General features: G+C 70.9%; 46 protein-coding genes and 2 pseudogenes. 19 read left to right on the plus strand and 29 right to left on the minus strand.

All coding sequences use genetic code 11. The annotated features are described in order from the left end of the window. Positions 1-67: 67 nt before the first annotated feature. Complete coding sequence (locus tag ACFXOM_RS25690) at positions 68-1,243, minus strand: hypothetical protein (RefSeq protein ID WP_385039482.1); 1,176 nt, start codon at positions 1,241-1,243, stop codon at positions 68-70. A 311-nt stretch (positions 1,244-1,554) separates the two neighbouring features. Here ACFXOM_RS25690 and ACFXOM_RS25695 point away from each other — a divergent pair, with 311 nt between their 5' ends. Further along, positions 1,555-2,211, plus strand: a complete 657-nt coding sequence (locus tag ACFXOM_RS25695; protein WP_384942064.1) for a class F sortase — start codon at positions 1,555-1,557, stop codon at positions 2,209-2,211. A gap of 38 nt (positions 2,212-2,249) precedes the next feature. On the opposite strand, the pseudogene ACFXOM_RS25700 reads toward ACFXOM_RS25695, so the two are convergent. Next, positions 2,250-3,081 (minus strand): annotated as a pseudogene (locus ACFXOM_RS25700) (polysaccharide deacetylase family protein). 111 nt (positions 3,082-3,192) lie between these two features. After that, entirely contained in the window at positions 3,193-6,516 is a 3,324-nt protein-coding gene (lysX, locus tag ACFXOM_RS25705; RefSeq protein ID WP_384942066.1) for a bifunctional lysylphosphatidylglycerol synthetase/lysine--tRNA ligase LysX, read from the minus strand. A 60-nt stretch (positions 6,517-6,576) separates the two neighbouring features. On the opposite strand from lysX, the gene ACFXOM_RS25710 reads away from it, so the two are divergent. From ACFXOM_RS25710 to ACFXOM_RS25720, 3 genes are all read left to right on the plus strand, one after another. After that, positions 6,577-7,038, plus strand: coding sequence for a universal stress protein (locus tag ACFXOM_RS25710; protein WP_384942068.1), 462 nt, complete (start codon positions 6,577-6,579; stop codon positions 7,036-7,038). Between the two features lie 423 nt (positions 7,039-7,461). Then, positions 7,462-7,998, plus strand: coding sequence for a sigma-70 family RNA polymerase sigma factor (locus ACFXOM_RS25715; protein ID WP_384942069.1), 537 nt, complete (start codon positions 7,462-7,464; stop codon positions 7,996-7,998). A 218-nt stretch (positions 7,999-8,216) separates the two neighbouring features. Then, positions 8,217-8,741, plus strand: coding sequence for a hypothetical protein (locus tag ACFXOM_RS25720; protein ID WP_384942070.1), 525 nt, complete (start codon positions 8,217-8,219; stop codon positions 8,739-8,741). Between the two features lie 79 nt (positions 8,742-8,820). Here ACFXOM_RS25720 and ACFXOM_RS25725 read toward each other — a convergent pair whose 3' ends face one another. The 6 genes from ACFXOM_RS25725 to ACFXOM_RS25750 all read right to left on the minus strand — a co-directional run bounded on the left by ACFXOM_RS25725 (position 8,821) and on the right by ACFXOM_RS25750 (position 13,795). Beyond that, entirely contained in the window at positions 8,821-10,029 is a 1,209-nt protein-coding gene (locus ACFXOM_RS25725; protein ID WP_384942072.1) for a sensor histidine kinase, read from the minus strand. After that, positions 10,026-11,759, minus strand: a complete 1,734-nt coding sequence (locus ACFXOM_RS25730) for a cation acetate symporter (protein WP_384942074.1) — start codon at positions 11,757-11,759, stop codon at positions 10,026-10,028. Before ACFXOM_RS25730 ends, ACFXOM_RS25725 begins: the two co-directional genes overlap by 4 nt. 20 nt (positions 11,760-11,779) lie before the next feature. After that, complete coding sequence (locus ACFXOM_RS25735; protein ID WP_384942076.1) at positions 11,780-12,160, minus strand: hypothetical protein; 381 nt, start codon at positions 12,158-12,160, stop codon at positions 11,780-11,782. A gap of 118 nt (positions 12,161-12,278) precedes the next feature. Continuing rightward, positions 12,279-12,551 (minus strand): hypothetical protein, encoded by a 273-nt coding sequence (locus ACFXOM_RS25740; protein ID WP_384942078.1) that lies wholly within the window; start codon positions 12,549-12,551, stop codon positions 12,279-12,281. 158 nt (positions 12,552-12,709) lie between these two features. After that, positions 12,710-13,528 (minus strand): LytR/AlgR family response regulator transcription factor, encoded by an 819-nt coding sequence (locus tag ACFXOM_RS25745; RefSeq protein ID WP_384942080.1) that lies wholly within the window; start codon positions 13,526-13,528, stop codon positions 12,710-12,712. A gap of 33 nt (positions 13,529-13,561) precedes the next feature. Next, the gene (locus tag ACFXOM_RS25750) at positions 13,562-13,795 is read right to left on the minus strand and encodes a zf-HC2 domain-containing protein (RefSeq protein WP_384942081.1); all 234 of its coding nucleotides are present in this window, start codon (positions 13,793-13,795) and stop codon (positions 13,562-13,564) included. 179 nt (positions 13,796-13,974) lie between these two features. Between ACFXOM_RS25750 and ACFXOM_RS25755 the strand changes: the two genes are divergently transcribed. Further along, complete coding sequence (locus tag ACFXOM_RS25755; protein WP_384942083.1) at positions 13,975-14,646, plus strand: zf-HC2 domain-containing protein; 672 nt, start codon at positions 13,975-13,977, stop codon at positions 14,644-14,646. Between the two features lie 42 nt (positions 14,647-14,688). Here ACFXOM_RS25755 and ACFXOM_RS25760 read toward each other — a convergent pair whose 3' ends face one another. The 5 genes from ACFXOM_RS25760 to ACFXOM_RS25780 form a co-directional block, all read right to left on the minus strand. Next, positions 14,689-15,552 carry an Fpg/Nei family DNA glycosylase gene (locus ACFXOM_RS25760; RefSeq protein WP_384946963.1) on the minus strand — a complete coding sequence of 288 codons (864 nt, stop codon included), beginning with the start codon at positions 15,550-15,552 and terminating at the stop codon, positions 14,689-14,691. Between the two features lie 168 nt (positions 15,553-15,720). Next, positions 15,721-16,566 carry a poly-gamma-glutamate hydrolase family protein gene (locus tag ACFXOM_RS25765; RefSeq protein ID WP_384942087.1) on the minus strand — a complete coding sequence of 282 codons (846 nt, stop codon included), beginning with the start codon at positions 16,564-16,566 and terminating at the stop codon, positions 15,721-15,723. Positions 16,567-16,750: 184 nt separating this feature from the next. After that, positions 16,751-18,136 carry a wax ester/triacylglycerol synthase family O-acyltransferase gene (locus ACFXOM_RS25770; RefSeq protein ID WP_385039485.1) on the minus strand — a complete coding sequence of 462 codons (1,386 nt, stop codon included), beginning with the start codon at positions 18,134-18,136 and terminating at the stop codon, positions 16,751-16,753. A gap of 92 nt (positions 18,137-18,228) precedes the next feature. After that, a complete protein-coding gene (locus ACFXOM_RS25775) occupies positions 18,229-20,319 on the minus strand; it encodes a SpoIIE family protein phosphatase (protein WP_384942091.1) in 2,091 nt (696 codons plus the stop codon). A gap of 57 nt (positions 20,320-20,376) precedes the next feature. Further along, positions 20,377-21,774, minus strand: coding sequence for a DUF6777 domain-containing protein (locus ACFXOM_RS25780; protein WP_385039488.1), 1,398 nt, complete (start codon positions 21,772-21,774; stop codon positions 20,377-20,379). A 156-nt stretch (positions 21,775-21,930) separates the two neighbouring features. On the opposite strand from ACFXOM_RS25780, the gene ACFXOM_RS25785 reads away from it, so the two are divergent. The 3 genes from ACFXOM_RS25785 to ACFXOM_RS25795 are packed head-to-tail and all read left to right on the plus strand — an operon-like array spanning position 21,931 to position 24,833. Then, positions 21,931-22,767 (plus strand): YndJ family protein, encoded by an 837-nt coding sequence (locus ACFXOM_RS25785; protein WP_384942095.1) that lies wholly within the window; start codon positions 21,931-21,933, stop codon positions 22,765-22,767. Positions 22,768-22,817: 50 nt separating this feature from the next. Then, entirely contained in the window at positions 22,818-23,339 is a 522-nt protein-coding gene (locus ACFXOM_RS25790) for a DUF1990 family protein (RefSeq protein ID WP_385039491.1), read from the plus strand. A 60-nt stretch (positions 23,340-23,399) separates the two neighbouring features. Beyond that, a complete protein-coding gene (locus ACFXOM_RS25795) occupies positions 23,400-24,833 on the plus strand; it encodes a lipase maturation factor family protein (RefSeq protein ID WP_385039563.1) in 1,434 nt (477 codons plus the stop codon). A 105-nt stretch (positions 24,834-24,938) separates the two neighbouring features. Here ACFXOM_RS25795 and ACFXOM_RS25800 read toward each other — a convergent pair whose 3' ends face one another. Together ACFXOM_RS25800 and ACFXOM_RS25805 are read right to left on the minus strand one after the other, a co-directional pair. Continuing rightward, positions 24,939-25,109 carry a hypothetical protein gene (locus tag ACFXOM_RS25800; RefSeq protein WP_385039494.1) on the minus strand — a complete coding sequence of 57 codons (171 nt, stop codon included), beginning with the start codon at positions 25,107-25,109 and terminating at the stop codon, positions 24,939-24,941. Between the two features lie 301 nt (positions 25,110-25,410). After that, positions 25,411-26,898: an SDR family NAD(P)-dependent oxidoreductase gene (locus tag ACFXOM_RS25805; RefSeq protein WP_384942101.1), complete on the minus strand. Its 1,488-nt coding sequence runs from the start codon at positions 26,896-26,898 to the stop codon at positions 25,411-25,413. A gap of 237 nt (positions 26,899-27,135) precedes the next feature. On the opposite strand from ACFXOM_RS25805, the gene ACFXOM_RS25810 reads away from it, so the two are divergent. The 3 genes from ACFXOM_RS25810 to ACFXOM_RS25820 all read left to right on the plus strand — a co-directional run bounded on the left by ACFXOM_RS25810 (position 27,136) and on the right by ACFXOM_RS25820 (position 30,014). Beyond that, on the plus strand, positions 27,136-27,933 hold the full coding sequence (locus tag ACFXOM_RS25810; RefSeq protein WP_384942103.1) for a serine/threonine protein kinase: 798 nt from the start codon (positions 27,136-27,138) through the stop codon (positions 27,931-27,933). Between the two features lie 108 nt (positions 27,934-28,041). After that, on the plus strand, positions 28,042-29,565 hold the full coding sequence (locus ACFXOM_RS25815) for a serine/threonine-protein kinase (protein WP_384946959.1): 1,524 nt from the start codon (positions 28,042-28,044) through the stop codon (positions 29,563-29,565). Between the two features lie 110 nt (positions 29,566-29,675). Beyond that, on the plus strand, positions 29,676-30,014 hold the full coding sequence (locus ACFXOM_RS25820; RefSeq protein ID WP_384942107.1) for an SH3 domain-containing protein: 339 nt from the start codon (positions 29,676-29,678) through the stop codon (positions 30,012-30,014). A gap of 343 nt (positions 30,015-30,357) precedes the next feature. On the opposite strand, the gene ACFXOM_RS25825 is transcribed toward ACFXOM_RS25820, so the two are convergent. Together ACFXOM_RS25825 and ACFXOM_RS25830 are read right to left on the minus strand one after the other, a co-directional pair. After that, entirely contained in the window at positions 30,358-31,041 is a 684-nt protein-coding gene (locus ACFXOM_RS25825; protein ID WP_385039566.1) for a (2Fe-2S)-binding protein, read from the minus strand. 424 nt (positions 31,042-31,465) lie between these two features. Next, entirely contained in the window at positions 31,466-32,713 is a 1,248-nt protein-coding gene (locus ACFXOM_RS25830) for a peptidoglycan DD-metalloendopeptidase family protein (protein WP_385039497.1), read from the minus strand. A gap of 231 nt (positions 32,714-32,944) precedes the next feature. Here ACFXOM_RS25830 and gndA point away from each other — a divergent pair, with 231 nt between their 5' ends. Further along, complete coding sequence (gene gndA, locus ACFXOM_RS25835) at positions 32,945-34,387, plus strand: NADP-dependent phosphogluconate dehydrogenase (protein WP_384942111.1); 1,443 nt, start codon at positions 32,945-32,947, stop codon at positions 34,385-34,387. A 281-nt stretch (positions 34,388-34,668) separates the two neighbouring features. On the opposite strand, the gene ACFXOM_RS25840 is transcribed toward gndA, so the two are convergent. The 9 genes and pseudogenes from ACFXOM_RS25840 to ACFXOM_RS25880 all read right to left on the minus strand — a co-directional run bounded on the left by ACFXOM_RS25840 (position 34,669) and on the right by ACFXOM_RS25880 (position 41,351). Continuing rightward, positions 34,669-35,388, minus strand: coding sequence for an aspartate/glutamate racemase family protein (locus ACFXOM_RS25840; protein ID WP_385039499.1), 720 nt, complete (start codon positions 35,386-35,388; stop codon positions 34,669-34,671). Further along, positions 35,385-35,723, minus strand: a complete 339-nt coding sequence (locus ACFXOM_RS25845) for an N-acetyltransferase (RefSeq protein ID WP_384942114.1) — start codon at positions 35,721-35,723, stop codon at positions 35,385-35,387. Before ACFXOM_RS25845 ends, ACFXOM_RS25840 begins: the two co-directional genes overlap by 4 nt. 33 nt (positions 35,724-35,756) lie before the next feature. Beyond that, a complete protein-coding gene (gene panD / locus ACFXOM_RS25850; protein ID WP_384946953.1) occupies positions 35,757-36,188 on the minus strand; it encodes an aspartate 1-decarboxylase in 432 nt (143 codons plus the stop codon). Positions 36,189-36,475: 287 nt separating this feature from the next. Further along, positions 36,476-36,580: pseudogene (locus tag ACFXOM_RS25855) on the minus strand (helix-turn-helix domain-containing protein); the annotation flags it as partial. 81 nt (positions 36,581-36,661) lie between these two features. Continuing rightward, positions 36,662-37,702: a zinc-dependent dehydrogenase gene (locus ACFXOM_RS25860; protein ID WP_385039502.1), complete on the minus strand. Its 1,041-nt coding sequence runs from the start codon at positions 37,700-37,702 to the stop codon at positions 36,662-36,664. Then, the gene (locus tag ACFXOM_RS25865) at positions 37,699-38,145 is read right to left on the minus strand and encodes a PTS sugar transporter subunit IIA (protein ID WP_384946950.1); all 447 of its coding nucleotides are present in this window, start codon (positions 38,143-38,145) and stop codon (positions 37,699-37,701) included. The genes ACFXOM_RS25860 and ACFXOM_RS25865 overlap by 4 nt, the downstream gene beginning before the upstream one ends. Then, positions 38,138-39,535 (minus strand): PTS mannitol transporter subunit IICB, encoded by a 1,398-nt coding sequence (locus ACFXOM_RS25870; protein WP_384942122.1) that lies wholly within the window; start codon positions 39,533-39,535, stop codon positions 38,138-38,140. Before ACFXOM_RS25870 ends, ACFXOM_RS25865 begins: the two co-directional genes overlap by 8 nt. Continuing rightward, positions 39,532-40,593: a 1-phosphofructokinase gene (gene pfkB / locus ACFXOM_RS25875; protein ID WP_384942124.1), complete on the minus strand. Its 1,062-nt coding sequence runs from the start codon at positions 40,591-40,593 to the stop codon at positions 39,532-39,534. The genes ACFXOM_RS25870 and pfkB overlap by 4 nt, the downstream gene beginning before the upstream one ends. After that, positions 40,590-41,351 (minus strand): DeoR/GlpR family DNA-binding transcription regulator, encoded by a 762-nt coding sequence (locus ACFXOM_RS25880; protein WP_384942126.1) that lies wholly within the window; start codon positions 41,349-41,351, stop codon positions 40,590-40,592. The genes pfkB and ACFXOM_RS25880 overlap by 4 nt, the downstream gene beginning before the upstream one ends. Before the next feature lie 302 nt (positions 41,352-41,653). On the opposite strand from ACFXOM_RS25880, the gene ACFXOM_RS25885 reads away from it, so the two are divergent. The 4 genes from ACFXOM_RS25885 (at position 41,654) to ACFXOM_RS25900 (ending at position 46,785) form a co-directional block, all read left to right on the plus strand. Further along, the gene (locus ACFXOM_RS25885; protein ID WP_384942128.1) at positions 41,654-41,920 is read left to right on the plus strand and encodes an HPr family phosphocarrier protein; all 267 of its coding nucleotides are present in this window, start codon (positions 41,654-41,656) and stop codon (positions 41,918-41,920) included. Then, positions 41,917-43,566, plus strand: coding sequence for a phosphoenolpyruvate--protein phosphotransferase (gene ptsP / locus ACFXOM_RS25890; RefSeq protein WP_384946948.1), 1,650 nt, complete (start codon positions 41,917-41,919; stop codon positions 43,564-43,566). Before ACFXOM_RS25885 ends, ptsP begins: the two co-directional genes overlap by 4 nt. Positions 43,567-44,054: 488 nt before the next feature. Continuing rightward, positions 44,055-45,803: a GAF domain-containing protein gene (locus tag ACFXOM_RS25895; protein WP_384942132.1), complete on the plus strand. Its 1,749-nt coding sequence runs from the start codon at positions 44,055-44,057 to the stop codon at positions 45,801-45,803. Positions 45,804-46,380: 577 nt separating this feature from the next. Then, positions 46,381-46,785, plus strand: a complete 405-nt coding sequence (locus ACFXOM_RS25900; protein WP_384942134.1) for a VOC family protein — start codon at positions 46,381-46,383, stop codon at positions 46,783-46,785. Here the strand turns inward: ACFXOM_RS25900 and ACFXOM_RS25905 are convergent. Together ACFXOM_RS25905 and ACFXOM_RS25910 are read right to left on the minus strand one after the other, a co-directional pair. Beyond that, on the minus strand, positions 46,739-47,131 hold the full coding sequence (locus ACFXOM_RS25905) for a hypothetical protein (protein ID WP_384946946.1): 393 nt from the start codon (positions 47,129-47,131) through the stop codon (positions 46,739-46,741). The two genes, ACFXOM_RS25900 and ACFXOM_RS25905, sit on opposite strands and share 47 nt — an antisense overlap. A 192-nt stretch (positions 47,132-47,323) precedes the next feature. After that, positions 47,324-47,491: a hypothetical protein gene (locus ACFXOM_RS25910; protein ID WP_384942138.1), complete on the minus strand. Its 168-nt coding sequence runs from the start codon at positions 47,489-47,491 to the stop codon at positions 47,324-47,326. A 400-nt stretch (positions 47,492-47,891) separates the two neighbouring features. Between ACFXOM_RS25910 and ACFXOM_RS25915 the strand changes: the two genes are divergently transcribed. From ACFXOM_RS25915 to ACFXOM_RS25925, 3 genes are read left to right on the plus strand one after another with little or no spacing between them, the layout of a single operon-like run. After that, positions 47,892-48,218 (plus strand): PadR family transcriptional regulator, encoded by a 327-nt coding sequence (locus tag ACFXOM_RS25915; protein WP_384942140.1) that lies wholly within the window; start codon positions 47,892-47,894, stop codon positions 48,216-48,218. Then, positions 48,215-48,571, plus strand: a complete 357-nt coding sequence (locus tag ACFXOM_RS25920; RefSeq protein ID WP_384942141.1) for a DUF1048 domain-containing protein — start codon at positions 48,215-48,217, stop codon at positions 48,569-48,571. The genes ACFXOM_RS25915 and ACFXOM_RS25920 overlap by 4 nt, the downstream gene beginning before the upstream one ends. 1 nt (position 48,572) lies before the next feature. Further along, entirely contained in the window at positions 48,573-48,899 is a 327-nt protein-coding gene (locus ACFXOM_RS25925) for a DUF1048 domain-containing protein (protein WP_384942143.1), read from the plus strand. Positions 48,900-49,470 lie beyond the last annotated feature (571 nt).

Below are 49,470 nucleotides of genomic sequence, written 5' to 3' on the forward strand. Positions count from 1 at the left end.
TGGCGAGTTGGACGCAGCCGCTTCTGGAGCCCTACGCACAGGACATCGCCGCCTTCCTCGCGACCGGTCAGGCCTTCCCGCGCTCGAGGCGGCGGCGCCGGATGAGGTAGAAGGCGCCACCGGCGGCCGCGGTGGCGACCAGACCGCCACCCGCGGCCATTTCGGTGTTCGACGGACCCATGGAACCGCCGATACCCCCGAGTGCGCCGCGTGCGGCGAGCACGGTGATGGTCTGGGTGGCAATCCTGTTGCTGTCGTTGCACCGGACGGCGAGGTTGTACACGCCAGGCGTCGCCCGGTCGAAGATCCTGGCGGTTGCGGCGGCGCCACCGCGGCCGTCGTTGCGGAATCCGTTGTTGTTGCCGCGGCCGTTGTTGTTGCCGCGGCCATTGTTGTTCCCCCGACCGTTGTCGTTGCCCCGACCGTTGTTGTTCCCCCGACCGTTGTCGTTGCCCCGACCGTTGTCGTTCCCCCGACCGTTGTCGTTCCCCCGACCGTTGTCGTTCCCCCGACCGTTGTCGTTCCCCCGACCGTTGTCGTTGCCCCGACCGTTGTCGTTGCCCCGACCGTTGTCGTTGCCCCGACCGTTGTCGTTGCCGCGGCCATTGTCGTGCCCGCGACCATTGTTGTTCCCCGGGCCGTTGTCGTGCCCGCGACCGTTGTTGTTGAAGCCGCTACCGTCGTTCCGGAAGTCGTTGTTGTTGCGAGGGTCATTGTTGAAGCCGCCGGTGCCCCCCACGCCGTCGTTGCCGTTCCCTGCACGGCTGCCGTTCACCAGGCCGTTGCCGCCCAGGCCGCCGTCGGTGGGCAGGCCGCTGTTCCCCAGAGCGTTGTTCCCCAAGCCGTCCCCACCGAAGCCGCCTTCAGCCGGGAGGCGGCCGCTGCCCGTTCCGCTGTCGGTGAGGGTCCCCCCACCCGCCACGCCGTTGCCACTGTCGCCCTGGCTCGGGGCACCCTGCGCGCCGGGGGCGCCCTGCGCGCGTGGAGCCGCATTCGGACCGAAGGCGCCGCTGCCCAGGATGAGGTTGGCTGCCGGAAAGGCGTTGGACGTGACCGTGCCACCACGGCTACAGCCGTCGACCAGGACGGTCAAGGTCGCGCCCTGGTGTGCCGCGGACGGGGAGAGCCGGACGTTGCTCGGACCGTTGCCACCCCCGGAGGTGGTGGCGGCGGCCAGCGGCGCTGAGAGCCCCGCGGCCGCGCAAGCGGTGATCGCCACCGCGAGAGCGCGTGAAGGACGCATGGTTGAACCTCCAGTGGAAGGCGCCCCGGAGCGGTGCTCCAAGAGATTCGACGAAAACGCCGTCCAATCCGAACACTCACGGACCTGCGCATTCGCCGCATTTCGGGACTCGTCCACCCCGGTGATCCCGTACGCCTCTCCGGGCGTCTCGGACCTGATGGAGTCGCAGGTCACAGAGCATCAGAGCATTTTGTCCAACCATGCACTCGGATGGGGCACCCCAAGTGGCCGTACCACCCGTTCGCCCTTCTCCGGTCGCCGCATCCCGCACGCGCACTTAGCGTGCCTGCAGACGATGAGATGGGAGAACCATGGGCCAGGACTACACCGGCTCGGAGGAGAGGAAGCGCAAGCCCTGGGGCGTGCTGGCGCTCGTCATGCTCACGGGGCTGGCGCTGATGAGGAACGGCGTGGACATCGGGATGGGCCCGCCCCAGCCCGCCGTCGCGGCCGGGCTCGACAGCCGGCAGCACCAGGTGCCGGGCGTGCTCACGGGCCCGGTGCAGCCGCTTCCCTACGCTCCCGCTTCCCGGATCGCGATTCCCTCGATCCGGGTCGACGCGCCCATGGTCGACGTCGGACTGGACTCCAACGGCTGGATCACCGCTCCGCCCTCTCAGGACCCCAACCTCGCCGGCTGGTACCAGAACGGCATCGCACCGGGCCAACAGGGCACCGCGGTCATCGTCGGCCACGTCGACAACGCTGCGGGCCCCGCCGTCTTCTACGGGCTCGGCGCCCTGAAGAAGGGCCAGAGCGTCGAGGTGACCCGCTACGACGGCAAGATCGCGGTGTTCGAGGTGTACGGGGTCGAAGTGTTCGCCAAGGACAGCTTCCCCGGGGCCCGCGTCTACGGCGACACCGGCGGCCCGGAGCTGCGGGTCATCACGTGCGGCGGCGGCTACTCACGGGCCGGCGGCTACGACGGCAACGTCGTCGTCTTCGCCCGGATGGTCGCCACGCGATGAGCGGCCGGCCCTCTCTCGGGCCGGCCCCCACCGCCCGCTCACCGGACGGGCACCGTGATCCGGAACCCGGAGTCCGGCAGTGCCGGAAGGTGGCGGCGGAGCGCCGCCACGCTCTGCGAACGGTCTCCGCCCGCGTCGTGGGACAGGACCACGGCCCCCGGCTCCCGGCCGTCCAGGACACGGCGGGCGATCACCGACGTGCCGGGCCGTTGCCAGTCCCGGGTGTCGACGGTCCACGCGAGTGGCTCCCTGCCCAGCTCCGCGCCGATCTCGAAGGAGGGCTTGTTCCACGCTCCGTAGGGTGCCCGGTACCAGAGCGGCGGGGCACCGAGGGTCTTCTCGATGAGGTCGCTCGTCCGTCCGAGCTCGTCGCGGATGCCGGACCGGCGCAGCTCCGTGACCAGCGGATGGGACCAGGAGTGGTTGCCCACCACATGACCGTCGTCGGCCATCGTGCGGAGCACGTCCGGTTGCCGCGTGGCCATGGCGCCGCAGACGAAGAACATCGCCTCGCACTCCGTGCGTCCGGAGGACGTCGAGGACCGCCGGGGTGTGGCGGGGGTCCGGACCGTCGTCGAAACTCAGCACCATGGAGCGTCCCAGTGACGGCAGTTGCAACAACGGCCGCCGCCGGACCGGGGTAGCGGTCCCGGCCACCCGCGCCGGGGTGTACCCGGTGATCGGTCGCAGCCGGTACGCGGGAGCACGCCGGGCGACATCGATCGGCGCCGGGCCCGCCGCGGGCGGGGGCTCGGATCTCATCTGCCCGGGCTCTTCCAAGCCGAACAGCGGCACCAGGGTGGCGGCGGCGACGCAGGCCGTGATGCGCAGCAACGCACGCCGGTCCGGCGCTATCCGATCGTTCTGCATGAGCAATGGCCGCCATGGACGAAGCCCGACACGCCAGAGCGGCACCAGTTCGAGAATGACAAACTCTCGACGGGGTCGTCTTCCAAGACGCCCGGTCGGACCGTCGTCCGATCAATACCGTCGCACCAGGGGGAAAGGCAGGGTGTCACGGATGGTCAGACCGGTCAGGAACATCACCAGCCGGTCGACGCCGATGCCGAGCCCGCCGGTGGGGGGCATCGCGTACTCCAGCGCGTCGAGGAAGTCCTCGTCGAGCTCCATGGCCTCCGGGTCGCCGCCCGCGGCCAGCAGCGACTGCGCGGTGAGCCTGCGCCGTTGCTCCACCGGGTCGGTCAGCTCCGAGTAGGCGGTGCCCAGTTCGGTGCCGAAGGCGACGAGGTCCCAACGCTCGGCCAGGCGCGGGTCGCGGCGGTGCTGGCGGGTCAGCGGGGAGACGTCAGTCGGGAAGTCCTTGTAGAACGTGGGGAGTCGGGTCTTCTCCTCGACGAGTCGTTCGTACATCTCCAGGACGACGTCGCCCCGGGTGTCCTCGGGGGTGTGCGGCACTCCGGCGAGGTCGCACAGCCTGCGCAGGGTGCCCTCGTCGGTGTCGGCGTCGACATGTTCGCCGAGTGCCTCGGACACCGCTCCGTAGAGCGTCTTGACCGGCCACGGTCCGGAGATGTCGTGCTCGACGAGCACGCCGTCGGGGCCCGCCTTGTGAGCGATCGGCGAACCGAACGCCGCGGTGGCCGCTTTCTGGATCAGCTCGCGGGCCAGATCGAGCATCACGTCGTAGTCAGCGAACGCCTGGTAGGCCTCCAACATCGTGAACTCGGGGTTGTGCTTGTACGAGACCCCCTCGTTGCGGAAGGTCCGGCCCATCTCGAAGACTTTCTCCATGCCACCCACACACAGCCGTTTCAGATAGAGCTCGGGGGCGATGCGCAAGTAGAGATCGAGGTCGTAGGCGTTGATGTGGGTGGTGAAGGGACGGGCGTTGGCGCCGCCGTGGATCTGCTGGAGCATCGGCGTCTCGACCTCGAGGTAGCCACGGTCCAGCAGCCCCTGGCGCAGTGCCTGTACTGCGGTGGAGCGGGCACGCACGACACCGCGCGCATCGGCACTCGCGACCAGGTCGAGGTAGCGCCGCCGTACGCGGGCCTCGGGATCGGTGAGCCCCCGCCGCTTGTCGGGCAGGGGCCGCAGGCACTTGGCGGTGAGCTGCCAGGAGGACGCGAAGACGGTCAGTTCACCCCGGTCGCTGGTGCCGATCTCACCCGTGGCAGTGATGTGGTCGCCCAGGTCGGCGTCCGTGGTGAAGCCCGCGAGGACCTCCGGTCCCGATCCGTCGCGGGTGAAGGTGATCTGCAGGTCCCCCGACCAGTCGCGCAGCACGGCGAACACGACGCCGCCGAAGTCGCGCACGGCCACGACGCGCCCGGCGACGGTGGCCCTCTCGCCCGTGCGCGCGCCGGGCTCGAGGGACGGGTGTGCTGCGCGGACCACGCCGAGGGTGCTGGTGCGGGCCGCGACGCCCACCGGGTACGGGTCGATGCCCCGCTCGCGCAGCCGTTCCATCTTCTGGTGGCGGATCCGCACCTGCTCGGGAAGCTTGCGCTCCCCCATCGGGGCCACGGTGTCGGGGCCCGCCAGGTCCAGCGCCTCGATCGGCGGCAGGGCGGCCGTGCCCCCCACCGGCCCGGTGACACCGTGCGCCCTCGCCGCCCTTCCCCAGCGCTTGCGGAGCCGGGGCACGGAGACGAACCCTTCGGCGATGCCGGATGCGAGGCCGATACGAGCCAGCGAACCGGCGTCCCCGTAGCAGAGGAACCGCGGGTACCAAGCGGGCTGGTACTTGACGTTGGAGCGGTACAGGGCCTCCAGTTGCCACCACCGCGAGAAGAACAGGAGCAGCCTGCGCCAGAGCCGGATGACCGGGCCCGCGCCGATCCTGGCACCTTCCTCGAAAGCCGAGCGGAAGACGGCGAAGTTGAGGGAGACCCGGCGGATCCCGAGCTGCGGGGCGGCCTCGCACAGCTCGGCGACCATGAACTCCATGATGCCGTTGGGGGCGTGGTCCCGGTCGCGGCGCATGACGTCGAGGGAGATCCCGTCGCGCCCCCAGGGGACGAACGAGAGCAGGGCGATCAGCCTCGGGTCCGCGGCCGGGTCCCCGTCGAATGCCTCGACGAGCAGGCAGTCGCCGTCCGCGGAGTCGCCGAGTCGGTCCAGGGCCATGGAGAATCCACGTTCCGTCTCGGTGTCCCGCCAGGCGTCCGCCCTGCCGACGACCTGCTTCATCTCCTCGTCGGAGACGGCGGAGTGACGGCGGATGCGCGTGGTGGCTCCGAGCCTGCGGACCCGGCCCACAGCCTGTCTGGTGACGCGCATGTCGCGGCCGTCGAGGTCGAAGCGGTCGACGTGCAGGATGGCCTCGTCACCGAGCTGGATGGCGCCGAGCCCGGAGCGGGCGTAGACCCGGGCGCCGTCCTCGGAGGCGCCCATGACCGCGGGCGCCCACGCGTAGCGCCGGGCGACGTCCAGCCAGGACTCGATGGCGGGTGTCCATGCCTCCTTGTCCCCGACCGGGTCGCCGCTGGCCAGGGCGACTCCGGCCTCGACGCGGTAGGTGACGGCCGCCTTGCCGTTGGGTGAGAAGACCACGGCCTTGTCGCGGCGGGTGGCGAAGTAGCCGAGGGAGTCCTGGGAACCGTATGCGCCGAGCAGTGCCCGGATGCGGGGTTCCTCGTCGCCGTGCAGGGCTGCTTCCATGCGTTGGGAGCGGAAGAGGGTGGCGGCGGAGTTGAGCAGGGCGAGTGCGCCGAACAGGCCGAGGAGGAAGTAGAGGACGCGGGGAGGCGAGCCGTCGAACTGGGCGTTGGACGCCAGTCCGCCGAGCACCCGGTTGGCCGACCACAGCAGCCTCTGTTCGGGAACGAGCGTGTACGGGAACAGCTCGACCAGGCCCCAGCCGACGAGGATTCCGAGGGCCAGTCCGAGGACCAGTACGAGGAGCGCCCGCCGCAGCGCGCCCCGCCGGGTCAACGCGTAGAACTCATGGCGCGCGAGCACCAGGACCACCAGGGCGACGAGGCACACCACGAGGCTGGGCAGCCATTCCCAGCCGGGCTGGAAGGCCAGGGCGAGGACGTTGCTCAGGACGACCAGGACCAGGTACGCGACGACCAGCCACCAGGCGACCTTCTTCCGGGCGCCGATCGCCGCGGCGAGCAGCATCAGGAAGACCGCGTAGGCGAGGTTGGCGCTGACGGGTACGGCGACGCGATCGAGGAACACGGCGACGGGACGGAGTAGGCGCCGGAGGGGGGCGATGAGCGCCAGCACCGCGCAGAACACCCCGAGCAGGGCGAAGAACATCGCGAACCCGTCCGGCACCCTGCCGGTGAGGCGGCTGCGGATGGCGGCGGGGCGCTGCTGCACGCTGACGCTCATGCTCCGCACTCTAGGGAGACCGGCGCCGGGCCGCCTGTCGGCGGCGATAACCTCGGTGCCGTGAACGATCGACAGGCCCCAGATTTCGAGCGCGGCACGGACGGACCGAAGGTCGTCGTCGTGGGCGTGGACGGTTCCGATTCGTCGCTGCGTGCGGCGGCGTACGCGAGCGGCCTCGCCCGCAGGCAGAACGCCCTGTTGGCCGTCGTCTACGTGCAGCCGGTCATGGCGGCGGGAGCGGCTCTGGGAGTACCCGTCGCGGACACCACGAGCGAGATCGCACAGGACCTGGTGACGCAGATCCGCGCGGCGGCGGAGCGGGTGCGGGGCATCTGGGACGTCCGCTGGGAGTTCCACACCTTCCGCGGCGACCCGTACGGTGGGCTGGTCGACGCCGCGGACCGGCTGAGGGCCGACGCGGTGGTCGTCGGCGCCTCGGAATCGGCGGGGCACCGCATCGTCGGATCGGTGGCAGTGCGGCTGGTGAAGGCCGGACGGTGGCCGGTGACCGTGGTGCCGTGACCATGGCCCACCAACCGGCCCGCACCGCACCGGGCAGGAGCACGGGCGTCCTGGGCCGCGGCCGACCGTCGGTCCTCAACGGTGCGCGACCGGCCCGTCCCGGTCGCGCGCCGCGCCCCAGGACGGCACGGCGGACGCGGTGGCGCACGGGACGAACCGCGCCGCGCCCGATCGCCCCGTGGACGTTGACGGCCCGTCCCGCCGCCGTACCCGTCCGCTGCGGGACGCATTCGGCCCGTCCGCTCCACCTGCCGGCGCGGCTCCGGGAGGAGGAAACCGGTCCGGCCGCCCGCTCGCCGCACCATTCGCCGCTCGGTGCGACCGCTCAACGCACGTCCGGGCCCGACGCCTGTCCCCCGGGACGGCTGATGCGTTCGGATACGGCACAGAGCCTCCGGAGAGCAGCACGAAAGGATGCCGACGATGGTGACGGCGACGACCGACGAGCGGGCCCTGGCCGAGCTGCAGCGCGAACACGGTCCCGCCCTGCTGGGCTTCCTCCTCGGGCTGACCTACGGGGACCAGCAGCGTGCCGAGGACCTCCTCCAGGAGACGCTGGTGAAGGCTTGGCAGCATCCGGAGGCGTTCGACGCGCCCTACGCCTCGATGCGCCCGTGGCTCTTCACGGTCGGCCGGCGCCTCGCGATCGACGCGCGCCGTTCCCGGATGGCCCGGCCCGCCGAGATCGGCGACGACATGCTCGCTGCCACGCCGGATCCGTCCGACGTCACCGACCGGGCGGTCGCGGCTCTCGACGTCCGGAACGCGGTCCGCTCCCTGAGCCCCGAGCACCGTGCGGTGATGGTGCAGATCTACTTCCAAGGTCGCAGTGTCGCGGAGGCCGCCCGGGCGCTCGGCATCCCGGCCGGCACCGTCAAGTCGCGCAGCCACTACGCGCTGCGGGCGCTGGCCCGCAGTCTCCCCGGTTACAGCAGGGCACCGGTCCCCTCCGCCGCCTGACCGGACGGCCTGCCCCACCCGATACGGTGCCGCGCCGCAGGGTCACTTCAGCATCCGATTCCCCATCGGGGGTCTGGTCTCCCTGGTGCCACGCACTCACGGCGCCCCGATTCGAAACGAGCCGCACGAGTTGAGTAAAGAGGAACCCTGACGCGTGTCTCCCGGTGGAGGCTCGTCGTCGAGACCCGAGCAGAACACGTCCGGGAGAGGTGGAGAGAGTGCGGCCCGAGAGCACGAACGGCACCAGCGGAGGCGGTCTGGCGGTTCCGATGGCCTGGCTGTGTGCCGAGTTCATCGCCGACGAGGTGCTGCGCACCGGCGGCCTGGTGGAGAGTGGATCACTGGAGTTCAGAGCAGGCAGGGAGACCCTGGCTCTCACGGTCTACCTGTGTGACAGCGGCGACGGGCCGGGCGGCGGCCGGACCACGGCCGGACCGGACGACTGGCTCTCGGTCACGGCGCACGGACACCCCTGGCTGGAGTGGGCGCGCGAACGCATGGCCGCCAGGGAGGTCCGCGAACGCGACGGCTCCGGGCCCGGCCCCGACCTGGCGCTGGCCCGGAACGCCTGGCACTGGTTGCAGCGGACGGAGCTGCTCGCCACGGACCTCGGGGAGGACGCCCTGCGGCCCTGGCACCCCGCCCTGCCGATGGAACCGACCGTGGACGAGTCGGCGCAGGTGTGGACCCCGGCCTGGCGGCTCGGCGTACCCCTGGGACACCTCGCCGTCCATTTGTTCTGAGGTCGCGGCAGCTGTTCTCCCGGCCGGGCAACCGGCGGCGCGGGGGCCGCTGCCTCGCCGCGGACCGAGCGCCCCATGCTCAGCCCGGGTGGGAGTTCTTGTGCACGCCCGCCCGGTACTTGGGGATCCTCACGGTGATCTTCATTCCAGCCCCGATGCCCGTCTCGATGACCATGCCGAAGTCGTCGCCGTACACCTGGCGCAGCCGCTCGTCGACGTTGGACAGTCCGATGCCGACCGAGCGGGTGCCCTCCCCGGCGAGGATCCGCCGCAGCACTGCGGGATCCATCCCGACCCCGTCGTCCTCGATGACCACCACGGCCTCGGAGCCGGCGTCCTGTGCCGAGATCGAGACCCGGCAGGCGTCCTTGGAGTCCTCCAGCCCGTGCTTGACGGCGTTCTCCACGAGCGGCTGGAGGCAGAGGAAGGGCAGGGCGACGGGGAGGACCTCGGGCGCGACCTGGAGGGTCACCTGCAGCCGGTCACCGAAACGTGCACCGGCGAGGGCGAGGTACTGCTCGATGCACCGCAACTCGTCGGCGAGGTGGGTGAACTCACCGTGCCTGCGGAAGGAGTACCGGGTGAAGTCAGCGAACTCCAGCAGGAGTTCGCGGGCCCGCTCGGGGTCGGTGCGGACGAACGAGGCGATCGCGGCGAGCGAGTTGAAGATGAAGTGGGGGGATATCTGCGCACGCAGGGCCCGGATCTCGGCCTCGATGAGCCGGGTGCGGGAGCTGTCGAGTTCGGCGAGCTCCAGCTGCACGGACACCCATCGGGCCACTTCGGTGGCGGCCCGCACCAGCACCGCGGACTCCTTCGAACCGTACGCGACGAGCGCACCGAGCACGCCCTCCTCGCCGGTGAGCGGGGCGATGACCGCCCAGCGCAACGGGCACTCCACTCGTTCGCAGTCGGTGCGGATGCTCTCGCTCCGGCCGGACTCCAGGACGTCTGCGACCCGACGCATGACGCGCTGCTGATGGTGGTCGCCGCCGGAGCCGTCCCAGGCGAGAACGGCCTCGCGGTCGGTGAGGCACAGGGCCTCGGTGCCGAGTAGCGACCGCAGCCGGCGGGCGGCCTTCCGGGCGGTTTCCTCGGTCAACCCCGCCCGCAGGGGTGGCGCGGCGAGCGAGGCGGTGTGGAGGGTGTGGAAGGTGGCGTGCTCCACCGGGGTGCCGAGCTCGAGGTCGTGGCTGCCGCGCCGGGCGGTGCGCCGACCGAGGGCGAACCCCGCCGTGAGCAGAACGGTTCCGGCGGCGGCCAGTGCGGCGAGGGCCGTTCCACTCATGACCGGGCCCTTTCCTGCTGCGGCCGGCCGAGCAGGTCCTCGGGGAGGTGGAGTCGGGCGAGGGTGGCTGCGGCGCCCGGGGGCACATGGCGCGGGGTGGCGAGCGAGACCAGCACCATGATGAGGAAGCCGAGCGGAACGGACCAGACGGCGGGCCACGCCATCAGGGTGTGCGCCCACCCCTGGGGGGCGAGGCCGGCGCGGGTGGCCATGACGGCGGTCAGCGCGGCTCCGCCCCCGCACACGAGCCCCGCGGCGGCACCGGGCGGGGTGAGGCGCCGCCACCAGATGCCGAGGACGAGCAGCGGGCAGAAGGAGGACGCGGAGACGGCGAAGGCCAGTCCGACGGCGTCGGCAACGGGCACGTGGGTGGCGAACACGCTCACGGCGAGCGGCACCGCCATGGCGAGGGGGGCCGCGATCCGGAAGTGGTGTACGCCGCGCGAGGGAAGGACGTCCTGGCTGAGGACGCCCGCGACGGACATCGTCAGCCCGGAGGCGGTGGAGAGGAAGGCGGCGAAGGCGCCCCCCGCCAGCAACGCTCCGAGCAAGTCACCGGTGAGCCCGCCGATCATCCGTTCCGGAAGGACGAGCACGGCGGCGTCGGCTTCGCCGGTGAGCGCGAGTTCGGGTGCGTAGATCCGGCCGAGGGCGCCGTATACGGGCGGCAACAGGTAGAAGGCGCCGATCAGACCGAGCACGACGAGGATGGTGCGGCGTGCGGCGCGCCCGTTGGGGCTGGTGTAGAAACGCACGGCGACGTGGGGCAGGCCCATGGTGCCGAGGAAGGTGGCGAGGATCAGTCCGTACGTGGCGTACAGCTGGTAGCCGTCGCGCCCGCCCGCGAGGGGCTGGGACCAGCTGAACGGGTCCGTACCGGCGGTGGCCCGCTCGGGCACCTGAGCACCCCGGGAGAAGGCGAGGGTGGTCCCGGCGTCGATGCGGTGCTGGCCGTGGCCGAGGGTGAGCCGCTCGCCGTCGACGCGAGCGCCGTCGACGCGTCCCGACGCGGTGACGGTGAGCGGCTGTTCCAGTTCCACCCGTATCGTGTCGTCGATCGTGACGACCGCGTGCTCGCGGAAGACGGTCGGCGCGTCGAAGCGGGCGCGCGGGGCGTCGTCGCCGATCCAGGCGGTGACGAGGAACAGCGCCGGCACCAGCAGGGTGGTGAGCTTCAACCAGTACTGGAACGCCTGGACGAAAGTGATGGACCGCATGCCCCCGGCGGCCACGGCTCCGGTGACGACGACGGCGACGACGACCCCGCCGACCCAGCCGGGCGCCCCGGTGAGGATCTCCAGGGTGAGCCCCGCGCCCTGGAGCTGCGGCAGCAGGTAGAGCCAGCCGATACCGACGACGAAGAGGCTGGCGAGGCGCCGCACCGCGGCCGACTCGAGCCGGGCTTCGGCGAAGTCGGAGAGCGTGTACGCCCCCGAGCGTCGCAGCGGCGCCGCCACGAGCACCAGCAGCACGAGGTAGCCCGCGGTGTAGCCGACGGGGTACCACAGCATGTCGGGGCCCTGGAGGAGCAGGAGGCCGGCGATACCGAGGAACGAGGCGGCGGACAAGTACTCGCCGCTGATGGCGGCGGCGTTGAGGCGGGGGCCGACGGTGCGCGAGGCCACGAGGAAGTCGGACGTCGTCCGGGACACCCGCAAGCCGAGGGCGCCGATGAGGACGGTGGCGACGACGACGGAGGTGACGGCCGACACCGCGTAGGTCTGGTTCACCGCTTCTCCCCCACGGTGCGTCAGCGGCCTTCCACGAGTCCGGTGAAGTCGCGCTCGTTGCGCTCGGCGCGCCGCACGTACCAACGGGCGATGAGCCACATGACCGGGTACGCGACCACGCCGAGGGTCACCCAGGCGAACGGCCCAGGGGAGGAGAACGAGCCGAGAACGGCGGAGGGGAAGGCGAACAGCAGGGGCAGCGTGCCGACGATGAGCGCGAGCACCCCGAGCGCGCACAGCGCTGCGCGCAGTTGGCTGCGCATCAAGGAGCGGACGTAGACGGTGCCCAGCGCGGTCTGCTCGCTGATCTCGGAACGCGCCGGGGCGTGGCCGGGACGGCGCCGCACGCCCCGGCGCACTCCCGTGACGACTTCCCGGCGGGGTGGCAGCTCTGCCGACATCGGTGTCCGCTCCCGGCATCTCTCGGTGACTCGCTCGGACAGGGGTTCGTGGAGTCTACGCAGCAGGGATGACGGAGGGTAGGCGCCGGCGGTACCGGGCGCTCCGGGGACCGTGCCGTCAACGTCCGGCGCCTCGACGTGTGCAGTCGGCGAGAGCGATCTCCAGTTCGACGTACGACTCCTCGGCGCGGCGGAAGGCGACCTCGAGGGCCGCTTCGGCGCGCGGGCCGACCCGTCCCGTGGCGGACTCCCGAATCTCGTCGAGCACGTCGGCCCAACGCCCCGCGGCGCTGCGGGCCCTGGCGAGGAGCGATCCGAGATCGTCGCGGCCGGCGGGCCTGAGGGCCTTCAGCGCGTGGAGCTCCTGCAGCAGCGCTTCGATATCGGACATCGGGCCCCTTCGACGGCTTCCCGATCAAGCGTAGGCGGGCTCGGGTTCGGTGGGCGTGGATTCCGGGTTCCGGTCGGTCGGCGGGGTCCACCCGTCGCCGTACGGGCACCGCGCCGCGACGAACGGCTCCCGCCCACGCCGAACGGCTGTATCGGCCGTCACCGCCGGGCGTGGTGCATCAGCAGGTCACGCAGCTGGCGGGCGTGGCGGCGGCTCACGGCGAGTTCCGCCGTACCGACCCGGACCGTGGTGGCTCCCGCGTCCAGGCGCAGTTCGTCGATGCGCCCGAGGGCGACGAGGTGGCTTCGGTGGATCCTGACGAACCCTCGGGCGGCCCAACGTTCCTCGAGGGTGGAGAGGGGGATCCGGACGAGGTGGCTGCCCTCGGCCGTGTGGAGCCGGGCGTAGTCGCCCTGTGCCTCGACGTACGCGATGTCGTCGATCGGCACGAAGCGCGTGACCCCGCCGAGTTCCACCGGGATCTGCTCGGGTGCACCGCTCGGCGCCCCGGTGACGACGTGACCCCCTGGCGCCGGCACGGCCGCAGCGGCGGTGCCGAGCGGTGCCCCGGGTGCCGGGGCACGGGGCGCGAGGCGCTCGGTGACCCTGCGCACGGCTTCGGCGAGCCGCTCCCGACGTACCGGTTTCAGTACGTAGTCGACGGCTTTGAGGTCGAACGCCTGTACAGCGAAGCCCTCGTGGGCGGTGACGAACACGACCATCGGCGGCCTGGCGAATCCGGCGAGGAGACGCGCGACGTCGAGTCCGGTCAGGCCGGCCATGTGGATGTCCAGGAACACGACGTCGACGGCGTCTTCACCGTCCGGGCCCGCGTCGAGCGCACGACCGATGCGGCGCAGTGCCTCGGTGGCGTCGGTGGCTCCTTCGACGCTGCGCACCCGCGGGTCGGACCGCAGCAGGTAGAGCAGTTCCTCGAGTGCCGGTTCCTCGTCGTCGACAGCCAGTACGCGCAGCATGCTGCGGAGTTTAGGCACGCACGTGCGGCAGGACTACCGGCCGCCCCCTTCGGGCCCGCGGGGGCGGCCGCCGCCCGCAGGACTCCCGGCACCGGTCGCCTTCAGGTACGCGATCCGACAAGAGGTGCAATGGGTCAAGTGGCCCGCCACCCGGGCGTGCTCCCCGGGAGCGAGCGCCGCCGCCACGAATGCATCGACCAGAGGCTCCACATGCCGGCTCCCGGGCGTCGGAGCGACCGTCCGGATCTGCGTTTCTTCACCGTTCACTCACTCATTCTGCGGGCTTCCTCCACCCCTTCTCAAGGAAATCGCCCGGAGGTACGACGCCACGGACTTTCCGCACCCATGGATGAGCAGGAAAGCGTTCCTCTGCGTATTCCCTTGCGACCCCACGGTGCATACGAGGCGTATGAACCGTTCGTAGCCGATGAGTCGAAGGATTGGTCATGGATCTGCGGGACCGGCACCAGGACGTGGCCGCCTACGCGCTGGGCGTCCTCGACCCTGCTGACGTGTTCCGTTTCGAGGAACACCTGGCCGAGTGCGTGGAATGCGCGGTGCGGCTGCTCGATTTCGCCCCGGTCACCTCGGCGCTGGCCGACCTCGGGGGTGCCGGGATGCCCGTGGCCTCCCCGTCCTCCCGGTTACTGGAGGGGCTGCTCGGCGCGGTCGTGCAGGAGCACCGGCGAAGTGCCCGCCGCAGGTTGCGCCTGGTGGCGGTGGCGGCAGCCCTGATCGTCGGGCTCCCCGCCCTCACCGCGGGGCTGCGGGGCGGCGGGACGGACGGCGGCGTGGAGCGGATCGCCGCCACCGACCGGGCGACCGGGGTGTACGGCGCTGCTGATCTGCGCGCTTCGGACTCGGGTACCGCGGTCGCACTGCGCATCGCCCGGCTGCGCGGGCCGCGCGCCTGCCAGCTCCTCGTGGTCGGCGCGGACGGCGAGAAGCACCAGATCGGCACGTGGTCAGTGCGGCCCGCCGGGTACGGGATCCCCGGCTCGCCCGAGGCGGCGGAGCCCCTCGACATCGAGGTGGGTACGGCACTGTACCCCGAGGAGATCGAGCGGTTCGAGGTCCGCACCATGGAGGGCGAGCACCTGGTGACACTGGCCCACTGATCGCGCCCGTCCTGCCGCGGTCGACCGGCGTTCGCGGAGGTCTCACTTGAGGAGTCGGGACATCCGGCGGTCCGCGAGCGGTTTGCCCCCCGTCTGACAGGTGGGGCAGTACTGCAGCGAAGAGTCGTGGAAGGAGACGTCACGGATCGTGTCGCCGCAGACGGGGCAGGGTTCGCCGGCACGGCCGTGCACCCGCAGGCCGCTCTTCTTCTCGGCTTTCAGACGTCCGGCCGCGAGTCCGCGCGACCTTTCGACCGCGTCCCGGAGCGTCGTGCGCATCGCCTCGTAGAGCGCGGTGGTCTCGTCCCCGGAGAGCTTCGAGGTGAGTTTGTACGGTGACATCCTCGCGGCGTGCAGGATCTCGTCGCTGTAGGCGTTGCCGATGCCCGCGATGAGGCCCTGGTCGCGCAGGGCGCCCTTGATCTGCCGGCGTTCACCGGACAGGAGCGCGGCGAAGGCGTCCCGCACGAAGCCGTCGGCGAGGGGGTCGGGGCCGAGGCGGGCGACACCGGGCACGTCGGCGGGGTCGCGCACGAGGTGGACGGCGAGTCGCTTCGTCGTGCCGGCCTCGGTCAGGTCGAAGCCGTCGCCACCGGTGAGCGCGGTGCGCAGGGCGAGTGGCCCCTTGCCGGGACGGGGTACGCCCGACGGGAGGACGTCCCTCCACTGCAACCAACCCGCACGGGCGAGGTGGACCACCAGGTGCAGGCCGCCCGTGGTGGTGACGTCGAGGAACTTTCCGTGCCGCTGCACGGCGGTGACCTCGGCGCCCTCGACGGCGGCGAGCGGCGGGTCGTGCGTCTTGAGCACGCTGATCGCGACGGGCAGCACCTTGGCGATCTCCTTGCCCACCAGGTGGTCGTCGAGGAACTCTCTGAGAGCTTCCACTTCGGGCAGTTCCGGCATGGGTCCAGCCTGCCGCACCGGAACCGCGGCCGCAGGGCCGACCAGCGGCCGGGCACCGGGGGCCGGCCATACGGGCCGTGCCGGGCGCGACGGCCCGACCACCCACCCGTACGACCGGCCGCCGTCCCGTTCCGTGACCGGCTACCGCCGGCGCCGGCAGCGTGCGGATCAGAGGACGGCCTGCTCCGGGCGCGCCTCCAGCCGTGCGATGGCCCTGCGTGCGGCGCCGACGAAGGCCGTGAACGTGGCGTTGGTGTGGGCGGGCCTGGCGAGTCGGCTGAAGCGCCCCTCCTCGAACAGCCCCTGCCGCAGCTCGGTGGTCATCTCAAGTTGGGCTCCCTTGCGGAGCAGGGTCTTGTTGCAGATGTTGTCCGGGGCCTCACCGGCGAGGGCGGGGACGGTCGAGCCGTCGATGGTCTGGAAGCCGGCAGCCCGGAACTCTTCGTGCAGGCAGGTCTTGAACGTGGTGTTGAGTCCGCCGACGACCACGGCCTCCGGCGCGCCGGCGGAAGCCCCGGCCTGCTCCTTCTTGCAGCCGTGCAGGCTGAGCACGTTGAGGCTGCCCGCAGCCATGGACAGGGCGATCCGGTCGTCGTTGTTGGTCGAGGTGACGTGCAGGCGACCGTTGTCCGCCGCGTCGATGCCTTCGAACATCCAGTAGTCGTGGACCGGTCCGGCCTGCGGAGCGGCTGCGGGCTCCGCGGGGTCGTAACCGGCTATCGCGAGGCACAGCTCGGACGTGCCGCCTTCGATGGCGCCGCCGTGCAGCGCCATGATCGTGGTGCGGTTGAAGGGGTACGTCTGGCCGTCGCTGTTGTCGAGCATCCCGTGGCGCCTGTAGCGCCGGGCGAAAACGGTGCCCTCCTGTCCTGCAAGCTTGGTGTAGAGGTCGGTGTTGGATGCGTACCCATCGGCCGCGGCGGCGGGGGTGGCGGTGAACGCGTCGAGGACGGAGGCGCCGAGGGCAGCTCCGGCGATGCCGGTGAGTACCGTGCGACGGCTGGTGTAGGTCATGCGTGTAATGATCAGTCAGCCCGGGGGTTCGCCGTGTCGATGGGGTGGTGAACAGCGTCACGGCCCGTGGGACGGCGAGTGCACGCCCCGGGGCGTCCGGGGGTGCCCGCGGACCAGGTCCGCGGGCACCGGACAGGAGCCACCCCGCATCGCCCCCGTGCGGGGTGGACACGTGCCGACGCTCCTAGCGGACCAGTGCCCGCAGTGCGGCGAGCTCCTCCTCCGCGCTGCGGGCGAGCCGGTCGACGTCGGGCAGCGCGCGGCCGTCCGCAACGAGCCCGATGTGCACCCGGCCCCCGTACGTCGACATCGCCACGGCGAGCGACTGGCCACGGGCCAGCGGGGCCAGCGGATAGACCTCGCGCAGCGGACAGCCGCCGAGCGACAGCGCGGAGCGCGGCAGCGGCACACTCGTCACCAGCAGGTCGAAGAGCATCCGGGCGGCGTTCCCGGCGAGTGGGGCTCCGAACCTGTGGGCGAACGGAGGCAGTTGGTCGGCCAGCACGGCGACAGCCCCGGCGCCGCGCAGCGGTCCCGCCGCCTTGTTGCGGTCCATGGCGGTGCGGACCACGTAGAGCCTGGTCCAGGGATCGGGCTCGGACACGGGCAGGCCGAGGAGATAGGCGGACAGGGTGTTGCCGGAGCCTACCGGACTTCCCGGGCGGCGCCTCGACACCGGCACGAGGGCACTGGGATCGGCGGCCGGCAGGGTGTTGCCCCGTTCGGTCATCCAGCGCCGCAACGCCCCCGCGAAGGTCGCGAGGAGCACGTCGTTGGCCGTGCCGCCGGCCACCCGGCGCACCTCGTGCACGTCGTCGAGCGGGAGGACGGCGGTGGCGAGCCGGCGCGTGCCGCTGGAGGTCGCGCTGAAGGCGGCCCTACTCCGTGGGTCCACCCGGGCGGCCCGGACGAGGGAGGCGCCGACGAGGGAGGCGCCGACGCCGAAGGCCCGACCGAGCTCCTCGATGCGACCGCGGGCGGTTCCGGCGAACCGCCACGGCCCCGGGGGCCGCGGCATCGGCGTCGGGCCGGCCGTGGCGCGGCGGCCCGGGCGGGAGCCAGAGGAACGCGAGCCGGCGATCTCGTCGAAGATCCCGGCTCCGATGGCGACGGCCCGCATCCCGTCGGCTAGGGCGTGGTGCAGTTTGACGAGCACCCCGAAGGAGTCTTCGGGACCACCGGTGAGCAGGTACATCTCCCATGGCGGCAGGCCCCGTTCGAGCGGGCGCTCCATCAGCTCGCCGGCCGTCCGGCACGCCGTGGCGGCGAAGTCGCCCGCCGGGACCCGCACCTGGCGCAGGTGTCGCGTGACGTCGAAGTCGTTGTCCACCGCCCAGACGGCGCCGCCCACGGGCAGCAGGACGTCGCGCACCCGCATCCGGAGCCGGGGGATCGCGGCTGCCCGGGAGGCGAGCAGGCCGAGGATCTCGTCGCTTCCGGCGACCGTCCGGAGGCCGTCCGGGGACGCGGGCACGTCGAAGTACGCCAGCGCACCGAGGTGCATCGGGTGGTCGGTGGTCTCGAGATGCCAGAACGCCAGATCAAGAGGCGCCAGAAGCTCGGTGCTCAAGGGGGTCCTCATGTCCTAGGAGGGCCGGAACACAGATCTGCAGTCAATCGTCTGCAAACGCTTACGGTCAAGCACTATCCAATCACCCAGGGTTACGATGCTGTGGCGTTGAGGTTTCCCACACGGTCCGGCACACCGAACTCGCACCACACACATTTGCCACTACCGCGCGACTCCACACCCCAGACGTCCGCCAGTCGGTCCACCAACATCAGCCCCCGCCCGGAGACTCCGGACTCGCCGGCCTCGCGGCGGCGCGGCAGCGCACTGGACGGATCCTCCACCTCGACCCGCAACCGCCGCTCCGGACCCTGCAGCACCCGTACCGTCACGATCGCCCCGCCGTCGGTGTGCATCAGGGCATTGGTGATCAACTCGTCGGCGGCGAGTTCGATCTCGTCGGAACGGTCCCCCGCGCCCCAGGCCCGCACCGCGGCCCGGATCATGTGCCGGGCGGAGATGAGCGCCTCCGGGTCGTTCTGCGCCACGTGCTGCTGGAGCCGCCCACCCACCTGGGACGCGTACGCGCCGTGCCTGCGCAGCAGCAGGATCGCCACGTCGTCGTCGCCGGCCCGCTCGTCGACCTCCTCGCACAGCCGGTCCGCGAGAAGTTGCAGGTTCTTGGGGCCGCCCCGCAGCAGGGCCGTGAGCAGCTGCATCCCGTCGTCGAGGTCGGCGCCGGGCAGCTCCACGAGCCCGTCGGTGTACAGCATCAGCGTGTGCCCGGGGTCCATCTCGACCGTGGCGACGGGGTAGTCGAGCCGACCGAACTCTGCGGACAGTCCGAGCGGCAGCCCGCCGTCCACGTGGATGCGGCGGCATTCGCCGTCGGTGCCGAGCAGCAGCGGATCGACGTGCCCGGCCCGCACGATCTGGACCACGCCCGTGGACAGGTCGACCTCTGCGTAGATGCACGTCGCGAAGCGGTCCGTGTCGAGTTCGTGCAGGAACACCGAGGCGCGGGCCATCACGGTGGCCGGGGTGTGGCCCTCGGCGGCGTACGCGCGCAACACGATGCGCAACTGCCCCATGACCGCGGCCGCATGGGTGTCGTGGCCCTGGACGTCGCCGATCACGGCCCCGACACGGCCGCCCGGCAACGGGATGACGTCGTACCAGTCGCCGCCGATGTCCCTGCCGAGCCGGGCGGAGCGGTAGCGGACGGCGACCTGCGCTCCCGTCACCGCGGGGATACGGCGCGGCAGCATGGCCTGCTGCAGGCCCTCGGCGAGGTCGTGCTCCTGCTCGAAGAGGACCGCCCGCTGGAGGCTCTGTGCGATGCTGCTGCCGAGGGCGACGAGGAGATTGCGTTCCTCGGTGGTGAAACCCGTCTTGTCGCTGTAGAGCAGGCCGAGCGCGCCGATGGGGCGGGCCTGCGCGATCAGTGGCATGTAGGCGGCCGAGGTGATGCCGAGACCGCTGATGTGCGGCCAGAGTCGCGGGTAGGAGGTGGCGAAGTCCTCCTTCGATTCGATGAAGCGGGGAGCGAGCGTGCGGATGACCTCGCTCATCGGATACTGCTCATCCACCCGGGTGAAGCGCGTGCCCGGCACGAACGATCCCTCCAACCCCTCGGCGACCAGGTGGATCCTGCCCGACTCCAGCAGGCCGACGACGAGCGTGGTCGCGCCGAGGTGCTCCAGACCGTGCGAGTCCTTCAGGACGTCGATGACGTCCTTCACCGTCCTGGCGTGCGCGAGGGCGGCGGTGGTGCTCTCGACCACGCTGGTCTGGCGCCGGCGCTCCGCGTCGATCTCGGTGCGGGCGGTGGAGTCGGCGAGTTCCTGCGTGGCGTCCCGCACGATGCCGATGATGCGGTGCGGCCGGCCGCGCTCATCGCGCAGCACGGAACCCTGGGTGTGGGTCCAGCGCAGGGAGCCGTCCCGGCAACGGATGCGAAAGTACGCCCCGTAGCTGGCGGTGCCCCTCTTGAGCGCCTGGGAGACGAGTCCGTCCAGCCGGGACGCCTCGCCGTGCGGGAACCGGCGCGCAAGACTCTCGGGGCGTCCGTCGTACTGATCGGCCGGCACGTCGAACACGTCGAGAGCGGGCTGGTCCAGGTGCATGAGCCCGCTGTCGAGGTCCCAGTCGAAGCTGCCCATGCGGTTGAGGGCCAGACTCAGATCCGGGTGGGCGGGCCAGTCGTCGGGGAGTGACAGGGCACCCGCTGCCCGATCAACCATGGTGACACTCTGCCATCATTCATCCGATTTTTCGAGCGAGAGTGCCCTGCCGTCGACTCAGCCCTGGATGGTCTCGCCTGCGGATGGGGCAACCTCGGGGCCCGTGGCGCCACCGGGGAGGGCGGCGTCCGGAGCCACGGCATGGGGCCCGCCGTACGGCCCGTGGTCCGGGTAGGCACCGGCGTCCGGGCCGAGGTCGGGTCCGAAGCCGTAGTCCGGGCCCAGACCGTCGTTGGGATACACACCGTAGTCCGGGTCGATGCCGTCGGGATAGACGCCGTAGTCGAACCCGGGACCGTAGTCCGGGTAGGCACCGGTGTCCGGGCCGGGACCGTAGTCCCGGTAGGCGTCGGGCAGCGGGGCGTCGGGCAACGGGGCGTCCGGCTGCGGGGCCGGCCGCTGGTCGCCCTCGGGCTGCGGGATGGTGCTCCCCTGGCCCTTCGACTGCGGCCCGACGACCCCACCGCCGCCGACATCGGGAACGGGCCGCGCGGGAGCCGGACCGGTGGACGGTGCGCCCTGCCTCGTCGCGTCGGGGCTGGGCGCAGGCGGGGCCACCGCGTTCGGGTTCGCCGACCGGGAGCCGGAGGTGTCGGGACCGCCCGGCTGCGAGCCCGGCACGTCGGCGACGTGGGTGCTCGGCGCGTACCGCGGGGGCACCGCGGGCGTACGGTCGGCCTCCCCGTCCGTACCGCTGCGGCGCTCCAGCCAGCCGGTTCCCGCGATGTCGGCGATCACCAGCTGGTCGATCACATGGGTGGCACGGGTGACGACGACCACCCGGTCGCGGTCGTACCCCCGCCACGCGGTGCCCTTCTCGTCCGGCTCCGCTGCCGTGACGACGGGCGAGGCCAGGGGACTACCCGAAGCACACCGGACCCTCGGCGAGCCGTGTTCGTCGACCAGGACGGCGGTCCCGGTCTGGAGGACCGATTGGTATCGCTGGGCGGTCCCGTCGCGGTAACCGTGGCTGGTGACCCGGGCGTCCGCGCGCAGCACCACCGGTGTGAGTCCGCGCAGGAAGGAAGGGATGTCCTCCTGACTGACGCCGGCGCCCTGGGTGAAGGCGCGCCCCTTGGCCACGTCTGCGGTGAGGAGCCGGATCTGCTGCTCCACGTCGCAGCTCGCGACCGAGCGCGTTCCCCCGTACAGACCAGGCGTCGAACCCAGCACGGCACGGATGGGCCGGACGGTGGTCGGAGCGGTGCCCGCGGCCGAGCCGTGCGGGGCCGGGTTCTTCCCCGAGGCTGCCGTGACGGTGACCGTCGACGGAGTGAACGGGTCGGGTCCTGGCTCTGCCGCACCGAGCAGCCGAACCTCCTGCGAGGCGTCCTTCGCGGTTTGGGGATGACCTGGCAAATTGCTGCAGCCAGTGACCAGTAGTGCGGCCGACAGGCCGGCCGACATCGCGGCCAGCCCGGCGTACCGGCGTTGCATCGGTGAGCGCACGAACATGACCCGCCTTCTCCCGCCTGTATCGGAGCAAATACCCGGAGTGATCACTCCTGTCATGCCTCATCACTCCGGATTCCGCGACTTGAACACGTTCAAGAAGACCTCTAGGCTCGGACCGGGAAAGAATTGAACACGTTCAAACAAGGGGGGCTCTCCATGACCGTTCTGGTCAACGTGATCGTGATGCTGGGCATGCTGGTGGTCGTGCCCGTCGGCCTCCGCCTCGTCGGCACACCCGCGCCGATGGCGCTCCGCCGGCTGTGGCCACTCCTCGCCCTGCCTGGCGCGGTATCCCTCTGGCTTCCCCGCGGCCCCGCCGCCACCGCCCTGGCCGCAGCGTACGCACTGGCCACGGTCGCCCTCGCACTGCACGCGGCGACACGGCTACGGAAGGCCGTGGAAGACGGCCTCACCCCCGCCGAGGTCGCCGTACTCACGGCCCTGAGCGCGCCTGCGGTCGCCGCGACCGCTCTGGTGGCGGAAAGGGCCGGCCACCGCCTCTTCGGCTTCGATCTGGAGATCCTGGCGCTGACCGTGCCCCACTTCCACTTCGCGGGATTCGCCGCGGCACTGGTGGCAGGGCTCGTCTGTCGCGGGGCCGACGGGCCGGCGGGGCGCTTCGCCGCGCTCAGCGTCCCCGTCGGCACGCTCCTCGTCCTCCTCGGCTACTTCGTCGACGACTGGGCGGAGCTGGTGGGCGCACTCGTGCTCACCGCGGGGATGTGGACCATCGCCGCGCTCACCTGGCAGGAGGTGCGCACCCGCGGCACCGAACGGCCGACCCGCCTCCTGCTCGCGGTGTCCGCGGTCGTCCTGGCGGTGACGATGCTGCTCGCGCTCAGTTGGGCGGTGGGCGAGGCGACGGGCCTCCCCCACCCGAACCTCACCTGGATGGCCTCGACCCACGGCCTCGCCAACGCCCTGGGGTTCGCACTCTGCTCGCTGTTGGCCAGGTACCGGCTCAGCCAGGACGCCACAACCCACAACCCGTAGCCCGAGAACCCCACGACACCGAACACCCCACACCCGCAGGAGACCGCACCATGCGCACACCCACATCGACCCTGACCTACCCGGAGACCGGCGCGACCCGTCTCGACCGCCTCCCGGACGGCTACCACCACCTCCATCACCGCACCCGAGTCGGCAGGGGCCGCGCCGCCTTCGAAGCCGCGGCGACGGCGGTCACCACCTGGCAGATGCACCGGGCCACCGGCGCACGGGTGCGGGCCGGCTCTCCGCACGCCGAACCGGGGACGGCCGTCGAGCTGTCGGTCGGCATCGGCCCGTTCCGGTTCCACGCACCCTGCCGGGTGGTCTGGACGGAGCACGAGTGGGAACGCACCGGCTTCGCCTACGGCACCACCGACGGTCACCCGGAGCGCGGCGAGGAGTCCTTCACCGTGGAACTGCGGGACGACGACTCCGTCTGGTTCACCGTGACAGCTTTCAGCACGCCCGCGCGCTGGTACACGCGGGCCGCGGGGCCACTCGTACCGCTGTTGCAGCGGATGTACGCGCGACGGCTGGGCGCCGCGCTACGGCGAATCGTGGCGGCGGGCTGATACTGGAAAGGGGCACGAGGGGGGAGGCAGCCGGAGGAACACCCGATGGAGTCGTCCGCTATGGAGTGGTTCACGGCACCCGACTACTGGCTGAGCCGGCTCGTGTTCCAACGCGCCCTGGCCGTCGTCTACCTCGTGGGCTTCCTCGGGACGGCGCTGCAGTTCCGCGCACTCATCGGCACCCGAGGCATGCTCCCCGTGCCCGCATACGTCCGATCCGTCCCGATGCGTCGGGCGCCGAGCCTCTTCCAACTCCACTACTCGGACCGTTTCTTCGCCGGATGCGCCTGGACGGGCGTGGTGCTCGCGGGCGGGCTGGTGGGAGGCGCGGCCGACCGCCTGCCGCTGTGGACCGCCATGCTGTGGTGGGCCGTGCTGTGGGGGCTGTACCTGTCGATCGTCAACGTCGGCCAGACCTGGTACGCCTTCGGATGGGAGTCGCTGCTCCTGGAGACGGGCTTCCTCGCGATCTTCCTGGGGAACGAGCGGGCGGGTCCGCCCGTGCTGGTGCTGTGGCTGCTGCGCTGGCTGCTCTTCCGCGTGGAGTTCGGCGCAGGGCTGATCAAGATCCGCGGCGACGCCTGCTGGCGCCGGCTGACCTGCCTGTACTTCCACCACGAGACCCAGCCCATGCCCGGCCCGCTGAGCTGGTTCTTCCATCACCTGCCGGGGCCGCTGCACCGGATGGAGGCGGGAGCCAACCACATCACCCAACTGCTGGTGCCGGTGCTGCTGTTCACCCCGCAGCCCGTCGCCAGCGTGGCCGCAGGGTTGATCGTGGCGACCCAGCTGTGGCTGGTCCTGTCGGGGAACTTCTCCTGGCTGAACTGGCTGACGATCGCGCTGGCGCTGTCCGCCGTGGACTTCTCATCCCGTTCCGGGCCCCGTCCGCTGCCCGCCGCGCCCCTCTGGTACGAGGTCCTCGTGATCGCGGTGACCGCGCTCGTGCTGGCGCTCAGCTACCGCCCGGCGCGCAATCTGCTCTCCCGGCACCAGGCGATGAACCGCTCCTTCGACTCCCTCCACCTGGTCAACACCTACGGGGCGTTCGGAACGGTGGGGCGGGTCCGGCTGGAAGTCGTGGTGGAGGGCACGGACGCGTCGGTACCGGGTCCCGGCGCGATCTGGCGCGAGTACGGATTCCACGGCAAACCGGGTGATGTCCGGCGCATGCCCCGGCAGTTCGCCCCGTACCACCTGCGCCTCGACTGGCTGATGTGGTTCGCCGCGTTGTCCCCGGCGTACGCCCGATCCTGGTTCGGCGGTTTCGTCGAACGACTGCTCGACAACGATCGTGACACCCTGCGACTCCTGCGCCACAACCCCTTCCCCGACACGCCGCCCCGCTTCGTCCGGGCCCGGCTCTACCACTACGAATTCACGGATTGGCCCGGACTGAGGACCACGGGGGCCTGGTGGCAACGGCGCTACCTGCGCGACTTCCTCCCCCCAACCCGCCTGGACACCACCGGCGCACCGGCCGAACGGGCGTGAGGCGACACATCACCCATAGGGTCGACCCGCACCGCGGGCCACGGTGGACGGCCGTACCCCCCGACCCTTCGGGGATCGGGGGGTACGCGTCGGTCCGGCAGCCGGCTAGTCGATACCGGGCAGGATGTGGGGCTCCGCGAGGTCGTCCTCGTATCCGGCCAACCGGATCGGTGCCGACCTGGCCCAGACCTCGAGGCTGCCGAGTTCGTCGTGGCGCCCGGCTCGTTCGCTCCGGCCGGCCGGCAAAGGTTCCTGCTTCGTCATTTCGGGTGTCACCGCGCACTCCTCTGCGTCGCGCAACAGGGGGACAAGGGCGTTTCGGTCGCGGTGGCGCCGTTCCTAGGCGGGATCGCGGACCGTGGTTGCGGGCCTGTCCCACGGCGGCCGAGGGGGTTTCGTGGGCCCTTGGTGGCCGTCCGTTCGCTCCAGACTAACCAAATGAGCGCCCATACGCTCGATGGCGAGCGTCACATCGGGTGGTTCTGTAGAGGAAGACCCGCTGAGATGACGGCCCATCGGGTAAGGCGAACCCCCGTGCAGCCATGGGCCACCCGGGGGATGCATGCGTCCGAACGGGTTACCAGTTCGCCGGCGCGTAGTCCTTCAGGAAACATCCGTAGAGGTCCTCGCCCGCCTCACCGCGTACGACCGGGTCGTACACCCGTGCGGCCCCGTCGACCAGGTCGAGCGGGGCGTGGAAGCCCTCGGCCGCCAGACGAATCTTGTCCGGGTGCGGACGCTCGTCGGTGATCCAGCCGGTGTCGACCGCGGTCATCAGGATGCGGTCGGCCTCGAACATCTCCTGGGCGCTGGTGCGGGTCAGCATGTTCAGCGCAGCCTTGGCCATGTTGGTGTGCGGGTGTCCCGCCCCCTTGTAACCGCGACCGAAGACGCCCTCCATCGCCGAGACGTTCACGACGTACTTGCGCTCTGCGGGGGACGCGGCCATCGCCTGGCGGAGACGGCTGATCAGGATGAACGGCGCCGTCGAGTTGCACAGCTGCACCTCGAGGAGCTCGACGGGGTCGACCTCGGAGACGGTCTGGATCCAGCTGTTGCTGTCGTGCAGGTCGGGCACGAGGCCACCGGCGTCGATGGCGGTGCCCGCTTCGATGCGGGCGAGCGACGCCGATCCGGGGACCAGCGCGAGGTCGGTGACCTCCTGCGCGGTCAAGCCCTCCGCACGGGGAGCGGGCAGAGCGGCCATCCGGTCCACGCCGCCGCTACCGAAGGTGCCGATCACCTCGGCGGCCGGCAGTTCGCCCGCGGGGAGCGGAGCGCTCTCGGCGGTGACCAGCTCGCTGTACGCGTGTTGGGAGCGGCGCACGGTCTGCGCTGCGTTGTTGATCAGGATGTCGAGCGGGCCTTCCGCGGCGACCGAGTCGGCGAGGGCGACGACCTGGGCGGGATCGCGCAGATCGATTCCGACGATCTTGAGGCGGTGGATCCACTCGTCGCTGTCCGGCATCGCCTTGAAACGACGTATGGCGTCATTGGGGAAGCGGGTGGTGATGGTGGTGTGCGCGCCGTCGCGGAGCAGCCGCAGCGCGATGTACATGCCGATCTTGGCACGTCCGCCGGTGAGCAGTGCCCGACGGCCGGTGAGGTCGGTACGGGCGTCCCGACGGGCCCGGTTCTCAGCGGCGCACTTCTGGCACAGCTGGTGGTAGAACGCGTCGACCTCGACGTACCGGGTCTTGCAGATGTAGCAGGACCGCGGACGCTGGAGCACGCCGGCGATCTCGCCCACCACGGAGGAGGAGGGCAGCAGCCCCTGCGTCTCGTCGTCGATACGCTCGGCGGACCCGGTGGCCGTGGCCTCGGTGACCGCCTTGTCGTGGGCGGTCTTGGCGGCCCGACGCTCCTGGCGGCGGCGCTGCTTCACGGTCCGGTAGATCCCCGCGGTGGCACGGCGGACCGTGATCGCGTCGGGGTGGTCGACCTCGAGCCGATCGAGCTCCTCGAGGACGCTCAGGCAGACGGCCAGGCGCTCCGGGTCGATGCCCGGCCCGTACTCCTGGTCGGGCCCGCACGTTCGGCCCGGGCCGTCCTGTGTCACCGTCATCGCCGCTGCCGTTCCGTTCCTGTGACCGTTTGGGGATTCCAAAACGGGGATTCCAAAAGCGGAACTTTACGTCAGCGGGGACCGCCTACGCCAAACCGCGTACCCGCAGCGGTCACCCACCGGGGCGGAGGATCGAGCCCGGAGACCCGCGGATCGTCACCCTGCGTCGCCCGCACGACCACACGGAGCGACATCCACCCGGTAGAATGTCGACGCTCATCACGGGGGAGACGCAACATGGACACCGTCATCGTGCAATTGCCCGAACGTCAGGCCGAAAGGCGGTCCGTACGTGACGGCGGAAGGCCCGCGAACCGACCGCAGAAACCCCGGCTGCTGAAACTGGGTCCGGGAAACACGGCGGAATTCGGTCGGGGCGCACCGGATGCCCCTGCACCCGTGACCTTGGACGATCCCGGCGTGTCACGGCGGGCCGGACAGATCACGGCGGCCGAGGACTACTGGAGACTTTCGAATTTCAGCCGGACGGCTACCTATGTCGTCGAAAACCTCGAGGGCGCCGGCGAGCACGTCAAAGTCGCGCCCGGCAGAATCGGTGCCCCCATCCCGTTCGAATTCTCCCGGGTGGTGCTCCCGGCGAGGGACGCGGAAGCAGCGTTCAAGGTGTTCGCACCCGAACACGCCTATATGGACGGTGAGCCGTGGCCCGGGATGGGCGAGCCGACCACGAGCCCGTTCACGCTCGACCCGACGTCCAAGTACTTCCTGGTGCTCCTCGCGCTCTGCGAGCCTCGGCTCCGTCACCGCTCCAGCGGAGCCGTACCCGGTGTCGCCGAGGTGCTGGAGCGGCTGCGGCCGCTCCGGTCCTGTGCGGATCTGACGCGGTCGGCGGTGAACTACCACATCGACTACCTCACGACCGTGAAGCTGCGGCTGCGCGACGAGGCCGAGCAGCCGGGCGGACAGGTGGGCGGCAAGCGCGACGAGCTGGTGTCCTTCGCCCTGCGCTTCGATCTGGTGCGCGAGGAGCACCTCGCACTATTGGCCGGGTCCCCCGAGACGGCGGTGACGTAGGGCAGACGGTTCGGGTCGGGGTCGACCACCCCCGCCTGCAGGGCGCGCCACCGGCGCAGACCTCACGAACGCGACGCGAAAGGGCACACGGGGATGTCTCGCGGAAGCATGCCCTCCATCAGGGTCCCGGTCGGCTACCGGGTCGGGCAGTGGACGGTCAAGGAACCTGTCGGAGCAGGCAGTTGGGGCAGTGTGTACGCCGTCGAGCGCACGGCCGACGGCTCCCCCGCCGCCATCAAGTTCCTCCGTACCGATCTGCTCACCCCGGGTCAACGGACGTCGATGGAGGCGCTCGTCACGGACGAGGTGCGCTTCGCCCTCGAGGCGGACCATCCGCACCTGGTGCGCACGCACACGGTACTCACCGTCCGCGACGAGCTCCGGCCGGAGCTCGACGGTCTCACCGCTCTCGTCATGGACCGGGCCGAACAAAGCCTCCAGGACCTGCTCGCCGGCGGCGCCGGCCGGCCGGCGCCGCGGGCCCGGCAAGTGCTGCGCGACGTGGCCGCCGGCCTTGCACACCTCCACGCCCGTGGCCGGATCCACGGCGACCTGAAACCCGCCAACGTCCTGCTCGGTCCCCGAGGTGCCGTGTGGCTGGCGGACTTCGGCCTCACCGCCGAGTTGGAGGGCACGCACGCCTATGTGCTCCCCCTCGGATCCCTCGACCACGTACCGCCCGAGTGGTGGACCGAACGCACCGGGTTCCGCGGGACGAAGCTGCGCCCGACCGCAGACGTGTGGGCCTTCGGCGTGCTGGCCCACCAGGTGCTCACCGGCGGGCTGCACCCCTTCCCCGGTGCCACCGCGCGGGCGCGAGCGCTCGCCGCCCAGACCTACGCGCGGGGCGGCGCCCGGCTCCGACTCGACGAGACCGTGCCGGAGGAATGGCGGCGGCTGATCGCGGAGTGCCTTCGCCCGGACCACGTCTCACGCTCCCGGCTCACCGCCGGTGAACTGGCCGCCCGCACCGCGCGGTTGTGCCACGTCCCGGACCGCACACCGCGCCGGCGCCCGACGGTGCTCCTGGCAGTGTGCGCGACGCTGCTCACGGCGGCGGCCGGCACGGGCGTGGTGCTCGCCACCGGGGCGGGGGCCGGACCGGAGGACGCGGCAGCGGCGGGCGGCGTACCGGTCCGGCCCGCGACGCCGACCGGCGCGCTCCCGGCGCGGTCGGACATCCCGCCGGCGCTGCGGCCGCACATCGTCAACGCCGCGATGCGCTGCCCCGAGCGCGAAGTGACGCCGGTGCTCATCGCCGCGATGCTCAAGGCGGAGAGCCGGTTCGATCCGGACGCCGTACGGGTGAGGACGAGCAACGGCATCCGCATGCGGGAGTACGGCATCGCCATGTGGACTCCCGAGGTGTTCCGCGCGTGGTCGCTGGACGGCGACGGCGACGGTCGCAAGGACTACATGTCGGCACCGGACGCCATCGCCGCCATGGGCCCGTTCCTGTGCTACCTGGACCAGCAATTCAAGGAGAACGGCCTCACCCAGGACCTGCCCGCCTTGATCGCAGCGGGCTACCGCACCAGCGCCCGGGTGATCACGGAAGAGCGCGGCGTACCGGCGCGCACCCGGCCGTACGTGGCCGAAGTGCAGGAGTACCTCGCCGAGTACTCGCGGTGAAGGGCCACGGCCCTCCCTGACATACGTCAGGTACTGCTCCGGACGCAGACGGCCCATGGTGGATCTCGCAAGGGGAAGTCATCCACCGACCAGGGGAAGGAACGAACGAGATGAAGATGACCGGGTTGAGGAAAGCCCTCACGAGTCTCGCCGTGGCGGTCGCCACCACGGGGGCGGTCGTCGCGACGACCGGCGCCGCCACGGCGTCCGTGCCCACCGCCGTGGGCTCCCACCGGGCAGCTCCGCAGACGGCGCAGACGGTGTGCACCGTGAACGACAACGAGGTCAACTACCGGGGCGGCCCGGGCACCGCCTACCCCGTGCTGGGGCAGGTCAACAGGGGCCAGAAGATGAACGCACGCGGGCAGGAGGGCAGCTGGGTCATGGGCGACCTGTGGGGCGGTCGCACCGGCGTGTGGATCCACGTGGCCTATCTGGACTGCGCCTGACCGCGCCGTCCGCTCCGGCGCCGAGGGGGTTCTGACGACCGACGACCAACCGCTCCGGCCCGCCCCCCACCAGCCCAGGGGCGGGCCGGTCCCCCCACGGGGGAGACGTGGCCGACGCAGAGGCAGGCCGCACCTCCCGCGGGACGCCGGCAGACGGGTCCTGATTCCGGACCGTGCCCGGTCGCGGGGGCCCGCGGACGCGTCGCTTCGCCGATCGTCCGTGGGACCGCAGCGCCGAACCCCCCGCGTGACGCACACCCCGCCCGGGCCTGTGCGCCCACCCGGGGCGGCTCGGGCACGGCCCCGTCGGCCACGACGGTAGAGGCGCCCGTGCACCCGGCCGCTACGGCCGTCGAGGCGGGCGGTCGAAGACGCAGTCGCCGCACAGCCCACCGGCCGGGCACCGGTAGTAGAGACAGCAACTGGTCCTGCGCAGGCCGGGGCCGCTCACCGTGCCGGACAGATCGGGGTGGCTCAGTAGCCCCGCGCTGAGCACCCGGGCCCGGTCGGTCACCTCGGGGCGGCCATGCGCACGCGCCCAGCGCTCGACTTCATGCAGGGCACCGGCGAGCGCCGAACCGGTGTTCCCCCACAACAACCGCGAGGAGATGCGGACGTCGCGGCGCAACGCTGCGGAGAACGGCACGAGATGGCCGTACTGCACGGCTTCACGGATGTGGTCCACCGTGCCGGGGAGGACCCCTTCCGCCGCCCAGCACAGGTCGTCGGGAACCGATGCCCCGGGGTTCCAGTGCAGGGCCCCGGCGTCAGGGTCGGGGAAGACCCCGTGCAGCGCGGCCGGGCCCAGCGCCGTCGACCACAGTCGGGCGGCGAACCCGAGGTGCACGATCGAGGCGGCGACCCTCCGCTCCGGGGTGCGCAGCCGCGCACCGACCCGGTCGATGCGCCCGCTCAACGGCTCGAGGTCCCCTGCGTACAACTGTGCGAGCGGAACGTGGCCGGACCCCGGTCCCCCCTTTCGTACCGCGAAGAAACCACCCATGGAGGCCGACTGGTCCCCATCCACCACGTCTCACCCGTTCCGTCGCGGCACCGACCTGACACGCCGCAGTACCTGCCCGTTCACGAGTCCACCCTGTCATGGATCCGGGGCTTGTCCGGACTTGTTCGGGGGCGTCCGCGAAGCCGCCCCCCTCGTGTGACATCCCGCTCCCCGACCGGTTCCTCGGCCTTGACCGAAGCCGCGTGAACACGCGGAAACGCCGCAGATCTCACAGATCGTCTGGGGCCCGGCCCGCGGGGCGACGGGCCGGCCCGAATCCACCGGCAGTGCGAAGCGGCTGCGAGCGGGCCCGCTCGCGCCACGACCGGGCGCGACAGCCCTGCCGTGCCGTGCCGTTCGTGGCCGCGCCCGTGACGTCACGGCAGCCGCCGACCTCTACGGTGGCGGCTGCCGGCGCGGCCCGGGAACGTAGCCGCTGTGCCGCAGGTCAGATCGTGACGCCACCCGAGCGCAGGTAGGCGAGGGGGTCGACGTCGGAGCCGTACCCCGGCCCCGTACGCACCTCGAAGTGGAGGTGGGGCCCCGTGCTGTTGCCGGTGGAACCCGAACGCCCGATCCGTTGGCCGCTGTTGACCTGCTGACCCTCGCGGACCGCGAGCGCGGACAGATGGGCGTACTGGCTGTACTTGCCGTCACCGTGTCGGATGACGATCTGATAGCCGTACGAACCGGCCCAGCCTGCCGAGACGACCCGCCCGGGAGCCACGGCCTTCACCGACGTGCCGGTGGGCACCGGGAAGTCCACACCCGTGTGGTAGCCGCTCGCCCACGAGGAACCAGCCTTGCGGTACGGGGTACTCGGCCCGGCGGCGACGGGAGCGCTGAAACCCGCCGACCGCGCGGCGCGGTCGCTCCGGCCCTTCTCCGCGGTGTGCCCGGGCTTCGGCTTCGCCGGCGACGGGGTGGCGGACGAGCGGTCCCCGGCTGGTTGCGCCTTCTGCGGGGCCTTCGGTTGTGCGGGGGCCGGACGGGCCGCCGTGACCCGCATGACGAGCCGCTGCCCCGGACGAATCAGGTCCGGATCGTTGCCGACGGTCTTCCTGTTGGCTTCGTACAGCGCCCGCCAACCGCCCTTGACCTGCTGGGACTGCGCGATCGCCGAGAGCGAGTCGCCGCGGGCCACCGTGTAGCTCTCCCGCTGGGTGGGCACGGTGGTCGGGGTTGCGACCTCACGGGCCTGCGGCCGGCGCTCCGGCCGCGTCGTGCTCTTGCTCTTGCTCTTGCTCTTGTCCTTGTTCGTCTCTGCGGCGGCCTGCTTCGCGGGTCGCCGCTCCGGTAACACCTCCGGCGCCGGGCCACCCCGGGTGAGGCCGGCACGCCCCGAACACACCGGCCAGGCGCCGGGCCCCTGCCCTTTCAGCACCTTCTCCGCAACGGCGATCTGCTCGTTCTTGCCCGCCAGGTCGGCACGCGGGGCGTAGGCAGTGCCGCCGTACCCCTCCCACGTCGACTGGCTGAACTGGAGCCCGCCGAAGTAACCGTTGCCGGTATTGACGTGCCAGTTGCCGGTCGACTCGCAAGCCGCGACCTTCTCCCAGACGCCCACCGAGGCGGCGTCCGCCGTGCTCGCGCCCAAAAGGGGCAGCGCCAATCCGGCTCCGCTCGCCGTGACGGTGAGCGAGGCCCTGTTGATACGACTCGGCTGGTGACGGCGGTGTCGTCCACGAACGGCCATGGTCCCCCCTTTGAACGCATCAGCGGCGGCCAAAGCTATTGGCTCGTCACAGACGATGACAAGGGGGTGCGCGAGGCGTTACGGCGCACGGGGCGGGCCGCCGCCCGACGTCGTCCGCGGATCATGCGCCCCGCAGGCGACGCGCAGCGCCATGAACGGCGCACCCGGTGCTCCCGTATTCATACTGGCCATGTGGAAGGGCACTTCCCGACGGACTCCAGGAGCACACGTATGAGTGGTACTGCCCAGATCGGCGTCACCGGGCTCGCGGTGATGGGCCGCAATCTGGCCCGCAACTTCGCCCGCAACGGCTTCACGGTCGCCGTGCACAACCGGACCGTGGCGCGCACGCACGAACTGGTGGAAGCGTTCGGCGGCGAAGGTTCCTTCGTGGCGGCCGAGAGCCCCGAGGACTTCGTGGCGGCGCTGGAGCGCCCACGCCGATTGGTGATCATGGTCAAGGCCGGCGGCCCCACGGACGCGGTCATCGAGGAGTTCGCACCGCTCCTCGAGCCCGGCGACGTCATCATCGACGGCGGCAACGCCCACTTCGCGGACACCCGGCGCCGCGAGCGCGAACTGCGCGAGCGCGGGATCCACTTCGTGGGTGTCGGCATCTCGGGCGGCGAGGAGGGTGCGCTGCACGGGCCGAGCATCATGCCCGGCGGTTCGCCGGAGTCGTACGCGTCGCTCGGGCCGATGCTGGAGAAGATCGCCGCCAAGGCCCCGGACGGCACACCGTGCACCACGCACATCGGCCCCGACGGCGCGGGCCACTTCGTGAAGATGGTGCACAACGGCATCGAGTACGCGGACATGCAGCTGATCGCCGAGGCGTACCACCTGTTGCGCGCGGTCGCCGGATACTCCCCCGGGCAGATCGCCGAGACCTTCCGCAGCTGGAACACCGGCAGGCTCGACTCGTACCTGATCGAGATCACCGCCGAGGTCCTGGCCCACGCGGACGCGGCGACCGGCAAGCCGTTCGTCGACGTCGTCGCCGACCGCGCGGAGCAGAAGGGCACGGGCCGCTGGACCGTGCAGATCGCGCTGGACCTCGGGATCCCGGTCTCCGGTATCGCGGAGGCCGTCTTCGCCCGATCGCTCTCCGGGCACGCCGACCTGCGGGAGGCGTCGCGGTCCTTGCCGGGGCCGACGCCGCGGCCGCTCGGCGAGGAAGAGGCCGCCCGCTTCGCCGGCCAGGTCGAGCAAGCCCTGTACGCCTCGAAGATCGTGTCGTACACCCAGGGATTCCACATGGTCCAGGCCGGCAGCGACGCCTACGACTGGGGCATCGACCCGGGCGCAGTGGCGTCGATCTGGCGCGCGGGGTGCATCATCCGCGCGGCCTTCCTGGACCGGATCCGCGCCGCGTACGACGCGCAGCCCCAACTGCCGAGCCTGCTGTCCGACAAGCAGTTCGCGGAGGAGATCGGCGCCGCGCAGAACGACTGGCGCGCCGTGGTGGCGGCAGCCGCGCACCAGGGCGTGCCCACACCCGGGTTCTCCGCGGCCCTCGCGTACTACGACGCGCTGCGCGCGCAGCGACTGCCCGCGGCCCTGACCCAGGGCCAGCGTGACTTCTTCGGTGCCCACACCTACCGGCGCACCGACCGGGACGGCTCGTTCCACACCATGTGGGGCGGCGACCGGTCGGAGGTGCGCAGCGACTGAGCCCGCTCAGCTGATCGGACCCGGCCCCGGGTCGGGCTCCGGCACGGGATCCGGGCCCGGCGGCTTGGGGACCGGATCCGGTGCGGGGCCCGGCGGCGGCTCCGGAGGGGGTACGGGGCCCGGTGCGGGGCCCGGCCCGGGCACGGGCGGTGGCGGGGGCGCCGGGGGCACGGGCTCGGGCACCGGCGGTCCCGGCTCTGGGCCCGGCGGCGGGGTGGGTACGGGAGGAACGGGATCGGGGTGTGTCATGGCGGGCTCCCGGGGTCGGTCGGCCGTACGGCTCAAGTGTTCCCACGGTGCGGCTGCCCGCGCACGGCGACTCCAGTCTCCCCCTGGCCGACCTGCGGACACCCCGCGGCGGCGGCCGCCGCGGCGAGACCGGTGCGCGGGCTGGTCAGCACGGGCACGCCGGTCCGGACGCGCTCGGCCGCCCCGGCCATGGAAGCCTGCGCGAGAACGATCACCCGGGCGTGCCGGACCCCGTCGACGGCCTGCGCCACCGCGTCCAGGAAACCGTCCTCGTCGCCGGATGCGAACAGCTCCCACGCCCCGTCCACCAGCCGGGTGTCGATGTCCGGGTCGGACGTTCCCGCTTCCTCCCGGATGAGCTCGACCGTGGGTGCGAGGGTGCTCGCGAGTGCCGCGACGACCACGATCCGACGGTGCGCGGCCGCCAGTCGCGCCATGGGGCGGTCGACCCGGACCACGGGCACGCCGACGGCGGCGGCCTGCCGCTCTGCCACCGCGCCGACGGTGGAGCAGGTGCACAACACGGCGTCCGCACCGTGGGCGACGGCAGCGGCGAGTGCCGCGCGTACCTCGTCCGTCACCGCGTCCGGGCCCTCGGCCCGCGCGCGCCGAAGGAGCTCCTCGTCGACCAGGTGCCTCAATCGAAGCCCGGGGTGGTTGTCGTCGCGCAGGGACTCGAAGACCGGGACGTGGACCGGAGCGGTGTGCAGAAGGGCCAAAACGGGCGCCGGCCCCACCTCCCCGACCGTCACGGCCTCGGATGCTGCTTCAGTTGCCGCTCGGCTTCGTGCACCAGCTCGGACGGGGCAGTGGGCACCTCGTCGGGGTGGTGCAGCACCCACGCGGCGGCTTGGGGGCACAGCGTCACGGCCCTCAGTCCGTCATGGGCCGCCGTCGCGTGGAACTCGCGGACCACCGCGCTCCCGATGCCCTTGTCCTCGTCCCCCGGTTCGACGACGTGTACCGCGACGAGTGGTGCGGGCGCGAAGTCCAGCGTGAAGTAGGCGATGCGGCCGGCGAACGCGCCGGCCTCGAGTACCTCCGGCCAGCCTTCCTCTCGGTGGTCGCGGAACACGCGCCCTGCCACGGCGGTCCCCTCGCTCCCGTGTGGCCGGTGGGGTCAGCCCTGGGCGGCGACCGGGACGGCGTGGGGGCTGCTCTGGGTGTCGCTACCGGGAACGGGGCGGGACGGGTCCGAGCCCAGTTCGACGATGCGGTTGGCGGCATCGACGTGCACGACCCCGGGCACCAGGGCGCGCGCTTCCGCATCGTCGACCTGGGCGTAGCTGATGAGGATCACCAGGTCCCCGGGGTGGACGAGATGGGCCGCCGCGCCGTTGATGCCGATGACTCCGGATCCGCGCTCGCCCTCGATGACGTAGGTCTCCAACCGCGCGCCGTTGGTGATGTCGACGATGTGGACGAGCTCTCCGGGGAGCAGGTCCGCGGCATCCATCAGATCCGCGTCGACGGTGACGGAACCGACGTAGTGGAGATCGGCCTGTGTCACGGTGGCCCGGTGGATCTTGGACTTGAACATGGTACGCAGCACTTGGACTCCTAGAAAACGGCTCCCCGCCGGCTTTCTGCAGGTCAGGGGCGTCGCTCACTGTACATCGGCATGCGTTCGACTTGAAGATCTTCCATGACATCGTGTGCCGCGGCGAGCGGGCTTCGCACCTGCGCGAAACGAGCTGCCGCGAAGCCGTCGGCCGGGAGCATGTACGGAAGACCGCCCAGGTCCGACACTGATGGGAGGCCGACCTACCTGATGGATGGTCAGGTAGGTCGAGAGGTCCAGAGCAAGTTGCTGCTGACCGAAGGCCATGAAGTGCATCCCTGCCACCTCGCCCACCAGTTGTCCACGGCCCGGACCGACACCTTGAACACGGCCGCAGCCTCCGCCCTGTCCCGCCCCTCTACGAGCGCGGACACCGCCGGCAACCGCACAGCCTCCTGCGCGTCCGGCGACCACGCCCGAGCATCCAGGCCAGGGCCCGATCGTGGCACCGTGGCCCACAGAGCTCAGGGTTCGATCGTGACCTTGATCGCCTCCCCCGCCGCGACTGTGCCGATCGCGTCCGCGACCTTGTCCAGTGGCATTCGGTGGGTGATCAGGTCGGCGACGGGGACGGCCCCCGAAGCGATCAGCTCCAGGGCCCGCCTGTTGTGCGCGGGGCTGGAACCGTTGGCGCCGATCAGGGTCAACTCCCGGTAGTGCACGAGGTTGGAGTCGAGAGTGATGGTGGGTGCGGTCTTGGGCAGGCCACCGAAGAGGCTGATTCGTCCGCTGCGGGCGGTCATCCCGAGCGCGTCCTCCTGAGCCGCGCCCGAGGCCGCGGCGGTGATCACCACGTCCGCGCCCCGGCCGCCCGTCAGCTTGAGGACCGCCTCCACGATGCCGCCGTCCGCCCCGCACACCGTCTCGTCCGGCCGTACGAGCGCGGCCGACATCTCCAGCCGCGCCGCGTTGAGATCGGCCAGGATCACACGGGCGGCGCCGCGGGCCCGGGCCAGCCGCACGTGCAGAGCGCCGATGGGGCCGGCGCCCATGACGACCACCTCGTCGCCACTGCCGACGCCAGCGAGTTCCTGGCCGTTGAGGACGCAGGCGAGGGGTTCGGCGACGGACGCCTCGGCGAAACTCACGCCGTCGGGGATCCGATTGAGGCCGTCCACCTTGAGCACGGCGTGCGGCACGATGAGGTATTCGGCGAAGCCGCCGTCGTACTGGTAGCCGACGGAGGTCTGGTTCGGGCAGATCGTCATCCGGCCGCGGCGGCAGTCGCGGCAGTCGCCGCACGGTACGGCGGCGATCACCTGCACCCGGTCGCCCTCGGCCCACCCACTGACCGACGCGCCGACCGCGGCTATCTCACCGGCGACCTCGTGCCCCATCACGCGCGGCGGGGACAGGTGCTGGTGGCCGTGGTTGAAGATCTTGACATCGGTGCCGCAGGTCGAACAGTTGCGGACCCGGATCTTGACCTCATCGGGCAGGGGCGAAGGCTCCGGTACGTCCTCGAGGCGCAGGTCGCCGGGGGCGTAGAAGCGTGCCACTCTCATTCTTCGAATTCCTTACTGATCGACTGGAGCAGTTGGTGGATCTCGTTCACGTTGCAGGAAGAGCGCAAGCTCTCGGCCTGGTCGGGCTCCAGCAGGATCTGAGCCAATGCCGACAACACCGCGACATGCTCGTTGCCTTTGGCCGCGATCGCCACGCAGGTGGTCACCGTCTCGCCGTCCCAGTTGACGCCGACGGGGAACTGGAGCACGGCGAGCGTGGTGCGGCGGACCAGTTCGCGACTGCCCTCGGTGCCGTGCGGGATCGCCACGCCCTCGCCGACATAGGTGCTGACAGAGCGTTCGCGCTCCAGCATGGTCCGGGTGTATCCCTCTTCGACGGCTCCGAGTTCCTCCAGCACCGCACCGCACTGGCGCACGGCGTCCCACCGGTTGTCGGCGCTCAGACCCAGACGGATGGCCTCGCGGGGCAGTACGTCAGGCATGGACTTCGCCGCCGTCCCGGATGGCGGCCTCGAGCCGGTCGAAGGCCGGGTCGTTGAGGAAGGACTGGAAGGGGATGATCATCGCGTTCGGTACCACCGAGCGGGCCCGCTCGGCGAGGTCGGCGTGCGTCACCACGACCTGGGTGCCCTCGGGGATGTCGTTGACGGCCTTGTGCGTGACCGTCACGCCGTAGGGCTTGAGGCGCCTGGTCAGCTGACTGGCCAGCATCACGCTGCTGCCCATTCCCGCGTCGCAGGCGACCACCACGGAGTTGATGGCCGCGACCGGAACGGTCCGCGCCTCGGTGGTTTCGGCCTCGTCCGTATCAGCCTCCGGCTCCGGCGCACGGCCGATGCGCAGCAGGGCGGCAGCCACGGCGAAGGACACGCCGGTGGCAACCACGACGGAGAGCAACACCCCGAAGTAGCCGCCCTTGGGCGTGACCGCGAGGTACGCGAAGATGCTGCCCGGCGACGGCGTTGCCACGAGACCGGCGCCGGTGACCATCGCGGTGGCGACCCCGGCCATGCCGCCCGCCATCGCTGCGAGGATCAACCGCGGCTTCATCAGCACGTAGGGGAAGTAGATCTCGTGGATGCCGCCCAGGAACTGGACGATGATCGCCCCGGGAACAGTGGGACGCAGTCGCCCGGGACCGAACAGCAGGTAGGCGAGCAGGATTCCAAGGCCGGGGCCCGGGTTGGTCTCGATCATGAAAAGGATGGACTTGCCGCTCTCGGTGACCTCCTGCACGCCCAGCGGAGAGAGCACGCCGTGGTTGATCGCGTTGTTCAGGAACAGGACCTTGGCGGGTTCGACGATGATCGACACCAGCGGCAGCACCCCGGTGTCGACCAGGACGTCGACGCCGCTACCGGCGGCCTTGGTGAGCGCTGAGACGACCGGGCCGATGCCGAGCAGTCCGGCCACCGCCATCGCGCCGCCGATGATGCCGGCGGTGAAGTTGTCCACCAGCATCTCGAAACCGGCGCGTGTGTGCTTGGCCGAGAAGCCGTCGGCGAGCTTGAGGAGGTAGGCGGTGATCGGGCCGATGATCATCGCTCCGAGGAACATCGGAACATCGGAGCCGACCGCCACGCCGACCGTCGCGATCGCACCGGCCACAGCGCCGCGCTGGCCGTGCACCAGACGCCCGCCGGTGTATCCGATCAGTACCGGCAGCAGTATGGTGATCATCGGGCCGACCAGCTCGGCGAGCGTCTCGTTGGGCAGCCAGCCGGTGGGAATGAACATCGCGGTGATCAGACCCCAAGCTATGAAGGCCGCGATGTTCGGCATCACCATTCCGGCGAGGTGACCACCGAGGCGTTGCACCCTGGCCCTGAACCCGTGGCCTTCCACGTGCTTGAGATGGGTCAGGTCTGTCATGGCTCTCTCCGATCCGATGCGGTACAGGGATGTGGCTTGTCCGGGTCCGTGTCGGCGCAGTCGCGTCCGCTCGGTTCCCCTTCCCCGACCTGAAGACCGGCCGCAGGCCGGCCCGTTCGGCCGCCGAGCGGCCGATGCAGCGGAATGTCCGCCGTGATGGTGACTCCGACCATGTCCAGATCGGCCGGAGTCGGCATGGCACTGCCCGGCAGCTTCACTGCGGCGGCGCCGTGCGCCACCGCCGCTGCCAGGGCCTTCGGCCCGGCGCCGCCTGCGCCGAGGAAGCCTGCGAGCGAGGCGTCTCCCGCTCCTACATCGCTGCGTACGGCGGCCACGGGCGCGTTGCCGTACCAGCCGCCCTCGTCCGCTACCAGCAGCATTCCGTCCGCGCCCAGACTGGCCAGCACCCGCTGCGCCCCGAGTGCGCGCAGTTCGTCCGCAGCGTCCAGCACCTCACCGATGGTGGCGAGCGGGCGGCCGACGGCCTCGGCGAGCTCGTCCCTGTTGGGCTTGACCACCTCGGGGCGGGCCTTGAGGGCCGCCAGCAGCGCGGGGCCGGAGGTGTCGAGCGCCATACGGGCGCCGCCGTCGTGGACCTGGGCGACCAGATCGGCGTACCACTCGGGCGCCAGGCCGCGCGGCAGACTGCCGCAGCAGACCAGCCATTCGGTGTCGGGCCCGGCGAAGCCGCGTGCGGTGGCGAGCAGGGCTTCCGACTCCTGCAGAGTCAGTTCCGGCCCCGGTGCGTTGATCTTGGTCAGCGCACCGCTCGCCTCCACGACGCTCACATTGATCCGGGTGTCGCCGCGCAGCTGTACGGTCGCCACCTCGATGCCCTGGCGCCTGAGCAGCTCGGACAGCAGCATTCCGGAGAACCCGCCGAGGGGCAGCACGGCCGTGGTCCGGTGTCCGGCAGCGGTCAGCGCGCGGGAGACGTTGACGCCCTTGCCCCCGGGATCCACCCGGTCGACCGTGGCGCGGTTGATCTCGCCCAGCGACAGCCGTGTCATCTCGAAACTGCGGTCGAGGCTCGGGTTCGGGGTGATGGTGACGATCACGCCCGGATCACCTCCGGCCCCTGGGCTGCGATCTCGTCGGCCTGCTCGTCGGTCAGGCCGGTGTCCGTGACCACCACGTCCACCTGCTTCATCGTGGCGAACCGGGCGAAGTAGCGGGCGCCGTACTTGGAGGAGTCGGCGATCAGAACCACCTGGTGGGCGCTGGCCACCATGGCCCGCTTCACCGCGGCTTCGGCGAGGTCCGGGGTGCTCAGTCCGGCCTGCGCCGAGAAGCCGTTGGTCGCGATCACTGCCATGTCGGCCTCCAGGTCGGCGAGGTCGCGCAGGGCCCAGGCGTCGACCGCCGCCTGCGTACGGTGCCGAAGCCGGCCGCCGATCAGATGGATGTTGAGCAGGGGGTGTTCAGCCAGCCGGGCGGCTACCGGCAGCGCATTGGTGACCACGGTGAGCGTGGAGTCCAGAGGCAGCTGTCCGGCCAGCCGGGACACCGTGGTCCCCGCGTCCAGCAGCAGGCTGCCCTCCTCGGGAAGCAGCGCGAGGGCTGCCTTGGCGATCCGGTCCTTGTCGGCGGCGGCCGTGGAGTCCCGCTCCGCGAGCCCCGGCTCCAGATGCAGCCCCCCGCCGGGCAGCGCTCCGCCATGCACCCTGCGCACCAGCCCGGCCCGGTCCAGGGCGCTCAGATCCCGCCGGATGGTCTCGTGCGTGACGCCGAACTCCTCCGCCAGCGAGGGCACATCGACTCTGCCACGCTCCTGGGCCAGATGGAGGATCCGCTGCTGACGCTCGGGTGCGTACATGTGGGATCAGGTCCGTTTCATGTGGGGTAATGCCTGCCTACGACCGGACACTACCCGCTTCCACTGGAAACACAATAGTTCCGAGTGTGTTGATTTCCTTTCCGTATGTGTTGACATCACGGGGTGGCCGGTCGTAGAACCGTCGAAACCGCTCGACACGGGTGGCAAACACAGACGTCCGGACTCACCCTTCCCCGACCGTGAGTCCGGGCTCGGGCGGCGGCCTGACCGCCTCAGGCTGCTGCCCGACCACCCCTGAGCCGTCCTTCAGTCACCCCCGATCACACCTCGAAGGAAGCGCGATGCCTCAGATACTGGTCACCATCGGCTCACGGAGCGGGCTCCACGCCCGCCCGGCCTCCCTCTTCGTCAAGGCCGCCGCGAGCCAGCCCGTCAAGGTCACCGTCGGCCGCCCCGGTCAGCCCCCGGTGGACGCCCGAAGCCTGCTGTCCGTGCTGTCGCTGGCGGCCCAGCACGGCCAAACCCTGGAGCTCGCCGCCGAGGGCGAGCAGGCCCAGTCAGCCCTGGACGAACTCGCCCTGCTGCTGTCGCAGGACCTCGACGCATGAGCCAGGTCCTGCAAGGCATCGGCGTCGGTACGGGCAGCGCGTCGGGTCCCGTCGCGCGCATGGCGCCACCACCGGCGCTACCCGCCCCCAGACCCGTCACCGACACCGAAGCGGACGTCTCCGCCCTGCGCCGGGCACTGACCTCGCTGGTCGCGGAACTCGAACACCGCGCGGCACGCGCCTCCGACGGGCCCGCGGCAGACGTGCTGTTCGCGCACGTGCAAATGGCGTCCGACCCCGCGCTCGCCGAGCAGGCGGTCGAGGCGATCCACCGCGGCACCGATCCCGCCCACGCGCTGAGCGCCACCTTCGGCGGCTTCCGCGCCCGGCTCCTGGCCGCCGGGGGCTACTTCGCCGAACGAGCGCCGGATCTGGACGACCTGTGCGGGCGGGCGGTCGCCCATCTGCTCGGCCTGCCGATGCCCGGGCTGCCCGACCCCGGCCATCCGTACATCCTGGTGGCCGACGATCTCGCCCCGGCCGACACCGCCGTCCTCGACCCCGCGTCCGTACTTGCGCTGGTCACCGTACGAGGCGGACCCACCAGCCACACCGCGATCCTCGCCAAGGCGCTCGGCCTGCCCGCGGTCGTCGGGTGCTCCCCGGCGGCCGCCCTCGACGACGGCCGGAACGTGCTCGTCCACGACGGCACCGTGCATGTCGACCCGTCACCGGAGACGGTCGCCGAGGCCGACCGGCGGGAACGACGGCGCCGCGGTCTGGCAGCGACCGTCCAGGGCCCGGGCCGTACCGCGGACGGGCACCCGGTCGCGCTGCTGGTCAACCTCGGAGCGCCGCACGAACTCCCGCGCGCCGCCGCCACCGAGGCCGAGGGTGTCGGGCTGTTCCGCACCGAATTTCTGTATCTGGACCGGAGCGAGCCACCCGGTCCCGATGAGCAGACCGCGGCCTACCGGCGGGTCTTCGACGCCTTCCCCGGGCGCCGGGTGGTCGTACGCACACTCGACGCGGGCGCCGACAAGCCACTGCCCTTCAGCACGGCCACGGGCGAGGAGAACCCAGCGCTCGGTGTACGAGGGCTGCGCACGGCCGCCCGAGACCCGGGCCTGCTGGACACACAACTGGCCGCCATCGCCGACGCGGCCCACGGGAGCGATGCCGACGTGTGGGTCATGGCCCCGATGGTCTCACTGCCGAGCGAGGCGGCAGACTTCGCGGCGCGAGCGCGCTCGCACAGACTGGCGGTGACCGGAGCGATGGTCGAAGTACCGGCCGCGGCACTGCATGCTGAACGACTGGCCCAGGTCTGCGACTTCCTCAGCATCGGCACGAACGACCTCGCGCAGTACACCTTCGCCGCCGACCGGACCCTCGGGGCGCTCGCGGAACTGCTCGACCCCTGGCAACCCGCGCTGCTCGACCTGGTAGCCGTCACCGCGCACGCCGGTTCAGCATCCGGCAGGCCAGTCGGTGTCTGCGGGGAGGCGGCGTCAGACCCGGAACTGGCACTGGTACTGGTCGGACTGGGGGTGAGGAGCCTGTCGATGGCGCCGGCGTGCCTGCCGGAGGTGCGTGCGGTGCTGGCCGGGCACCACCTCAGGCAGTGCCAGGAGATGGCGAACGCGGCTCGCGGTGCCCCCGACGCGGCGACAGCACGCGCCGAAGTGCGCCGCCGGATGAACTGAACAACCCACTCCCACCCCGGTCCCCGGAAGTCCGAGCAGGCGGGGTATGTCAATCCCGTGTTGTGTGGAGAGTTTCCAAGACCGTGGCCTGCGAACGTCCCGAGCGGGAGCCAGGCACCTGTGTGCAGATTCCCCCGTCATGGCGGCCACCTGGTCAGCTGGCCGGGACGCCCCCCGCCCGATGCTGACCGTTTGCTGACCTGCAAGAACACCCAAACGGCAGATCCTGGACTTGACGCGGCGGGGTCTGCGCGGGATGAGCTGTTCCGGGGCGGCCCCGGCGGCATCCACTCACAAACCGACGGGGCCGGCGTCCAGTCGACGCCGGTCGGATCGCGTCGGCTCCGCCGTTCGATGATCCGCTCCTGCACGTGCACCGGAAGGCCGTAGGATCCAGGCTGTCACGACGACCGCATCTAGCATGTGCGTCCAAGCGGTGACAGGGCCATTCGGGCATAATGGGATGGCACTTTCCGGAGGGAGCGGGGATGGCGGAGAGTCCGGCACAGGGGCGGAAGGGCGTTACAGCGACGCCTCAGTTGCGGCTGGATGAGCTGCTGGAGGGTCTGCAGGCTCAGGTGGAGCAGGTCCGCGCGACTCGGGACCGGGTACACACACTGCTGGACGCCGTCCTCTCCATCGGCACCGACCTGGATCTCGACGTCGTGCTGCGCCGGATCACCGAGTCCGCCGTGACTCTGGTGGACGCCCGGTACGGGGCCCTGGGCGTGGTCGGCGAAGAGGGCAGGATCCGGCAGTTCATCACGGTCGGCATGGACGACGACACGATCGAGGCGATCGGTCACTATCCCGCGGGCGAGGGGATCCTGGGACTGCTGATCAAGGAGCCGGAGCCGCTGCGTCTGGCCGACCTGGGCCGGCACCCCGACTCCGTCGGCTTCCCCGCGGGACATCCGCCGATGACGACGTTCCTGGGTGCGCCGGTGCGCGTGCGCGACCGGGTCTTCGGGAACCTCTACCTGACCGACAAGCGCGGCGGGGCGGAGTTCGACGACGATGACGAGGCGGTACTGCGCACGCTCGCGGCCGCGGCCGGCGTCGCGATCGACAACGCCCGCCTGTACGAGGACTCCCTACGCCGCGAGCAGTGGCTGGCGGCGAGCAGCGAACTGACCCGAAGCCTGCTGTCGGGCACCGGCACGGAGCAGGTCCTGCACCAGATCGCCGCCACGGTCAGGGCACTGTCCGACGCCGATCTGGTGACGCTGGCGGTGCCGTTCGAAGGCGGGGACGAGCTGGTGATCGAGGCCGCCGAGGGTGAGGGTGCCGAGCAGGTGCTCGGGCTGGTCCTGGCGGCGTCCACGTCGGCCGCGAAGGTCTACCGCTCCAACCAGCGGATCACGAGCAGTGCCCTGGCTCAGGAGCCGCAGACCGGGGGCGGTTTCGCGGCACGAATCGACCTGGGACCCGGATTCCTGCTCCCCCTGGGCGGTGGCGCGGACGTGCGCGGAGTTCTGCAGGTCGCCAACCTGAACGGCGGCACGGAGTTCAGCGACGCCACCATGAGCATGATCAGCGGCTTCGCCGACCAGGCCGCGCTGGCGCTGGAGATCGCCGAGCACCGGCGCGAAGCCGAGCACCTGGTGGTGCTCGGTGACCGTGACCGCATCGCGCGGGATCTGCACGACCTGGCCATCCAGCGGCTTTTCGCCTCGGGGCTGACGCTGAACTCAGTGCTGGGCCGCGTCGCCGACCGGCCTCAGGTGGCGGAGCGGGTGCAGCGGGTCGTCGACGACCTGGACGACACCATCAAGACCGTGCGCGGCACGATCTACGCATTGCGCGAACGTGACCGCGCCGACAGCCGCGGCGGACTGCGCGGGAAGATACTGGCCGAGACCGATCAGGCCGCCACCACGCTCGACTTCGCCCCCGCCCTGCGCATGACCGGCCTGCTGGACACCGATGTCCCCGACGGTCACGCCGAGCAGTTGCTGGCGGTGCTGCGCGAGACCCTCTCGAACGCCGCCCGGCACGCGCATGCCACCGCCGTCGAGGTCACCGCCGAGACGGACGGCTCGCGGCTCCGCCTGCGCGTCGCCGACAACGGCAGGGGGATCGACCCGGCCGTCACTCGCCGCAGCGGCCTGGACAACCTCCGCGAGCGCGCCACCGTTCTGGGCGGCGGCTTCACCCTCACGCCGAACGAGCCCACCGGCACCATCGCGGAATGGACGGTTCCCCTGCCCGCACAAACCGGCAAACCGGAAGCGTAAACGACCCGGGACTGCAGTGAAGCCCTGGGCTCCTCGCACGTGCCTACCGCCCCGTTCGATAGGGCATGGCCTGACCCTGGTCCAGCCCTTCTCCCACTCCCTGTTCGCTTCCAGCACCGCACACGGCGCGGGCTGTTCTCGGCGTCGTGACCTGTGTCGGCAACCGGGAGGAGCGGCGGGATGCACCGGACCGTGGCCAGGTTGCGGTACTCCGGGTGGAGCGACGAGAGCACCGTGTAGGTGTTGATCAGGGAGTGGACGGGGGAACGCCGATCGTCTCGATCCAGTCCCGGGGGATGCGCCTGGTGGGCCGCGCCACCCGAATCGCCTACGCACGGCAGGTCCGTTGGCTGCCCGGCCTCGGAACTGGTGGGCTCGCGTATTCGACTGTCGCCAGTCTCGGTCCGATCTGGCGCGTTGATGACGCTGTGTGGTCGTCGTCGGCGGCCGTTCGGGGAACGCTCTCGACGCTGTGAGCGGTGTTGCTTAAGATCATGGGCACGGCATCGCGTGTCGGTCACCGGCTGGGTGAGGCATGGAGGTGCCTGTGAGATTGCCTTACGGAGGCATTCCACAGATGTCAGTCGAGTTGAATCACACCATCATCCATGCCCGGGAGAACCGGGAGTCGGCCGAGTTCCTGGCACACATCCTGGGGCTTGAGGTCGGGACCGAGTGGGGGCCGTTCATTCCCGTGGCCACCGGCAACGGGGTCACTCTGGACTTCGCCGCCATCCCGGCGGAGTCGATCGTCATGCAGCACTACGCGTTCCTCGTTTCCGACGGGGAGTTCGACGCGACCTTCGCGCGTATCCGGCAGGCCGGGATCACGTACTACGCCGATCCGCATCTGAAGCAGCCTGGAGAGATCAACCACCACCACGGTGGGCGCGGCCTGTACTTCATGGATCCGGCCGGGCACGGCATGGAGATCATCACGCGTCCCTATGGCAGCCACGCGCAGACGCCGACGGCTTCGTGAGGCAGGGGCAGGTCAGGGAGTGCCCTGGCCTGCTCCTCCGTGGCGGAGTCCATCTGTCGTGAGCCGCCTGCGGAGTCCAGCCTGCTGGTGACCATGTGTGGTCGCCGGAGGCGTATCGGCTCCAGGTGCCTCCGGCTTGGGCGGCCAGCTTGGCCGTGGTGACCTGGTGGTAGCCGAGGGCGTCGGCGACGACGGGTGCAGGCATCTCCAGGACGTGCTGGCGGATCGCGGAGACGCGGCCGGTGATGGTGGGGATGCCGAGATCGATGGAGTGCCGGTAGAGCCACTCGGCAAAGCCCATGGCGTGTTCCCAGTAGCCGCCCTCGCCCCGGTCGTGCACCACCACGCTCCAACCGGGTGTCCGCGAACTGCGGCCGAGGAGGACGTGGAAGCCGAAGTCGGTCGACAGCGCCGGGATCAGGACTCCGTCGGCACCGGTGTCCGGGGGTGCCGTCGTGGATGCGCAGGGCGAGACGGTCGCGGTGGAGGACGTCGAGTACGTCGAGGATGTGCACGGTGTCGCCTGGCCGCGCGTACGTCAGCAGTCCGCGGAACTCCGGCCGCTGGAGGGGGTGAGGCGGCCGGAGGTGCCCGGGTCATCTTCGAAGACGACCGGGTCCTCGATCCCGGCCTCGTCCAGGACGAGGTTCTGCCGGGCGGTGGACTGCCGGTCGGTCGACACCCGCTTGTAGACCAGGTTCGCCACCAAGAGCCCCTTCCGTACGGAGGATCGGACGCTATCTGTCGTCAAACCCTGGCAGCAATCACCATCGGATCTGATGGGATTCGACCCGCCTCGAACCCCCGGATTTCACGAATTCATTGGACACGTCGGCCGCCTGTCGTCAAACGATCGTTTGCGACAGATGCAAGTTGACCGGCAAGCAGCCTGGGGAGAGCGAGGATCGGGGCGTTGAGGTGATGACCTACGAGCCCCCACTGACTGCGGAGCCGGGTCGATGAGTGGCCACCGCTGTGGACCCGGGTCCTCGCCGACCGGTCCCGGGTTTACGCCTACCGGAGGTGCTGCCGCCCTCCACTACTCGGTGGTACCGTATAGCAGTATTCGGTATCACGTAGTACCGACAGGCTGAGGAGTATCCGCGATGGAGGACCTGACGGAGATGTTGAAGGGCACGCTCGAAGGGTGCGTGCTCGAAATCATCGGCAGCGAGGAAACCTACGGGTACGCCATCACCCGCCAGTTGAACGAGCTGGGCTTCGCCGACGTCATCGAGGGGACGGTGTACACCATCTTGCTGCGACTGGAGAGGAACGGGTTCGTCCAGATGACGAAACGACCATCCGGGGTCGGTCCGCCGCGCAAGTTCTACACGCTCAACGATGCCGGACGCGAGGAACTCGCGAAGTTCTGGGCGAAATGGCAGTACCTCTCATCACGCATCGACAGGCTCAAGGAGGGCGGGAGATGAACTTCTGGGAAAAGGTCACAGGCAGCGATCTCACCAGGGAATGGAAGGCGTTCGAGGCCCGCGCCGATGTCCTGCCGGACGACTACCGGGCGGCGTGGGGCCAGATCATCGCCCTCCTTTTCCCCTACGGGGACTTCACCGGCCGCAACCTGATGCCGATCCTCGACGCCGCCCTGGGGCTGCTCGAAGTAGCAGCGGCGGACGGCCAGAGCGTCCACGAGGTGCTCGGCGCGGACATCCAAGGCTTCTGCACCGCGCTGGCCGGCGGAGCAGGGGCCCGGAATTATCGCGACCGGTGGCGCGAGCAGTTGAACAGGAACGTCGCGAGGAAATTGAGCCGGCTGGGAGGCTGACGTGAGCATCCAGGACATCATCGAAGGCAAGAAACAGTGGCGAGTGCACGCAGCTCGCGTCAAGGCACTCCCGCCGGACTACCAGATCGTCTACAAGGAGATGCAGAAGTACCTGTTCAAGGTCGGACCGATCAGCCTGCCTGACGGGCCCCTGCTCCCCGGGATCGTCGACTTCTTCGAGGAGGGTGTCACCGCAGGCAAGGGGGTTGTGGAACTCATCGGCACCGACGTCGCCGCGTTCTGCGACGGCCTGGTCAAGGACTCCCCTACCTACGCGGATGTCTACCAGGCATCCATCAGCGCGGAACCCGGCGCGGACGAGAAGTGACGCCCGCCGCCCGGGTGCGGGCCGAACCGAGGGCACTGCGTAACCGTCGAGCGTCACCCCTGGGTGCCTTCCCTGAAAACGGTGCTGACACCGTAGGAGGCATAAGAGCAGAAGGAACGACACCGGAACCGGAAACCTCTGTGCAGAGTGGGCTCACATCGCTGGGTGAGGAGGCGTGTCGTTATCAGGCGGATGAGATACGCCCGGAGGACCTGCCGATGATCGCTGCCGAGGCACTCGCAGCCGGACTGGACACCCCGACATTGTGCGAGCTCGCCGGTTGGCCTCGCAATGCGGATGCCCGCGATATTCGCGAAGCATTCGAGCAAGCACTCACCGAGTCCGAGATCGGGCCGCCTGATCGGGGCCTGGCACGGCGCCACGCTCTGCGCCGGATGGCGGCGAGACTCATCGCTGGAGAGCTAACTCCCGCCGACCTGGCGACGGACGACTGGTGGGAGACGGAGTTCGGGACCGATCGCCGTCGGTGTTTGGGGGGGGGGGGGGGGGTGGGAGGATCCTCACCCCCCCCCACCCCCACCCACATAGACCCACCCCCTCCCCCTCCCGC

The organism is Streptomyces sp. NPDC059169 (assembly GCF_042755225.1).
Lineage (GTDB): Bacteria > Actinomycetota > Actinomycetes > Streptomycetales > Streptomycetaceae > Streptomyces.

Bases quoted from the DNA above. Each gene is read 5' to 3' on its own strand.
- ACFXOM_RS25715 (WP_384942069.1), top strand. From the start codon at position 7,462: ATGGTGACGGCGACGACCGACGAGCGGGCCCTGGCCGAGCTGCAGCGC.
- ACFXOM_RS25755 (WP_384942083.1), top strand. From the start codon at position 13,975: ATGGATCTGCGGGACCGGCACCAGGACGTGGCCGCCTACGCGCTGGGC.
- ACFXOM_RS25920 (WP_384942141.1), top strand. From the start codon at position 48,215: ATGAACTTCTGGGAAAAGGTCACAGGCAGCGATCTCACCAGGGAATGG.
- ACFXOM_RS25735 (WP_384942076.1), bottom strand. From the start codon at position 12,160: ATGTCGGCAGAGCTGCCACCCCGCCGGGAAGTCGTCACGGGAGTGCGC.
- ACFXOM_RS25810 (WP_384942103.1), top strand. From the start codon at position 27,136: ATGGACACCGTCATCGTGCAATTGCCCGAACGTCAGGCCGAAAGGCGG.
- ACFXOM_RS25760 (WP_384946963.1), bottom strand. From the start codon at position 15,552: ATGCCGGAACTGCCCGAAGTGGAAGCTCTCAGAGAGTTCCTCGACGAC.
- lysX (WP_384942066.1), bottom strand. From the start codon at position 6,516: ATGAGCGTCAGCGTGCAGCAGCGCCCCGCCGCCATCCGCAGCCGCCTC.
- ACFXOM_RS25880 (WP_384942126.1), bottom strand. From the start codon at position 41,351: ATGTACGCACCCGAGCGTCAGCAGCGGATCCTCCATCTGGCCCAGGAG.
- ACFXOM_RS25870 (WP_384942122.1), bottom strand. From the start codon at position 39,535: ATGACAGACCTGACCCATCTCAAGCACGTGGAAGGCCACGGGTTCAGG.
- ACFXOM_RS25780 (WP_385039488.1), bottom strand. From the start codon at position 21,774: ATGTTCGTGCGCTCACCGATGCAACGCCGGTACGCCGGGCTGGCCGCG.
- ACFXOM_RS25795 (WP_385039563.1), top strand. From the start codon at position 23,400: ATGGAGTGGTTCACGGCACCCGACTACTGGCTGAGCCGGCTCGTGTTC.
- ACFXOM_RS25830 (WP_385039497.1), bottom strand. From the start codon at position 32,713: ATGGCCGTTCGTGGACGACACCGCCGTCACCAGCCGAGTCGTATCAAC.
- ACFXOM_RS25740 (WP_384942078.1), bottom strand. From the start codon at position 12,551: ATGTCCGATATCGAAGCGCTGCTGCAGGAGCTCCACGCGCTGAAGGCC.
- ACFXOM_RS25790 (WP_385039491.1), top strand. From the start codon at position 22,818: ATGCGCACACCCACATCGACCCTGACCTACCCGGAGACCGGCGCGACC.
- ACFXOM_RS25725 (WP_384942072.1), bottom strand. From the start codon at position 10,029: ATGAGTGGAACGGCCCTCGCCGCACTGGCCGCCGCCGGAACCGTTCTG.
- ACFXOM_RS25690 (WP_385039482.1), bottom strand. From the start codon at position 1,243: ATGCGTCCTTCACGCGCTCTCGCGGTGGCGATCACCGCTTGCGCGGCC.
- ACFXOM_RS25695 (WP_384942064.1), top strand. From the start codon at position 1,555: ATGGGCCAGGACTACACCGGCTCGGAGGAGAGGAAGCGCAAGCCCTGG.
- ACFXOM_RS25815 (WP_384946959.1), top strand. From the start codon at position 28,042: ATGCCCTCCATCAGGGTCCCGGTCGGCTACCGGGTCGGGCAGTGGACG.
- ACFXOM_RS25785 (WP_384942095.1), top strand. From the start codon at position 21,931: ATGACCGTTCTGGTCAACGTGATCGTGATGCTGGGCATGCTGGTGGTC.
- gndA (WP_384942111.1), top strand. From the start codon at position 32,945: ATGAGTGGTACTGCCCAGATCGGCGTCACCGGGCTCGCGGTGATGGGC.
- ptsP (WP_384946948.1), top strand. From the start codon at position 41,917: ATGAGCCAGGTCCTGCAAGGCATCGGCGTCGGTACGGGCAGCGCGTCG.
- ACFXOM_RS25765 (WP_384942087.1), bottom strand. From the start codon at position 16,566: ATGACCTACACCAGCCGTCGCACGGTACTCACCGGCATCGCCGGAGCT.
- ACFXOM_RS25915 (WP_384942140.1), top strand. From the start codon at position 47,892: ATGGAGGACCTGACGGAGATGTTGAAGGGCACGCTCGAAGGGTGCGTG.
- ACFXOM_RS25865 (WP_384946950.1), bottom strand. From the start codon at position 38,145: ATGCCTGACGTACTGCCCCGCGAGGCCATCCGTCTGGGTCTGAGCGCC.
- ACFXOM_RS25805 (WP_384942101.1), bottom strand. From the start codon at position 26,898: ATGACGGTGACACAGGACGGCCCGGGCCGAACGTGCGGGCCCGACCAG.
- ACFXOM_RS25820 (WP_384942107.1), top strand. From the start codon at position 29,676: ATGAAGATGACCGGGTTGAGGAAAGCCCTCACGAGTCTCGCCGTGGCG.
- ACFXOM_RS25895 (WP_384942132.1), top strand. From the start codon at position 44,055: ATGGCGGAGAGTCCGGCACAGGGGCGGAAGGGCGTTACAGCGACGCCT.
- ACFXOM_RS25860 (WP_385039502.1), bottom strand. From the start codon at position 37,702: ATGAGAGTGGCACGCTTCTACGCCCCCGGCGACCTGCGCCTCGAGGAC.
- ACFXOM_RS25885 (WP_384942128.1), top strand. From the start codon at position 41,654: ATGCCTCAGATACTGGTCACCATCGGCTCACGGAGCGGGCTCCACGCC.
- ACFXOM_RS25745 (WP_384942080.1), bottom strand. From the start codon at position 13,528: ATGCTGCGCGTACTGGCTGTCGACGACGAGGAACCGGCACTCGAGGAA.
- ACFXOM_RS25900 (WP_384942134.1), top strand. From the start codon at position 46,381: ATGTCAGTCGAGTTGAATCACACCATCATCCATGCCCGGGAGAACCGG.
- ACFXOM_RS25775 (WP_384942091.1), bottom strand. From the start codon at position 20,319: ATGGTTGATCGGGCAGCGGGTGCCCTGTCACTCCCCGACGACTGGCCC.